Consider the following 56,080-nt stretch of genomic DNA (forward strand, 5'->3'; position numbering starts at 1 on the left):
GATGCGCTGGGCGCGCTGATCATCAGTGTGGGGCTGGCCGGATTCATCCTCGGAATGCAGCCCCGCGAGGGGACGGGGATTCGGGTCCCGAACATGGCCTGGGTCATCAGCGGATCCGCCATTGTCGTTTTCGCCCTGGTCCTGGCCATCATCGCCGCGCGGAGACAGCCGGTGCGCAAAGCGATCCTGCTCGGAGCCGGCGGCGGTGCTCTGTTCGGTCTGCAGGCATCACTGACGCACTCGGCTGTGACGTTGATCAGCGGTTCCGGGCTTCTGGCACTGCTGACGAGCTGGCAGGGCTACACCGTGATCGCGGTGGCGCTGTTCGGCATGCTGCTCGTGCAGAGCGCGTACGAGGCCGCCCCGTTGCCCGCCTCCTATCCGGCCATCGTGACGACCCAGCTACTGAGTGGGATCGCCCTCGGTGTGTGGCTGTTGGGCGGTCGAATCCAACTCGACACGAGCAGTCTCGTCATCGGTGGACTGGCTCTTCTGGGCATGATCGCCGGCATCTACCTGCTCACCACCTCCCCGCTGGTGACCGGTCAGTTCGATCAACTGGTGCGTCAGCAGGAGGTGGGGCACGCACGGCAGCTCGAGGAGCGCCTGGAGCACGAGCTGGGCCGAGTCACCCAGGAAGAGAAACGTGCCCAGGATCAGATCGGCGCACGGATCGGCACACGGCTGGATCGGCGATTCCGGCAGGATCTGGCCAAACTCGAAAGCGGAATCACCCGGCTGGAGCAACTGCAGGAGGACATCCGACGGCACCGGGACGCCGAACAGGAACGGCTCCCCCAACTGCCGCCCGCGGAGCGAGAGAGCCTTGTCCGGGAGGATCGCACATTGCGCGAACAAGAACGCCGGATCGACGAGCATGCACGTCGACTGCGGGAGACTGTCGCCGGCTTGGAACGACGAGGGCGGCAGGAGCATCCTCCGGCTGGTCCCGAGACATGATGCCCAGCTCCGCGCCGAGCGAGAGAGCAGTGGAGGTGCAGCCATGAGCCAGGCTCTTCAGCTGGTGTTCTCGGGGCTGGCTGCACTGGCGGCCGGCGGCTGCCTCGCCGTCACCGGGTTACTGCAGCAGCGTGCTGCCAGCAGCCGCCCGAAAAACGAACAGCTTTCGCTGAAGCTGTTGATCGCGCTCGTCCAGAACAAGATGTGGCTTGCCGGGATCGGAGTCGCGTTCCTGTCCTATGCCTTCCAGGCGGTGGCGCTGTCCCTCGGGCCGCTCGCCCTGGTCCAGCCGTTGCTCGTGGCCGAACTGATCTTCGCGGTCCCGATCTCGGTCCGATGGCGAGGGGCACGGATCGGGAGGCGGGAATGGGCCGCGGTGATCTTGGTCGTGGCCGGCCTGGTCATCGGCATCATCTCCGCTTATCCGCGAGGGGGTGACCCGCTGCAGCCCATCACGCTGTGGGCCTACGCACTGGGCGGCATCTTCGTGATCGCAGGCATGTCGCTGGTCATCGGCCGGATGGTGAGCGGGCCGCCTCGTGCCTCGCTGTTCGCGTTGTCCGGAGCGGCCGTGCTGGGCCTGCAATCCGCCTTGTTCGCCGCGACGATCGCCCTGCTCCGGCAGGACATCGGCCACACGTTCACGACATGGCAGCCCTACACGCTGATCGTGGCGAGTCTGGCGGGCATGTTCCTGGTGGAAAACGCCTACCACGCCGGTCCCCTGGCCGCGAGTATGCCCGTGATGGACGCGACCCTGCCGCTGGTGTCGATCAGCATCGGCGTCGCCTTGTTCGGAGAGCAGATTCGTACCGGCACTCTCGCGCTGACGGGTACAGCGGTGGGGCTGGCCCTGCTGATCGGCGGCATCATCATGTTGGACACCTCTTCCGTGATCCGCAGGCAGCAGCAAATCGAGCATCAGGACAAGGCCGAAACCGCGGAGAACGAACAAGGAACCCCCGAGTGAAACTCCGTGCGGCTACCCGATCGAGTGGTCCCCTGTTTGCCGGGTCCGCTGTGGGGTATTCCGGTCGCGACCACTTCGTCTCGGGAGGTCTTATGGGTAAGAAAGCACGGATCGGTCTGCTGCTCGGAGCGACGTCATGCCTGTTGGCCGTGATGGTCGACTGGATCGTCGAAGAGCTCTGAGCGAGAGCGAACCAAGCTCCCGGTTCGAGGGGTGCGGCGGAAAACCGCACCCCTCGAACCGTCCGGTGGAAGAAGCGACATGGTGAACGCACCGGCCTTGCGGAGCTCATCGATCCCTCACCGATTTCGGTCAGCACCAGTGAGCGTGCCGAGGAGGCCGCATGCGTGTCTTGTTCGTCCACCCCAGCGCCCTGATGTACTCGGAACTGTTTCTCCGACTCGAACCGCTGGGGCTCGAGCGGACCGCCGGGGCGGCGCGGGACGCCGGACACGAGGTGCGCATCATCGACCTGCAGACCCACCGCCTCGGCGAGCTCGAGCAGGAGCTCGCCCGGTTCGCTCCCGACGCGGTGGGTTTCGGACTGAATTACCTCGCCAACGTCCCCGAGGTGATCGACGTCGCCCACCGGGTGAAAACCCTCTGTCCACGCACCTATGTCTTCGCCGGTGGCCACTCCGTGTCCTTCATCGCCCGGCACGTCCTCGAACAGGCCGAGGGTGCCATCGACGCGGTGATGCGCGGGGAAGGTGAGGTCGCGGCGCCGCTCCTGCTGGCGGCCATTCCCGACGGAGCGGTACACGAGGTACCCGGCGCGGTGACTTCGGAGGGCAGCGGTCCCGGCGCGCCGGAGATGCTCACCAGTATCGATCGCCCCAGACCTGCGCGCGATCTGCTGCGCAGGCGTCATCGCTACTTCATCGGAGTTCTCGACCCGGCAGCCTCGATCGAGTTCACCCGGGGCTGCCCGTGGGACTGCTCGTTCTGTTCGGCTTGGACCTTCTACGGGCGCAGTTACCGGAAGGTCTCGCCGGAGGCCGCTGCCGAGGAATTGGCGTCCATCCGGGAGCCGGGGGTGTTCATCGTCGACGATGTGGCGTTCATCAAACCCGAGCACGGCGACGGGATCGCCCGCGAACTGGAACGCCGCAATGTTCACAAGCAGTACTATCTGGAGACTCGTGCCGATGTGCTGCTGCGTAATCGCGAGGTGTTCGCCCGGTGGCGGCGGCTCGGCCTGAATTACATGTTTCTCGGCATGGAGGCTCTCGACGGGGACGGCCTTGACCTGCTTCGCAAGCGCGTGACCACCGACGAGAACATGAGAGCTCTCGAGGTGGCCCGCGAGCTCGGTGTCACCGTCGCGATCAATCTCATCGTCGACCCGCAATGGGACCTCGAGCAGTTCCGGGCGATTCGGGAGTGGGCACTGCGTGTACCCGAGATCGTCCACCTGTCGGTCATGACTCCGTATCCGGGCACCGAGATCTGGCACACCGAGTCGCGGAAGCTCACCACTCTGGACTACCGGTTGTTCGACATCCAGCATGCCGTCCTGCCGACGAAACTCCCGCTGGACGTCTTCTACCGGGAACTGGTGCGAACCCAAGCCGTCATCAACCGCAAGCACCTCGGCGTCACGGCACTCGCCAAGACGGCACGCATCGTGGGCGGGCACCTGCTCCACGGCCAAACCAACTTCGCTCGGATGCTGTGGAAGTTCAACACCGTCTACAACCCGCAGCGGCAGTACGCGGACCATCATCGTCCCGTCCGGTATGAGCTGCCGGTTCCCCACCACCACGAGGTCGGCCCACGGGACCGCCAGGAGCTCTACATCCACAGTCGTCCCGAGCGGAAGTCCTCGCAGCGGACGCCCGGCAGTTGAGGACAGCCGGCTAGCACACTTTCGTGCCTGTTCACGACTCGAAAAGAGCTTCCCCTTCGGGAGCGGCCACAGCACGGGTCCGACCGCTCCCGAAAGACAGCCGCTCGCCCGCACGGCATCCTCGCTCGCGGAAGCGAGGATGCCGGAAACGGTCCGGCTCAGTCGCGGACGGAGCGCACCGCAAGACGGCCGAGCGCGAACGCGGCCAGCGTCGTGATCAGCGCACCGAGCGCGTAGAAGTAGCCGAGCTGCTCGAACATCCGGATAATGGTCGATCCGGCCGTAGCACCATAAGGTGCGCCCGGCCCGCCGGATCCCCACAGCAGGGCGATGCTCGGTCCGGTGAGGAACCAGATGCCCCCGACCAGTGCCAGCCAGGCCCCCAGTCCACCGGAGATCCGATTGGCACTGGGGATCAGCATCAAGCCGCCCAGAACGGCGGCCACACCGGGCAGGATGGACAGCCACAGCCGGTCCATGGTGAACAGCCACGGTTGAGTGCTGCCGAATCCGTAACCGAAGTAGGGGCCGATGAACGGAATCAGCGCACCCCACAGGCCGAGCAGGAACAGCAGCGTGCCACTGACGACGCCGCGGCTACGCCGGACCGACAGGGCCGATCCCCGCTCCCGGCCTCCTGCGTGTGCCCCGGAGACTCCCGGCTCCGCTCCTTGCGGCCAGTAATGCTGCGTGAGTCGCCATTCGGTCTCGGGAGCGAGTTCGGCATCCGCCGGGGCGCTCGGTGCGGAACGAACCTGTTGTTTACTCGCCGAGATGTGCACGGACCCACCGCTGCCTCCGGCATGGTGCAGGGGCACGAACTGGTGTTTTCGGCCTGCCTTGACCACGCCCCACGTGGGCGAGTTGTCATCCTGGCCGAGGTAGACGTGCTCGAGCTCGCCGAGTGGAGCCCCGTCGCGATCCACCACGGTGCTGCCGGTCCATTCCCGCACGCGCGGGTCCTCCGGTTGGGCTGGTTGAGCTGACTCGGACATCGTTGGTTCCCCTCGTCACGTCGCTGTCGCGCCGCCGTCACGTCGCTCGGTGCGAGCCACCGCGCTCGGAACCGGGCTCACCGCCTTGCTGCGGCGAGGCCGGGGAGGACATGGAGCGCTCCGTGGTGCCCTCGCTTCCGGAGGTGCCACCACCGGCGCCTGCTTCCTGCATGCTCCAGTTCTGTGTCTGGGACCTCGCACGTTCCCGGCCGGTCTGCATGTCACGCCGAACGGTTTCCTGCTCCTCCTGGGCACGCCGATACCCGGCATTGATCATGTCGGCTGCGGCCTCCCGGCCGCCGAGCCCGAAGGCCAGAGCCGCGCCCAATGCGAGCGCGCCGATCAGCGCGATGTAGGTGGCGGTGACGATCACCGGGGCGATCCGGAGCTGAGTGAGAACCATGAACACCGCAATCGCCATCACCAGCGCAGGCGCCGCCGTCCGCACGACGCGGCCGGTGGGGGTATCGCCCATACCGCGGTGCGCGATCCCGCCGATGGCACCCGCGATCGCCGTGGCCACCGCGAGGATCAGCAGGGCCGCGATGATCCGGGGCAGGTAACCGAGAACGAGGTTCATGAAGCCGGTCAGCGCCGGGATTCCCAGGGTGCCGATCGCCGAGGCCACCACGAACAGCATGAGCACCGCGAACACCACGGTGCCCGCCAGCCGTGACGGGCTGCCCCGCGGGCTGAATCGCTGGACGTACTGCCCCCCTTGGCCGGAGGTGAGCCGATCGTCGACGCGGAATCGGTTCAGCAGCTTGGTGATCCCGGCCTTGAGCAGCCTGGCGATGATGTAACCGATCGCCAGGACCAACAGCGCCCCGATGATCTGGGGTAGGTAGTTGACCAGGGTGGTGAACGCATTTTGCAGACTCTGGAGCACATTGAACCCGGTCTGCTGCGCAACGATCATGGTCATGGCGCATCTCCTTGACAGGCAGATGTCACTGACAGGCCGTGGTTACCCACCGTGGAATCCCCACAAAACCACCGCATCCGTACAGTTCTTTTCCACCACTGCTGCCACCATTGCTGCCCTGCGTTGCCACGCCGGACACATCACGCCGGACACATCCGGGTGATGGGTTTCGACCGCCGTCTCTCGGGGCACTCCTCCGGCGTGGAACAGATGACCTTCAGGCACGAACTGGCGCAACAACTGCGGGTGGACTCGGTCCGAGCCGGCGATGCGGCGGGTTCCGGCCATCCCACATCGTCCATGTCCGCGGCCGACCTCTTGGCGGCGATGCTGGATGGCCACCTCCGGCTCGACTTCGAGCGCCCCGACAATCCGCGCAATGATCACCTGATCTTCTCCAAGGGCCATGCCTCGCCGTTGCTGTACTCGTGTTTCAAGGCGGCAGGCGCGATCGACGACGCGGAACTGCTGACGTTCCGCAAGTTCGGCAGCCGCTTGGAAGGCCACCCGACCCCGGCTCTTCCCTGGGTCGATGTCGCCACCGGTTCACTCGGACAGGGTCTGCCCATCGGGGTCGGGCTCGCCCTGACCGGCAAGCAACTCGATCAACTGCCCTACCGGGTATGGGTGGTCTGCGGCGACAGCGAGATGGCCGAGGGCTCCATCTGGGAAGCCTTCGAGCATGCCGCCCATGCCAACCTCGACAACCTGGTCGCGATCGTCGATGTCAACCGGCTCGGCCAGACCGGTGAAACCATGCACGGCTGGGACGTGCAGTCCTACGTCGATCGGGCAAGGGCCACGGGATGGCATGCGATCGACATCGACGGGCACGATCCCGAACAGGTGGAGGCCGCCCTCAGCGAGGCCGAGTCGCACAGCGGCGGGCCGACCGTCATCGTCGCCCGCACCAAGAAGGGCAAGGGAGTCACCGCGGTCGAGGACCTGACCGGTAAGCACGGCAAGCCGTTGCCGGACGCCGCGGAGGCGATCGAGGAACTCGGTGGGGCCCGCGACCTGCGGGTCACGGTGTCCAAGCCCGACAGCGGTGAGCTGACCCAGGCCTTCCGTGTGGAGGGGGCGGACCTGCCTCGATACGAAGTCGGGGAGGAAGTCGCCACCCGCAAGGCCTACGGGCAGACGCTGCGCGCCGTGGGATCGAGGCGGGGCGACGTGGTCGCGATGGACGGCGAGGTCTCCAACTCCACCCATTCCGAGCAGTTCCGGGAAGGGCATCCGGAGCGCTACTTCGAGATGTACATCGCCGAGCAGCAGATGATCGCGGCGGCCGTGGGGATGCAGGTACGGGGATGGCGGCCGTTCGCCTCCACCTTCGCGGCCTTTCTGACCCGGGCTTACGACTTCATCCGCATGGCCGCGGTCAGCCGGGCCGACCTGTGCCTGATGGGGTCGCACGCCGGGGTCGCCATCGGTGAGGACGGTCCCTCGCAGATGGCGCTGGAAGACCTCGCCGCGTTGCGCGCGGTGCACGGCAGCACGGTGCTGTACCCGTGTGACGCCAACCAGACCGCGAAGCTGCTGGAACCGATGGCCGACCGTCCCGGCATCTCCTACCTGCGGACCAGCAGGGGCGGACATCCCGTCATCTACGGCCCCGACGAGGAGTTCGAGATCGGCGGCTCGAAGGTGGTGCGTGATGGCAACGACGTCACGCTCGTCGGGGCGGGGGTGACCCTGCACGAGGCGGTGCGTGCCGCGGACCTGCTGGCCGAGGAGGGGATACGGGCGCGCGTGATCGATCTGTACTCGATCAAGCCGGTCGATACCGCCACCCTGCGTGCCGCTGCCGAACAAACCTCGGGACTGGTCACGGCCGAGGATCACTGGCCGGAAGGCGGTCTCGGGGACACGGTGCTGGCCGCGCTGGCCGAGAGCGGGACCATGGCGCCGGTACACAAGCTGGCCGTGCCTGCCATGCCCGGTTCCGGCAAACCCGCCGAGCTCCTGCGGCAGGCGGCGATCGACGCCGAAGCCATTGCCGAGGCGGCCCGGCGGCTCGTGCGTCAGCCGAGCATGGCCTGATCCGCTTTCCTTCCCGACGGGTTCTCCCTGCGGACGCTCCGCCTGCGACCGTCCCTTGCAGGCGTCGGCCGCACGGCGGGTCGCCCTGCCGTGCGGCCGGCGAACCGGGATCGGCGAGAATGTGCCCCGGAAGATCTCAGTGGCAAGCGGATCAGGGTGACAATGTCGGTTCAGGACAGGATCGCCGAGGAGCTCGGCGTACGCTCGGGGCAGGTGCAGGCGGCGATCGACCTGCTCGACGGCGGAGCCACCGTGCCCTTCATCGCGCGGTACCGCAAGGAAGCCACCGGGACGCTCGACGACGCGCAGCTGCGCACCCTCGACGAGCGGTTGCGGTATTTGCGGGAACTGGAACAGCGGCGCGCCACGATCCTCGAGGAGATCCACAGCCAGGGCAAACTCGATGACGCCCTGCAGGAACGGATCATGGCCGCCGACTCGAAGGCGCGGCTGGAGGATCTCTACCTGCCCTACAAGCCCAAACGGCGCACCAAGGCACAGATCGCCAAGGAGGCCGGGCTCGAACCCCTCGCCGACCAGCTCCTGACCGACCCGACCCGGGATCCGCACACGAGTGCGGCCGCTTTCGTCGACGCCGACCACGGTGTCGCCGACGAGACCGCGGCCCTGCAGGGGGCACGCTCGATTCTGGTCGAGCGCTTCGCCGAGGACGGCGATCTGATCGGGGAACTCCGCGAGCGTGCATGGTCGCGCGGACATCTGACCTCCCGTGTGCGCGAGGGCAAGGAGGAAGCCGGGGCCAAGTTCGCCGATTACTTCGACTTCTCCGAACCTCTCACCAAGCTGCCCTCCCACCGGGTCCTGGCCCTGTTCCGGGGTGAGAAGGAGGAGTTCCTCGACCTCTCGCTGGAGCCCGAGCAGCCCGACGAGTCCCCGACCGAGGGATCGTCCCGGAACGGTCCGAGTGCTTACGAACTGCGTATCGCCCAGCAGTTCGGCATCGCCGAGGAGGGCAGGCCCGCCGACCCGTGGCTGCGGGAAACCGTCCGCTGGGCCTGGCGCACCCGCATCATGGTCCATCTCGACGTCGACCTGCGGACACGCCTGCGGCAGGCGGCCGAGGACGAGGCGGTGCGCGTGTTCGCCGGGAACCTGCGTGATCTGCTGCTGGCCGCACCGGCCGGGACCCGCCCGACAATGGGCCTGGACCCGGGTTACCGCGCAGGCGTGAAGGTCGCAGTGGTCGACGCGACGGGCAAGCTGGTGGCCACCGAGACGGTCCACCCACACGAACCACAGCGCCGCTGGGAGGAGGCCGTGGCCACGCTGTCCCGCCTCGCCCGAGCCCACGACGTGGAACTGCTCGCCATCGGCAACGGCACTGCGTCCCGCGAGACCGACAAGCTCGCGGCCGAGATCATCCGGGGCATGCCGGGCCTGACCAAGGTGTCGGTCTCGGAGGCCGGCGCCTCGGTGTACTCCGCCTCGGCCTATGCCTCGCGGGAACTGCCCGAGCTGGACGTGTCCCTGCGCGGTGCCGTGTCGATCGCACGCCGCCTGCAGGATCCGCTGGCCGAGCTGGTCAAGATCGAACCCAAGTCCATCGGTGTCGGGCAGTACCAGCACGACCTGGCCGAGGGCAAGCTCTCGCGGTCACTGGATGCGGTCGTGGAGGACTGCGTCAACGCCGTCGGCGTCGACGTCAACACCGCCTCGGCTCCCCTGCTGACTCGCGTGTCGGGCATCAGCGCGGGCCTGGCGGAGAACATCGTGCTGCACCGCGAGGAGCACGGCCCGTTCCGGTCGCGCCGGGCACTGACCGACATTTCCCGGCTGGGGTCGAAGACGTTCGAACAGTGTGCGGGCTTCCTGCGCATCCCCAACGGGGACGATCCGCTGGATGCCTCCAGCGTGCACCCGGAGAGCTACCCGGTGGTGCACCGCATCCTCGCATCGACCGAGCACGACATCACCTCGCTGATCGGCAATACCACGGCGCTGCGCGCGCTCGACCCGAAGAAGTTCGTCGACGACACCTTCGGCCTGCCGACCGTCACCGACATCGTCGGGGAACTGGAAAAGCCCGGACGGGACCCGCGGCCGACGTTTCGGACGGCCTCCTTCGCCGAAGGGGTCGACACGCTCGCCGACCTCGAGCCAGGCATGGTGCTGGAGGGCGCGGTCACCAACGTCGCCGCCTTCGGGGCTTTCGTCGACATCGGAGTGCATCAGGACGGTCTGGTGCACGTCTCGGCAATGTCGAAATCCTTCGTCACCGATCCGCGCGAGGTGGTCAAACCCGGTGATGTCGTGCGGGTGAAGGTGCACAGCGTCGACATCCCGCGCAACCGCATCTCGCTGACGCTGCGGTTGGACGACGACGTCGAGACGGGCGACACCAAGCAGCAGGCCGAGCAGCAACGGGACGGCGGCACCGGGAACGGCAAGAGCAGCAAGTCCGGGGCACACTCCGGAGGAAAGAAACCACGCCAGGACCGCGGCGGGAAAAGCAGCAAGCAGAACAGCAAGCAGGGCGGTGGCGCCCTCGCCGACGCCCTGCGGCGCGCCGGCTACGACAACGGCTGATCGTGCCACCGGCTCGGCGATGCGGACACGCCACACCGGTCGACGAACGCGAGCACCCTCACCGAGACCGATCAATCCGCCTCGCAGAAGCGAGCGGGTAAGCATTGACTTCCACTTCACTTGAAGTCACACGATCGTCGTGCCCCGCGCCGCCTCGTTCCCCGATGGAGGAGCCTTCATGAATGACGCCGGTGTGAGCTGGGCAACGATGCGTTCGCTGGCCAGTGACAAATCGGTAACCCAGCAGCAGCTTCCTCCCGGTCTCGCGCACCGGATCCTGCGCTACGCGCGGCCCTACACCCGGATCATCCTGCCGTTTCTGGCCATCGTCGCGGCCGTGGCCGTGCTCGGCATCGTCACTCCGCTGCTGCTCAAGGCCATCATCGACAGGGGCATCGTGCCCGGCAACATCGGCGTGGTGGTCTGGCTGGCCGTGGCCGCGGCAGGCGTGGCGTTCCTGGAAGCGGCCCTGTCGCTGCTGCAACGGTGGTACTCCTCCCGGCTCGGCGAAGGATTCATCTACGACCTGCGCTGCGAGGTCTTCGACCACGTGCAGCGCATGCCGCTGGCGTTCTTCGTCCGAGCCCAGACCGGAGCGCTGACCAGCCGCCTGAACAACGACATCATCGGCGCGCAGCGCGCCCTGACCAACACCCTGTCCTCGGTGGTCTCCAACGTGCTGAGCCTGGTGCTGGTGCTGGGTGCCATGCTCACGCTGTCCTGGAAGATCACCCTGATCGCGCTGGTCCTGTTGCCCCTGTTCCTGCTGCCGGTGAAGTGGGTCGGCAAGCGGCTGCAGCGGGTCACCCGCGAGCAGATGGCCGTCGATGCCGAAATGAGTTCGCTGATGACCGAGCGGTTCGGCGTCGGGGGCGCCATGCTGACCAAGCTCTACGGTCGTACCGACGAGGAAACGCGGATGTTCGCCGGGCGTGCTGCACGCGTGCGCGACCTGGGTGTGCTCTCGGCGATGTACAGCCGGGTGTTCTTCGTCGCGCTGACCCTGCTGGCCGCCCTGGCCACCGCCATCGTCTACGGCCTCGGCGGTGCTCTGGTGATCGGCGGTTCCTTCCAACTGGGCACGCTGGTGGCACTGGCCGCGCTGCTCACCCGCCTGTACGGGCCGCTGACGGCGCTGTCCAACGTGCACGTCGACATCATGACGGCGTTGGTGAGCTTCCACCGCGTCTTCGAGGTCCTGGACCTGCGGCCGATGATCGAGGAACGCTCCGACGCGGTCGAGCTTCCGGCCGATGCGAGCAGTCTCGAGTTCGACTCGGTCTCGTTCCGCTACCCGGGTTCCGAGGAAGTGTCGCTGGCGTCGCTGGAGTCGGTGGCCCGCCAGGAGAGCACTCCCGCCCACGAGGTCCTGCACGACGTTTCGTTCCGGGCCGAACCCGGCGAAATGGTGGCACTGGTGGGGCACTCCGGCGCGGGCAAGACCACCATCAGTCAGCTCGCCGGCCGCCTGTACGAGGTGAACTCGGGCAGCGTGCGCATCGGCGGCCACGACGTACGCGACGTCACGCTGGCCTCGCTGTACTCGACGGTGGGTGTGGTGACCCAGGAGGCACACCTGTTCCACGACACCATCCGCACCAACCTCGCCTATGCGAGACCGTCGGCCACCGACGAGGAACTGCTGGAGGCGCTGCACACGGCCCAGCTCGATCACCTGCTCGCGGAGCTGCCGGAGGGACTGGACACCGTCGTGGGTGATCGCGGATACCGCATGTCCGGCGGTGAGAAGCAGCGGTTGGCGATCGCCAGGCTCCTGTTGAAGGCCCCACCGATCGTGGTTCTCGACGAGGCCACCGCGCATCTGGACTCCGAATCCGAAGCAGCGGTGCAACAGGCGCTGCGTACCGCGTTGGCCGGGCGGACCTCGTTGGTCATCGCCCACCGCCTGGCCACCATCCGCGAAGCCGACCGGATCCTGGTCGTCTCCGGTGGCCGCATCGCCGAGCAGGGCACGCACACCGAACTGCTCGCCCACGATGGCCTCTACGCCGAGCTCTACCGCACACAGTTCGCCGCACAACCGGAGACGGCAAGGTCGATCAGCACGAACGGCTCGCGCGGCACCGGCAACAACGGGGTCCCGGTCGGCAGCAGCGAGGTGTGACGCTCGGAGCCGCGTTCTCAGGTGCCGAGTGAACCGTTCCGGAGTGCCCCGACGAACCTTTTCCACTGCGGCTCATCAAATCGCAGTGCAGGCCCCTCGGGATCCTTGGAGTCCCTTGCCGCCACGTTCTCGGCGGCGAATGCGACCTCGACGCAGTCGGAGCCATTGCTGCTGTAACTCGACTTCCGCCAGACCAGCTTGTTGTCGGCGGCAACCATTGCTTCTCCTCGGTCAGGCCAGTGCGTCCGCACGAGCTCGAACCGCCTTGGCGGACTCAGCCTGCGACAACGCAACAGAACGTAATGCTTCAGCATTATGACTATACGCTCCAACCTGCTCCTGATCTTGAACGTAGACCGCACCGTCGGGGATCTCCACGTAGCCGATCGACTGCGCTTCATCGAAGTCCAGGACCGTGAACCGTCCTTCCAGGCCATCGTGGCGACCAACCACCGTGGGCACGATCAGCACTTCCACGTTGGGAAGCTCCGAGATAGTTACCAAGCGCTCAAGTTGTTCCTTCATGATCGCCGTACCACCGATTGGCCGGTCGAGAACCGACTCTTCGATCAGTGCTGTGAGATGCAACGGCGATGTCTCGCAGAACAGCCGCTGCTGCCGCTCCATCCGCAGGCTCACCAGTCGCTCGCCTTGGTCCGGCCGTACCCGGGAACTCGGGGAGGTCATCGCGACGGCGTATTCCGACGTCTGCACCAAGGCGGGGAGGACGAGCGGCGCATATGTGATCTCACGAATCGCAAGCCCTTCCAGCCCAACGAAAGTGCGTAACCAGTCCGGGATCACATCTACCCACGGAGCCAGCCACGTCCGCTGGTCCGCACGGCCACACAACGAGGCAAGCCGATCAATGTCCCAGGTAGGGGCGCCATAGAACTCAAGTAAACCGGCAATCTGCTGCGGCTGTGGAAAGTACATGCCTTTCTCGAAATGACCGACCAGGCTGGGTGAGCAACCGATCGCCTTGGCCGCAGCAGCCAGGGTCTCGCCCGAACGCTTGCGGTATCGGGCCAGCTCGACCCCGATCAGCCAGCGCAACGCCGAAGGATCATTCCGCCCTGACACCCAGCACCTCCATGAACCACACCAGCACGTACACAGTCTGCCTTGCTTCGAGCAACAGCGGGCATACCACTCGACCAGGGCATGGCAGAAGCTAGATTTATAGCTAAACTTCTAGTTGTCATTGTTGCTCACCAAGGAGGTTGAGATGCTCTCCGTCGAGGAAACCGCCGACTGGGCGCCCGAACCGGACGAACTCGCGGCGATCGAGCCCGCGCTGGAAGCCCCACCCCGCCTCTTCGCGATCTGCGAGCTCGACAGGGACTCCGACGGGGAACTGCTCGGCGGTTTCGTGTTCGCCTGGGGACTGGCGTGGCCCGACCGGGCGGAGCTGGTCGGCGCTGACGGGAGCACCCGAGGCAGTTTCCGCTCCGTGCAGCGAGCACTGGAGATCTTCGCCCGCACCGGCGAGGTCCGGCTGGCCTGGCCCACACCGGCGGCGGCCTGACCGGGGGACACGGCTGCGGTCCGGGTGCGTGCCCGCCTGGGTGGGCACGCACCCAGGCCTGGGATATTAGAGTTCCGGATCAGAACCGGACCGATGTCGATCAAGAGGTGGCGATGGTTGAGGAGCGCGGGGAGCACTTCGTCAAGTCCTTCGAACGCGGGTTGGCAGTTCTTCGTGCCTTCTCCGCCGAACAACCCGAACTGACGCTCACCGAGGTCGCGGAGTCGGCGGAACTGACCCGGGCCGGAGCCCGCCGGTTTCTGCTGACCCTGGTCGATCTCGGCTACGTGCGGATGAGCGGGCGCCGGTTCGCGTTGACACCGCGCGTGATGGAGTTCGGCTACGCGTTCCTGTCGGGCCGACCGCTGCCGACGATCGCCGATCCGCATCTGCATCAGCTTGCCGAGGATCTCCGGGAAAGCACGTCGGTGGCCGTGCTGGACGGCAACGACATCTACTACGTGGCTCGGGTCCCCAGTTCCCGACTGCTGTCCGTGGCGATCACGGTGGGCACCCGGTTTCCCGCACATGCGACGTCGATGGGCAAGGTGCTGCTGGCCGGACTCAGCGAGCAGGACTTCTCCGCTCGCCTGGAGTCGATGGAGCTGTCGGCGCTCACGGAGCGCACGATCACCTCCCCGAAAGCCCTGCGGGCGGAGATCGAGCAGGTCCGTGCCCGGGGATGGGCCTTGTCGGACGGCGAGCTGGAGGAGGGGCTGCACGGAGTCGCCGCACCGCTGCGCGATCGCTCCGCCCACGTCATCGCGGCCGTGAACATCTCGCTGCAGACACACTCGACCGAGGAATCGATGGTTCGCCGCGACATCGTCCCGCCTCTGCTGTCCGCGGCCTCCCGCATCGAAGCCGACCTCAGCCTGCATCCGACGCAGATGTGGTGACCCTCCCGAGCGGGGCCATCCTCATCGGACGGAAGTCCGCGAGGAGAGCCCCGCAGGGAGAGCTCAGGAAGTCACGGTCGCGGGGGCCAGCAGTGCGCGTGCGGCATCGTGCCTGTCGCGGAGGAATTCCTGCGGCCCGAGCTCGGCGAGCCGGTCGAGATCGGGGGCTTCGACGCTGACCGGCAGGTCATCGGGTACCGCGCCGAGCAGTGCGGCCAGGGGCAACGCACCGTGCCCCGGCTCCTGCCGGGGAGCAGCACGGATTTGCAGGTAGGTCAGCAGGGCGGGATCCAGGGCACGGACGTCGTCGACCGAGTCGCCGCACCGCTGCAGATGCAGCGCATCGAGCAGCACACCACCACCGTCGGAGCGCTCGGCGATACGGCGGGCCTGTTCCACGGTGCGGACCTGCTTGTCGGGCATGGCTTCCAGTGCCGGGCGGATCTCGTACAGCTTGGCGCGTTCGACGAGCGCTGCGAACGTGTCGGCGGCCCGGTCCGGGTCCGGATCTTCACACGTCACGTTGAGGAATCGAGCGCCGAGCCGGACACCGGTTTCGAGGACGTGCTCGTAGTCGGCAACAGCGGTGTCCGGTTGCAGGGAGGTGATCTCGACATCGAGCACGGCCAGTCCCGTGGCCTGCAACCGACGCACCGTTTCCAGCAGCATCGGCGAGCCGACATCGACCGGCCATCGCCGTTCCTGACCGGTGGTCGTGGCCACGCGCAGGCCGACGCAGTCGAATCCGGCCTGCGCAGCGATGGTCACCAGGTCCGGCGGCGGCACGTTCAACGCGGTGAGATGGCCGATGCCCAACCGGCGACGCTCGTTCGTCGGAGGTTCTCCCGCCAGGGGGTGATCCGACCGGGATTCCTCCGGCAGGAAACCGTCCTGCGAGGACTGGTGGAACATGGAATTCTCCTGTACGGCCCTGTGCGGATCTCGCTTCGGGCCGGTGTCGGCGTCGATGGCCGTCACGGTTCGGCGGACCATCGAGTGAGGTCGATCCAGGACTTTCCGGGCACATCGCGGGCGGCGTCCATCGCACTCGCGGCATGGGCAGCCGTGGCACTGGCCTGAAGGATGCGCTCGGGCTTCAGGTCCCTCTCGTGCAGCCAATCCCTGGTTCGGGCGAAGTCCACGGGATGGTCGTAGATGAGAGCTCCCCGCAGCGTGAGTTGGCGTTGCACGATTTCCTGCGTGACCACCGGGTACGGTGCGGCGCTCTGCCCGATGAGAGACACCACGGCGAGCTTGTCGGCTGCCCGCATGGCGTCGTGGAAGCCCTGCTCCACCCCGGAGCACTCGAACACGTGGGAATAGCATCGTTCGGCGCTGTCGGCCGTGGTCGCTCCCAACGACAGCGCGAGAGCGAGTCGACCGGGATGGGGTTCGCTGACCACGGGCTGCACCCCGGCGGCGAGCAGGCACAGGCAGATCAACAGCCCCTGCGATCCTGCTCCGATGACCAGGCAGGTCTCTCCCGACCGGATTCCGGAGCGCCGGACGGCGGCCTGGGCCACCGCCAGGGGCTCGAAGCACACCAGTCGTTCCACGGGCCATTCCTGCGGTACGGGCCAGGCGAAGCGCGCGGGCACGGCTGCGTATTCCGACAGCAGACCGAGCCGGTTGATGCCGACGATGCCGCGGTGTTCGCACGCCGAGGTGTACCCGGCCCGGCACTGCTCGCACTCCAGGCAGCAGTAGTTGGGTTCGATGACCACGGTCTCACCGACGCGGCGATCGGTGACCGCCGAACCCACCGCCACGATCTCGCCGCATCCCTCGTGGCCGAGTACCCACGGCATTTCGGCCGGGGCTCGCTTGCCGTCGTACAGGGTGAGGTCGGAGCCGCAGAGGCCGACCCCACGCATCTGCACGACCACCTCGTGCTCCCCGCAGGCAGGGTCGGGCCAGTCGTCGACGAGTTCCAGTGTGCGGGGCGCGGTGAACGTGAGAGCCCTCATCGCCGCGACTCACCTTGCCCACGCACCTCACCGGTACTGAAAAGCCGCAGCTCGATACGGCTCGAGGGTGCTTGCATCATCCACCGCCTTGTTCCGCAACCACATCACCGCGAAGGAAACCCCCGCAGGAGCCCGTGTCCGCAATGGATCTTGCCCGCACGATGGGTACCCCGCCGCACAGTGGTCGCTGTGCCACTTTGGTCGGAATACGAACTTTAGTTCTTCATCCGAACAACAGGCTAGCCGTCGCGACATACCCGGTCAACGGCGGCCCTCACCGCGATGGCCATGTTCGCATTGCGAACACAACTGGCGAACACGGGTCATGCGCGCGGACCGTGCACGGAGATCATGAGCACAGGCTCGAACAACGGTCACGACCGAAAGCGGTCACGCACGGGCGACTTCCTCACCCACGGCTGAAGCCGGGAACCTGCACGCTACATTTCTCCTGATCAGCGCGGTATGCCACCCGAACGTGCATCCGGCGCGACCTGGAGATCCGCCTCGATACGCGCCGCCGTTTCCAGCAGCGGCGGGAGGAGCACGCGCCGGGCATGCTCACCACTGGTGCGGCTGGCGTGGGAGGAGACGTTCATCGCCGCCACGACCTGTTCGGAGCGGCCCCGTATCGGTGCGGCCAACGAGCGAAGGCCCGCCTCCAGTTCCTGGTCGACCAGGCACCAGCCCTGCGCCCGGACCCGATCGAGCTCACCACGCAGGGCATCCCGGGTCTTCAGGGTGTGCGGGGCCAACGGCTCGGGCTGCACCCGATGCAGGTAGTCCTCCAGTTCGGCCTCGGGAAGGTGCGCCAGCAGCACGCGACCCATGGAGGTGGCGTAGGCGGGAAACCGGGTACCGATGTTGATGGACACCGTCATGATGCGGGAGGTGGGCACGCGGGCCACGTACACGATGTCGTCTCCGTCGAGCACCGAGACCGACACCGACTCGTGCACCTGTGCGACCAGCTTTTCCAGGTGCGGCTGCGCGATCTCGGGCAGCGACACGCTCGACAGGTACGAAAAACCCAGCTCCAGCACCCGTGGGGTGAGCGCAAAAACCCGGCCGTCGGTCCACACGTAACCGAGCTGGACCAGGGTGTGCAGAAACCGACGCGCGGCGGCGCGCGACAGGTCGGTGACGCGCGCCACCTCGCTGAGCGTCATCTCCGGGCGGGACTCGTTGAAGGCCCGAATCACCGCCAGGCCCCGGGCGAGCGACTGCACCGAACCGACTCCGGGCTCGTTCATCGGCTCCGTCACATACCCTCCGCTCGAGCTCCGACGACGCCACGAGCCGCGAAACCCGATTCAGTGTGTCGAATCGCCGGCATCGTCGGCTTCCTCGGTCAGGATCGCATCGGCGATCCGGAAAGCACTGTTGGCCCTCGGCACACCCGCGTAGATGGCCACGTGCATCAGGACTTCGCGAATCTGGCCGGGTTCGACACCGTTGCGGCGAGCGGCACGCACATGCATCGCGAACTCGTCCTCCAGCCCCGTGGCCGCCAGGATCGCCAGCGTCAGACAACTGCGAGTGCGCCGGTCCGTACCGTCACCTGCCCACAGCTCACCCCACGCGTAGCGGGTGATGAAATCCTGAAACCCCTCGGTGAACTCGGTTTTGCGGGACTCGGCTCGATCCACGTGCGCGTCACCGAGAACCTCCCGGCGTACCGTCATCCCCGTGGCGCGACGTGTCACATCGTCTCCAGCACCTTCGGACATCACACGCTCCTTGCTCCGAAGTGCTCGACCAGCAGACGGTTCACGGCCTCGGATTGTTCCACGTTGGCCAGATGGGCCGCCGCAGGCAGCACCTCCGTCCGGGCTCCGTCCACTGCGGAAACGATACGTTCCGCATGCTCCGGTGGAGTGGCCGGGTCGTCGGCACCGGCCACGGCCAGCGTCGGTGCCGCGATCTCACCCAGGCGCGGCAGGATGTCCATGCTCGCGATCGACTCCGCACAGCTTGCGTATCCCTCGTCGTCGCAGGCACGGAGCATGCTTCCGAACTTGTCGACGATGTCCGCGCGCCCGGCCGTGCCCGGAGTGAACCAGGTGGCCAGGGACGACTCCACGATCGCGGCGGTGCCCTGTGCACGGACCAGTGCGGCCCGGTCGGTCCACTTCGACGGTGGTCCCAGCTGAGCCGAGGTGCAGATCAACGCCAGCCGGTCGATGCGGTCCGGTGCGTGCTCGGCCAGCCACATCCCGGTCATGCCGCCGAGCGAGACACCCGCGAAGTGCACCCGTTCCAGGCCGAGTTCGTCGAGCAGTTCGAGCACGTCACCGCCGAGCTGCTCCAGGGTGTAGGGACCGGGCTTGGCGTTCGTGCCGCCGTGGCCGCGCTGGTCGTAGCGCAGCACCCGGAAGTGCTCGGTGAGTGCGGGCACTTGTTCGTCCCACAGCGTCAGGTCGGTGCCCAGCGAGTTGGACAGCACGACCACCGGGGCCTGCTCGGGCCCGGTCAGCTCATGATGCACGGTCACTGATCGTTTCCTCCTGCATTCTGCGCGTGGGCGTCCAGCGCCCGATCGACGAAGGCGCCCGCCGAGCCGAGGTAGTCGGCGGGCTCGGTCGCGGCGAGGATGTCCTGCTCGGACAGCACCGCACGTACCGAGGAGTCGGCCAGCAACTCGGCACGCAAGGTGGTGCTCCGCTCGACCACCCGGTGCGAGACCTCGGTAATCAGGTCCTGGGCCCGAGTGCGCCCGAGTGCTTCCATCAGAGCCGAGGCCGCGTTCTCGGCCATGAGCACTCCGCCGGTGAGGTCGAGATTGCTACGCATCCGATCGGTGTGCACGCGCAGATCGGCGAGCAGTTCGCGAGTGGCCGCGGCGGCAGCCCCCACCAGGCGCAGCAGCTCGATCAGTGGCTCCCATTCGGACTGCCACGCTCCCGCCGCCCGTTCGTGCTCCTGCGGCATCGCCGCGAGCAGCCCGCTGACCAGTGTGGGCACCCGCTGGGTGGTTGCGGTGATCACGACCGACCGAACGGGATTGCGTTTGTGGGGCATCGCCGAGGAACCACCGGATGCCCCCTCGGCGAGTTCGCCCACTTCGGTCTGCGCGTGCAATTTCACGTCGAGGGCGATCTTGCCCAGTGTTCCGGCGACCGTGCCGAGCACCCCCGCGAGCTCACCGACGCGGTTACGGTCGGTGTGCCACGGCACGACCGGTTCGGTCAGTCCCAGCTCCTCGGCCAGCAAGCCGCTCACCCGCACCCCGTCGGCGCCGAGGGAGGCAAGCGTGCCTGCCGGTCCGCCGAATTGCACGGCCAGCCGCTCACGCCGCACTCGTTCCAGCCCGGCGGTGGCCTCGGTCAGCGCGGTGAGCCAGCCCGCGCACTTGCGGCCGAAGGTCGTCGGCAAGGCCTGCTGCAGGAGGCTGCGCGCGACCATCAGGGTGTCCCGATGCCGCCCGGCCAGCCCGGCGCACTGCTCGGCCGCCGACCGCAGATCCGCCAGGACGGGGTCCGTCGACCGGCGAACAACGAGCATGGCAGCGGTGTCGACGATGTCCTGGCTGGTGGCTCCACGATGCACATACGGCGCGGCCGGCTCGTCCACGAGAGCGGTCAGATCGCGGACCAGGGCGATCACCGGCGTTGCCGAGGACGCGGCACGTTCGCCGATCGAGGCCGCATCGAAGTACTCGGCGTGACAGTGCCGCGCGATCTCCTCGGCCGCTGCTTCCGGGATGAGCCCTGCCCTCGCCTGCACTCGTGCGAGTGCGTTCTCGACATCCAGCATCGCCTGCAACCACGCCTGCCCGGACAGGGCAGCCGTGGTCGCAGGCGTGCTGAACATCGGGCCGAACAGGCCGTCGGGAGTGTCCACGCCCTGGTCGGTATGCGACTCAGACGGCGAAAAAGAGGGTTTCGTCATCGCCTTGCAATCGGATGTCGAGCTGGTACCCGCCGTCCTCGGCGGTCGCGATCAGGGTACCGCGCCGATCGGCATCCACTGTGGAAAGAACCGGGTCGGCCGCGTTGGCCTCCTGCTCGTCCGGGAAGTAGATCCGGGTCACCACCCGGTTGAGCAGTCCCCGAGCGAGCACGGTGACGTTGATGTGCGGGGCTTCGGTCGCACCATCCGGCGTCGGCAGGGTTCCGGGCTTGACGGTGCGGATCCAGTAGCGGCCTTCGACGTCGGTGCCGCAGCGACCGAATCCGCGAAACGACGTGCTGGTGCCACGGGAGTCGTCGAAGTGATCGAACCGACCCTGCGAGTCGGCCTGCCAGGTCTCGACGATCGCGTCCGGCACCGGGTTGCCGTTGCCGTCGAGCACGCGACCGTGCACGACGATCGCGCCCGGTGCACCGTCACCGACGACCTCGGGGCCGTCCTCCCAGAGGATGCCACCGGGGAGGGCGAAGAACGGGCCCACCGTCTGTGACGGGGTGGTACCGACAGGGGTATCGGTGGTTTCCGTGTTCGGGGTGGCCATCAGTCGTCGTCCTCCTCGTCGTCCTCGAACGGCGTGGCCTCACGACCGCGCAGCACGATGTCGAACTTGTAGCTCAACGCCCACTCCGGCACCGTGGTGTCGAGGTCGAACCGGGAGATCATCCGCTCGCGCGCCTTCGGATCCCGCACCGAGTTGAAGATCGGGTCCTGGTAGAACAGCGGATCACCCGGGAAGTACATCTGGGTGATCAGTCGCTGGGTGAAGGCCTGACCGAACAGGGACAGGTGAATATGGGCCGGACGCCAGGCGTTGTCGTGGTTCCGCCACGGGTAGGCACCGGGCTTGATGGTGATGAACTTGTAGAACCCGTCGGAGTCGGTCATACACCGGCCGGTACCCGAGAAGTTCGGGTCCAACGGAGCCGGGTGCCGGTCGCCGGAGTGCTCGTACCGTCCCGCGGAGTTGGCCTGCCAGATCTCCACCAGGGTGTTCGGCACCGGCTTGCCGTCGGAGTCGAGCACCCGGCCACTGACGATGATGCGCTCGCCGAGGGGTTCACCCTCGTGCTGGACGGTGAGGTCGTGGTCGGTCTCGCCGACCCGGTCATGTCCCAGCAGCGGACCGGTGACCTCGGTGAGGTAGTGCGGCAGCACCTGCAGGGGTTGCTTCGGTGCCCGCAGGTGGGTGGAGTTGTACTCCTCCGTGTCCAGCGCCGGATGGCTGGCCTCGTCGCGCGTGTAGGAGGGCAGGACCAAGCCGGAGGGTGCCGGTGTGGTCGCCGCCACATCATAGGCGGTGTCTTTCGGGTACATGGTTGCTCCTGGTGATTACCGATCACGCGTGCAGGACGACGGCGAGGCCCTGGCCGACGCCGATACAGATCGCGGCGAGCCCCCACCCACCGCCGGCGCGGTGCAGCTGGTGGGCCAGCGTACCGAGGATGCGGGCCCCGGAAGCGCCGAGCGGGTGACCGATGGCGATCGCACCACCCTGTACGTTGACGATCTCGGGATCGAGTTCGGGCCACTCGGCCAGGCAGGCCAGCGACTGGGAGGCGAAGGCCTCGTTCAGTTCGACCGCGGTGAGGTCGTCCCAGCCGATGCCCGCCCGCCGCAGCGCCGTGTTGGCGGCCTCGACCGGGCCGATCCCGAACACGTCGGGGTCGACTCCGGCCACACCCCGGCTGACGATCCGCGCCAGTGGGTCCGTGCCCAGTTGCTCGGCGGCGCTCTCGCTGCCGATGAGCATTCCCGCCGCGCCATCGTTCATCGGCGAGGAGTTCCCCGCGGTGACCGTTCCCCCGCTGCGGAAGACGGGCTTGAGCTTGGCCAGCGACTCCGGTGAGCTGTCGGCGCGGACCCCCTCGTCGCGGGTCACCTCCGTTCCGGGAACGGGCACGACCTCCTTGTCGAAGGCCCCGGCCTCCCAGGCGGCCGCCGCACGCGTATGACTGCGCAGCGCGAAGGCGTCCTGGTCCTCACGGCTGATCTTGTAGCGATCGGCGAGGATCTCGGCGCTCTCGCCCAGCGGGATGGTCCACTCCTGCGGCATCTCGGGGTTGACCATGCGCCAACCCAGAGTCGTGGAGTGCAGCGTCTCGTGACCGCGCGGGTAAGCACGCTCGGGCTTGGGCAGCACCCACGGGGCACGGCTCATCGACTCGACACCGCCTGCGATGAGCAGGTCGGCATCACCGGTCTGGACCGTGCGGCTGGCCTCCATGGCCGCTTCCAGCCCCGAGCCGCACAGTCGGTTCACCGTCGCACCGGTCACGCTGGTGGGCAGCCCGGCCAACAGCGCGGCCATCCTGGCCACGTTGCGGTTGTCCTCGCCGGCACCGTTGGCATCGCCGAACAGGACGTCCTCGATCCGCGCCGGGTCGAGATTCGGCGCGCGCTGAACCAGCGAGCGGATGACGTGGGACGCGAGATCGTCGGGACGCACCTCGGCCAGCCCCTTGCCATAGCGGCCGATCGGGGTGCGCAGCGCGTCGAGCACATAGACGCCGTTGGTCACTGGGAGTCTCCCTTCCCGGTGGTTGCCTTGAGTTCGCGCAGCACCGACAGCTCCGCCTCGGTCGGCGGCTGCTGCACGGTGAGCTCCTCGGCCACCCGCAACGACCAGCCGGTGGCCGCGCGCGCCTGCTCCACGTCGACACCCGGGCCGAGGTGCGTCAGGGTCAGCTCCCGGGTCTGCGGGTCGGGTTCGAGCACACCCATGTCGGTGATGACCTTGACCGGGCCGCGGCCGGGCAGGCCGAGGCGGTCACGCTCACCGCCGTCACGGCCGTAGCCGATCGAGGTCACGAAATCCACGGACTCGACGAACGAGCGGGGGCTCTGCCGCATCACGATGAGCACTTCCTGGCAGGAGGCCGCGATCTCCGGGGCGCCACCGGCTCCGGGCAGCCGCACCTTCGGATCGTCGTAGTCGCCACCGATGACGGTGGTGTTGATGTTGCCGTACTTGTCGACCTGGGCGCCGCCGAGAAAGCCGGTGTTCACCCGGCCGGGCTGCAGCCAGTAGTTGAAGATCTCGGGCACGCTGACCACGGAGTCGGCAGTGTCGGCAAGAATTCCATCGCCGATGGACAGCGGCAACTGGTCCGGCTTCGCACCGAGTGTGCCGGACTCGTAGATCAGCACCAGCTCGGGCGCGTGTGTGCGGCGGGCCAGATTGGCCGCCGTACTCGGCAGCCCGATCCCCACGAAGCACGCGGTGCCGTCGCGCAGGGATCGCGAAGCGGCAATCGTCATCATTTCGTCCGCCGTGAATTCCCGGCTTGCGGACTCGGCGGTACCGGCCGTGGAAGCCGTCTCTGCTCCGACGCTCATCGCGCGCTCCTCTCCACGTCGAGGACTTCGGTGTCCACCCATTGCCGGAACTGCTCACGGTCCCGGCCGATCGGATCCCACCGCTGGTAGTAGTCGTTGTCGCGCTCGTAGTAGCCCTGGGCATAGGACGGGTGCGCCCCACCGGGAACCTCGGCCACGGCGCTGACCACCCACTTGGGCAGTACGACCGCGCCCGGCCGCGGTTCGAGCTCGTCCACGACCTCCTCGACCGTCACCAGCGACCGCTTCGACGCCAGCACCGTCTCCTTCTGCACCCCGGTGATCCCCCACATCTGCACGTTGCCCTGGCGGTCGGCCTGCTGTGCGTGCACGATGCCGACATCGGGATTCAACGCGGAAACGGCGGCCAAGGACTCACCGGTGAAGGGGCATTCGATCGTCTTGATCGACTCGGTGTGGGCGGGCAGGTCGGTACCCGCGTAACCGCGCAGCACCGCGAACGGGAGACCGGAGGCTCCGGCGGTGTAGCGGTTGGCCATACCGGCGTGACTGTGTTCCTCGATCTCCAGCGGTACCGGCCAGGAGTGCTGGATCGCATCGCGGAACCGGTGCAGGGACCCCACCCCCGGGTTGCCACCCCAGGAGAACACCAGTTTACGCGCACAGCCGGCGCCGATCATCTGATCGTAGATCACATCCGGCGTCATCCGGCACAGCGTCAAATCCCGCCGTCCCTGGCGGATGATCTCGTGACCCGCGGCGACCGGGATCAGATGCGTGAAGCCCTCCAGGGCCACGACGTCACCGTCACCGACCAGTTCCGAGACAGCCTCATCGAGTTGCCGTATGGGAGACACCCACCAACTCCGTTCCTTCACGGTGCTCTTCCACGGCGTTCTTTCGCAGTGTCCCCATGTGGTGCCCACGTACAGCACTCACATGCGGTGTTCACATAAAGAACGTACGTGCTACATGCGAACGATAGCCAAAGAGCGGATTTCGGTCAATGCACTCCCTCACATGCTCGCGACCGGCACAGGCTCCACCCCATTGCCGGCAAGAAACGGGAATCGTGCCCCGGGCTCGCCACCGGAAGGCCCCGACAGTGACCGGTGACACATCTCCATCGAGGGCTATCGTTCACGAAAATTCACGATCGTAACAACTGTTCGTAATGCGAACTAGGATGATCGTGGCGTTCCCGAGCGATCACGACGCCGAGTGGGACGGGGCCGAGTGGGACGGGGCAGCATCGAGGGGACGCTTCGGTACCGACGTGCACGGTTTCCGACGCGGGCCGGTGGCCGGCACCGTGAGTGAGGGGCGGCGAACGGGCTCACACGCCGTAGATGCGCTCCGGGTCGATCAGCACGGCTGCCCGCTGCTCCCTGGCCATCGCACGGTCGTACTCCTGCCAGTCCTCGTGCTCACCACCCGCACCCGCGAAGACCTCCCGCAGCAGCAACCGCAGCCCTTCGGCGTCCACCCCCTCCAGGGGATCCTTCGGCCCGACGATCTCCGCGGAACCTTCGACGGTGATCCACGACCATCCCGCACGAAATGTCAGCGCCGTGCGCGGCCTCGCACGCAGATGCGTGAGCTTGGCCCGCCCGTAGGTCACGAAGGCCACGACCGACCGCCCGGTGATCGGATGCCGGGCAACACCCGCGTTGACCACCGAGGACTGCACGCTGCCGTCGGCGCGAGTCGTGGCCACGGTGGCCAAGTGGTTGTCCCGAGCAGCGATCCGCTCGACGACCGGGAGATCGACTACCACGCCCGCAGCACTCCTGCCTGCGGTGCCGCGACCTCGCCGACGGAAGAGAGCTCGTCCGGCATCACCAGAGTCCTGCGCAGTCGTTGCATCCCTTCGCGCAGTACCCGTCTGACTTCGTCGCCCGCGATGGCGAAGTCCTCCGGGGCATAACAGATTCGCACCTCGACACGACTGCGCTCACCCCCCAGGGGACGGCAATGCACGCTGCCGGAGTGCGCGCGAGCCAGTGCATGCCAGTGCGTACCTTCGGCATTGTTGCTCTCGGTGATATGAATGACGAGGCAGTCGCGCTGTCCCGCGATCTCGACACCACACTGGTACAGCCCGTAACCGACTCTGCGGACGGTGCTCAGTACCGGAAACACCTCAGACAGGAATCCGAACTGCCGACACCGCTGCCGAGTGGCTTCAGCCGATGCCGCAACATCCACGACTTCGGTAATCACACCCACGGCGATTCACCTCGCAGCGCTCATTGCTGACTGCGACATTCCCGGTCACGGCGCTGACAAAACCGGCAATTCCGCGAGAATGCGTGATGTCCACCGAGCTCCCGTCCGCTGCGCGACACGCTGCCCGAGGATCTCGATTGCCACGTGTGCCGTCATCGGGTGCCGGGTACCTGAGCGGCTGAACACGCCGGTAACAGGGAGGTCGTCTTGTCCGAACGTCATGTGGTTCCCGACCGCGCCACCGGAGGTGGCTGGAAGGTGACCGGTGCCGATTCAGCGGAATCGCAGACCGCCACCCAGGCCGATGCGATCGACGAGGCCGAGCAGGAGCTTCGCCACAGCGGCGGTGGCGAACTCCTGATCCACGGACTTCGCGGCCAGGTCTGCGACAAGCGCCTGGTGCAGTCGAGAACCGAGGAAGCCTGACGGACACGTCGCCGGTCACGGCAGTGCCCGGCGGCTCGGTCCGGCGGTCGGTCCGGCGGCTCACCGCCGCTGTAGCCGGGGGCGTAGTTCGCGGGACCAGGCCTCGAAAAACTTCTCCTGCTCGGGGCCGATCTGTTGCAGGTACACCTCATCGAAGCCCGCGTCCTCGAACTGCTGCACGGTATCGAGCACCCGCTGGGGGTCGGAACCGCAGGGGAACTGCTCGCCCACCATCCGTTCGGTGATCAGCGTGGTGGCCGGGTCGAAATCACGAGGGGTGGGCAGGGTCTGTCCCAGCGTGCCGGGCAGCAACTCGTTGCGCCACAACCGGTGCGCGGTGGCTTTGCCCTCCTCCTCGGTATCGGCCCAGCACAGCTTCACGCCGACCTGAGCCGGTTTGTTCCCGGCCCTGTCGCGAAAGGTGTTCACCAGGTCCGGGTCGGGCATGGCCGAGCAGAAACCATCCCCGATACGGCCGGCCAACCGCGCCGCCTGCGGCCCGAACGCGGAAACGTAGATCGGCACCGGCTGCTCCGGGAGCGTGTAGAGCCGGGCGTTTTCCACGGTGTAGTGCTGTCCGCGGTGCGTGATTTCCTCTCCGGTGAACAACTTGCGGATGATCTCGCAGGCTTCGTCCAGCATCGACAGTCGCAACTCGGCCGGAGGCCAGCGATCACCGGTGATGTGCTCGTTGAGCGCCTCGCCGGAACCGACCCCGAGCACGAACCCACCCTGGCACTGCACCGCCGCCGTGGCGGCAGCCTGGGCGATCACCGCCGGATGCGTGCGTATCGTCGGGCAGGTGACCGCTGTGGTGATCGGCAACGAGGTGACCTGCGACAGGGCCCCGATCACCGACCACACGAAAGGGCTGTTGCCCTGTTCGTCCAGCCACGGATGGAAGTGGTCCGAAATCCACAGCCGTTCGAAACCCGCCTGCTCGGCCATCCGGGCCTGCCGCAGCAGTTCGTGCGGCCCGAAGGACTCGCAGGACAGAAAATAACCAACACTGACCATTTCGCCGCCGTACCCGACGGAGACCCTGCTCAATCGTCGACCGCACCGGGCGCCGCAGCCCGCCGATGCCCGGAGCCGACCGGTCCCTTCGAGTGTTCTCGATGCTCGTCCTGTTTGACCGGCGCATTCTCCTGGGCAATCCCGAAGCAACCAATGTGCGGCTGGGAAAGGCTGACCGAATGGATACCCGGATCGACCTGCGGGTGGACGGTGAGCAGCGCTCGCTCACCGTCGACACGCGCACGACACTGCTGGATGCCCTGCGCGAACGGCTGGGAGTGACCTCCCCGAAGAAGGGGTGCGATCACGGGCAGTGCGGTTCGTGCACGGTCCTGCTCGATGGACGACGCGCCACCACGTGCCTGGCCCTGGCCGTGGCCCACACCGGCTCGGAGATCACCACAGCGGCCGGTTTGTCCGACGGCGACGACCTGCATCCCGTGGCACGGGCGTTCCTCGACCACGACGGCCTGCAGTGCGGGTACTGCACGCCGGGCCAGATCTGCTCGGCGGTGGGCATGCTCGACGAAGCCAAGGCCGGATGGCCGAGCCTGGTCACCGAACATGCCGAGGACAGTGCCGCACTCGACGAGTCGGAACTCGACGACGAGGAGATCCGCGAACGCATGAGCGGGAACCTGTGCCGCTGCGGGGCCTACACGAACATCGTCACGGCCATCCGCGAAGCATCGAACGGAGGGAACCGATGATTCCCTTCGACTACCAGCGGGCCGACCACGCCGAGGGAGCCGTGGCCGCCGTGGGGGACCGTTCCGGAGCGACCTTCCTCGGTGGCGGCACCAACCTCGTCGATCATCTCAAACTCGGCATCACCGAGCCCGAACTCCTCATCGACATCACCCGACTGCCCTTCGATGCCATCGACCCGCTGCCCGACGGCGGAGTGCGGATCGGCGCGACCGTGCGCAACAGCGATCTCGCGGCCGAGGCGATCATCCGGCAGCGCTATCCGGTGCTGTCCCAGGCGCTGCTGTCGGGGGCTTCCGGGCAGTTGCGCAACCTCGCCACCACGGGTGGCAACCTGCTGCAGCGCACCCGCTGCCCGTACTTCCAGGACGTCACCACGCCGTGCAACAAGCGCGAGCCCGGATCGGGATGCTCGGCGCTGAACGGCTATACGCGCAACCACGCCATTCTCGGTGCCTCCGAGCACTGCGTGGCCACCCATCCCTCGGACATGGCGGTCGCTCTGGCCGCACTGGACGCGACCGTGCAAGTCACGGGCCCGAACGGGCAACGCGGTATTCCGGTCACCGACCTGCACCGGCTGCCCGGCGACGAGCCGCACCGGGACACGGTGCTCGAGCACGGCGAATTGATCACCTCGGTGGACCTGCCGGAACTGCCGAGATCCACGCGCTCGCGCTACCGCAAGGTACGAGATCGCGCTTCGTACGCGTTCGCGCTGGTGTCGGTGGCTGCCGTGCTCGAGATCGAGGGCGACACCGTGCGCGAGGCACGCATCGCACTGGGCGGCGTCGCCCACAAGCCGTGGCGCGCGAGCACGGCCGAGCAGGCACTGCGCGGCGCACCGACGACCGAAGAGTCCTTCCGCTCGGCAGCCGAAGCGGAAATCGCCCAGGCACAGCCACTGGCCGACAACGAATTCAAACTGCCCATGGCCCGCAACACGCTCACGGCCACGCTACGGGACCTTGCCGGGAAGGAATCGCGATGACCACCGCGGAAGAGGCTCTGCTCCGGCCGAATGCGATCGGCACACCGCTGGTTCGCCTCGAGGGCTCGGACAAAGTCACCGGCACGGCGCCGTATGCCGTCGAGCACCCGGTCGACAACCCCACCCACTTCCATCCCCTGCAGTCCAGGATCGCGGTCGGGCGCGTGCACAGCATCGATACGAGCGCCGCGCACGCCGAGCCGGGAGTGCTCGCGATACTCACCCCCGACAACGCCCCGCGGCTGGCCTCGACGGGCAACGGTGAACTGGAGATCCTGCAATCCGACGAGATCGCCTACCGCGGCCAGTTCCTCGGCGGCGTGATCGCCGAAACACCCGAGATCGCCCGCCATGCCGCGAGTCTGATTCGGCTGGAATACGAGCAACGCAGCCATGACGTGAAGCTGCGTGCCGACCGAGGCGACCTCTACAAGCCGGAGCAGGTCAATCCGACCTTCGAAACCGACACCGCGCAGGGCGATGTCGATGGAGCGCTGGCTTCGGCGGCGGTGACGCTGGATGCGACCTACTCCACGCCGATGGAGCACAACAATCCGATGGAGCCGCACGCCACCATCGCCTGCTGGACCGACGATGGTGAACTCACCCTCTACGACTCCACACAAGGTGTGTACTGGACACAAGGGACCGTGGCACCGTTGTTCGGGCTCGAGCAGCAGCAGGTGCACGTGATCTCGCCGCATGTCGGAGGCGGTTTCGGGTCCAAGGGAATACCGCACCCGAACGTGGTGCTGGCCGCGATGGCCGCCCGGCTCGTACCGGGACGGCCGGTGAAATTCCCGCTGACCCGACAGCAGATGTTCTCCGTGGTCGGCTACCGCACACCGACGATCCAGCACGTGCGGCTCGGTGCCGACGAGCAGGGCAGGCTCTCCGCGATCGCGCAGGACGTCGTCGAGCAGTCCTCGAAGGTCAAGGAGTTCGCCGAGCAGACGGCTGTTCCGGCCCGCACGATGTATGCCGCGCCCCATCGCCGGACCTCGCATCGGCTCGCGGCGCTGGACGTGCCGGTGCCCTCGTGGATGCGTGCTCCCGGTGAATGCCCGGGCATGTTCGGTCCCGAGGTGGCCATGGACGAAATGGCCCTGGCGTGTGGTCTGGACCCGATCGAGTTCCGAGTACGCAACGAGCCGGAGACCGATCCGGAGTCCGGCCTGCCGTTTTCCAGCCGCAATCTGGTGGCCTGCCTGCACGAGGGCGCCCGCCGATTCGGATGGCACGACCGCGATCCCGATCCGGGCGTCCGGCGGCGCGGCGACTGGCTGGTCGGTACCGGCGTGGCCGCCTCCACCTACCCCGTCTTCGCGATGCCGGGTTCGCAGGCCACCATCCGGACCACTCCCGAGGGGCGCTACACCGTGCTGATCGGTGCGTCCGACATCGGTACCGGGACCTGGACGACACTGACCCAGATCGCCGCCGATGCGCTGGAGGTCCCCGTCTCCGAGGTCGACCTGGAGATCGGAAGCACCACACTGCCCACCGCCTCGGGGGCGGGGGGCTCCTCCGGCATCAACTCGTGGGGTTCGACGATCGTCGATGCGGCCCGCAGGCTGCGTACCCGGCTGGACGAGCACGGTGGCACCGTCCCCTCGGAAGGAATCGAGGTCACCGGGGAGATACCCGAAAACCCCTACACCAGCCAATACGCGATGTACAGTTTCGGTGCCCAGTTCGCCGAGGCGTGGGTCAACACCGACACCGGAGAGGTCTCGGTCCCCCGGCTGCTGGGTATCTTCGCCGCGGGCCGGATCATCAACGCCCGGACCGGTCGGTCACAACTGCTCGGCGGAATGACCATGGGACTGTCCATGGCCCTGCACGAGGAAAGCGTGCTCGATCCCCAGTTCGGGCACGTGGTCAATCACGACCTCGCCGAGTACCATATCGCCACCAACGCCGATATCGGCTCCATCGAGGTGGATTGGCTGGACGAGCACGATCCGTACGTCAATCCCATGGGTGCCAAGGGCATCGGGGAACTCGGGATCACCGGTACCGCGGCGGCCGTCACCAACGCCGCCCACCACGCCACCGGCATCCGTGTCCGCGATCTCCCCTTGAGCCCCGACAAGTTCCTCCGGTGACGCGGCGAAGTCGGCCGCTGTACTGCAGCGGCCGAGCCACCGGTGGAAAACCGGGACGTTATTCGCAGGTCCGTGCCGGGTAGACCGAAGAGTGGACGTTGTCCTGGGCGCCCAAGACGTACTCGAGACTCGAAAACGGGCGACCCGAGCGGCACCCCTTCAGGGAGGCACCGGCTATGAACAGCACACGTACACGGCCCGGCACGCATCCGGTGCATATCGTGCACCGGGTCAGTGCCGCGGTATTCGGGCTCGGCCTGTGGGTCTTCGCCGGATTGGGTTTCGCCAACGGCCTGGCGTACTTTTCCACCCAGGGCCAGGAGGTCCTCGGCTTGTCCAGCAACGGTGCCCTGTCGACCGTTTCGGTCGTCGCCGGGGCGATCCTGCTCGGTGCGGCAGCCTGGGGTGGCCCCACCGCCTCGACCGTCACCGCGGGAATCGGCGTGGTGTTCCTCATCTCCGGCATCGTGCACCTGGGCATCCTGGACACCAACTTCAATATTCTCGCGTTCCAGCTGTCGAACGTGTTCTTCAGTCTGATCGCAGGCTTGCTGCTGCTGATCGTGGGCATGTACGGCCGTGTCTCCGGAGGTCTTCCGCCGGACAACCCCTACCGGCAGGCCCACCCCATGCGAAACCGGCCGTATCCGGAGGAACAGCTCAACATTCCCGCCCAGGGCGAGGACGAACGGGAACAGGAGCAGTTGGAAGCCGAAGTGGCCATGGGAGAAGGGCATCCGACACCGGAGCAACAGGCGATGGTCGAGCAGGAGCAAGCCCGGCGGCAAGGCCGGGAACGGGCTCGCGCGTACGAGCAGGCTCGCCACGCGGAGGAGAGGACATCGCCCCGCCGTACCGAAACCTGAGATCTCCGAACACCTCCGACACGAACGGGGTGGGCCGGTTCCACGAAAACCGGCCCACCCCGATACATGCGATCAGGCCGACAGGCTCAATCCGCCGGTTTTGCCGGTGCGGAGCAGGTGTCGCCGCTCGTCCTCGGTCAATCCGCCCCATACGCCATAGGGCTCTTCGACATTCAACGCGTGCTCCAGGCATGCCTGTGCCACCGGACACCGCGCGCATACCTGTTTGGCCTGAGACTCACGCGCCTGACGGGCACCGCCGCGTTCGTTCTCCGGGTGGAAGAAGACCTCACTTCCCATCCTCCGGCAGGCGGCATCCCGTTGCCAGTCGTAATTATTCGCATGCGGAACCGGAAGTCGAGTCGTCGTCGTCACCGCTCTCCTCACTACCCCGCGCTCCGTGTACGCCGGTGTGCGCAGAAACCGCCAACCGGCATACGTGGCGCTGTCGAATATCAATACTCGATGGTTCCCCGTCGAACCTCCCTTCACTTTCCCGGCACCGCGTGGGCTCTAAACATGGTTCAGCGGACAGGAGCTCCCGATTTGCGGGAGAACTGCGAAACCACCACAGGAACAGGCCGACCGGGCACACGCTCAGGGCAGCAGCGACCCTGTGAGCAGGGGAAGAACGATCCCGCCTGCGAGACCGAGAGCCAGGGAGGCGGCTCCGGCGGTGTAGGCACCCACCGCCGACCAGCGTCCTGCAGGCACGAGGGTGTCGCTTGCCGTCTCGGGGACCGCGACGAGGGCGGGGGCGATCCAGCGCAGGTAGTAGAAGAGACTGGCCACGGTGTTGGCGACGGCGACGACGGCCAGCCAGGTGTAGCCGCCGTCGATGGCGGCGCTGAACACCTCCAGTTTTCCGAGGAACACCCCGGTGGGGGGTGTGCCCACCAGTCCGAGCAGACACACGACCAGGACCGCGGCAAGTCCCGGATGCCTGCGGGCGAGGCCGCGGTAATCGACCAGCCGGGGTGCGTGCGGCAGCTCGGCAACGACGGCGAAGGCACCGAGGTTGGTCACCGCGTAGGCGGCGAGATAGAACAGCAGGGCCGGTAGCGCGATCTCGCTGCGAGTCGCGACGGCGACGGCCAGCAGGATGTAGCCGACCTGACCGATGGTCGAGTAGGCCAGCAGGCGACGAACGGTGTCCTGGAAGAACGCCGCGAGATTGCCCAGGGTCATCGACGCGACGGCCAGGACGGCCACGAGCAGCGACCAGTTCACGCCGACCGTGGGCAGCGCTTCGGCCACCAACCGGTAAACGGCGATCAGCCCCCCGATTTTGGGCACGGTGGTGACGAACGCGGCCACCGGCGTGCTCGCCCCTTCGGTCACATCGGGCACCCAGAAGTGAGCGGGCACCGCGCCGATTTTGAACAGCAGCCCGGCGAGTACGGCCACGATCCCGACGGCGACCGCTGCCCGTGGGGCGGCGGGCAGGTTCTGGGCCAGCGTCGCGTAGCCGGTGGATCGACCGGTTCCGTAGAGGATGGTGATGCCGGTGAGCATGGTGACGCCGAGCAGAGCCCCCATGAGGTAGTACTTCAGGGATGCCTCGGTTCCCGGTGCGTCCTTGACGAATCCGGCCAAGGCATACAGCGGTACCGACGCCAGCAGGTAGCCGGCGACCAGCAGCAGCAGGTCGGCCGCGCCGGTGAGCGTGATCGTGCCGAGTGCCGCGAGCTGCATCAGGACGTAGAACTCGGTTTCCCGCTGGTGGGACTCGACCGTCTCGATGGACAAGCAGATCGTCAGCAAGGTGGCGGCGAGCACGATGATCCGGCCGGCGTTGGTGGCGACGTCCACGGCATAGCTGCCACCGAAGACCATCCGCGGCCCGTTGCCCATCGCCACGGCGGTGGCGGCCAGGCCCGCCAGGCAGGCCAGCGCGGCCAGCAGCCGCACCAGCCACTGCCGGTGCCGGGGAAGCCAGGCTCCGAGCAGCAGTCCGAGTACGGCCCCGGCCACGAGTGTCAGTTCGGGGATCAGGGCAGCAGGATGCATGTTCATGATCAGCGAGCAACCATCTCGATCAGTGTCGTCGAGGCCGGTTCGATCACGTTCAGCAGGAAACGCGGCAGCACGCCGATCACGACGGCGATCGCGAGCAGCGGCATGATCGAGGCGGCCTCACTCGGCCTCAGGTCGGTGAAGTCGCGGGCGGCGCCGGGTGCGTCGGGGATCCGCAGTGGACCGAGGAAAACCCGGTGCAGTGCCCGCAACAGCAGGCCTGCGGTGATCAGGATGCCCAGCAGCGCCAGCGCGGTGGCCACGGTTGCCGAGGACAGGCTGCCGGTGAAGATCTGGAACTCGGCGATGAACCCGGAAAAACCGGGCAATCCGAGCGAGGCGAACACGGCCACCGCGGTCACTCCGGCGAAGACCGGTGCGGGCCCGGCCAGGCCGGAGTAGGTGCTCATGTCGTAGCTGCGCCTGCGGTCGTGCAGGACCCCGGCGAGCAGGAACAGCGCCCCGGTGAGCAGCCCGTGGCTGACCATTTGGGTGACCGCGCCGGTGATGGCCAGCGAACGGGCCTGCTCGTCGCTGCCTGCCACGATGCCCGCCGCTCCGACCGCCAGGATGATGTAGCCCATGTGGTTGACCGAGGTGTAGGCGATCATGCGCTTGAAGTCCTCCTGGGCCAGCGCCACCAGTGCGCCGTAGAGCACCGAGACCACCCCGATGATCACGACCACTCCGGCGTACTGGCGCCAAGTGGCAGGCAGCAGCGGCATCGCGATGCGCACGAAGCCGTAGGTGCCCATCTTCAGCAGGACCCCGGCCAGGATCGCCGAGCCCGCAGCGGGGGCGTCGGTGTGCGCGGGCGGCAGCCAGGTGTGAAACGGCACGGTCGGAGTCTTGACCGCGAGTCCGATGCCGACGGCCAGCAGCACCAGGGCTCCGTAGGTGCCGCTGCCCGCCAGTGGATTGGCCCGGCTGAGCGCGACGATGTCGAAGGTGTGCGGCTCGGCGGCCAGGTACAGCCCGATGAAGCCCAGCAGCAGTGCCAGCGACCCGATGAAGGTGTACAGGAAGAACTTCAGCGCAGACTGCCTGGCCTGCCCATGGCCCCAGCGGGCGATGACGAAGTACATGCCCACGATGGACAGATCGAAGTAGACGAAGAACAGGATCAGATCCAGCGCGGTGAACAACCCCAGGCTCACCGTCTGCAGGAACAAAAACAGCAGCACGAAGCTCTTGACCCGGTGGGGCTGGCGCAGCGAGTGGATCGCACACGCCAGGAACAGTCCCGAGGTGACCGCCACCATCGGCAGTGACAGGCCGTCGAGGCCCACGTGATAACTCGCCCCCGCGCTCGGGATCCAGCGCAGTTGCTGCTCGTAGGCCATCCCGCCGCCTGCGTCGTAACCGAGCCAGGCGGCCACGACCAGGGCGAGATCGGCCGCGGCCACGGCCACCCAACTTCCCGTGAACATCCGCCCGCCCACGGAGGCGGGTACCACGGCGAGCACCACAGCCGCCGCCAGCGGCAGGAACACGATCAACGACAGCACGGGCTACCTCACGAAGACGAGGAACAGGGCAAGCACGGCGAGTCCCGCCGCGACCTGGGCGTAGTACTGGTGCACCTGGCCGGTCTGCGGGCGGCGCGCGAATGCCCCGAGCCGCCGGGCGCCCGTGGACACAGCACGCACCACCCCGTCGACGCCGAACTCGGCACCGCGGTCGACCAGGCGCGCCAGCCACCGTCCCGCATTCGGCACGGCCATGACGGTCCGATCCAGCACCCGGTCGTCGAAGACAGCCAGCCCACGAGCCAGCACCATCGTCGGCCGCACCACGAGCAGTTCGGCAACTCGTTCGGTTCGCAGCCACTCCCGCAGCAATCGGCTCACCGGAGCCGGTATCGGCAGCGACCGGCTACCCCACCACCAGGCAACGGACGCGGCGGCGAGGGCCAGCAGCGCGGAAAGCACGAGTTCCCACGCCTCCGGTGCAGCTGCACCTTCCGCACCGACGAGCGACTGCACGGCGTGCGCCACCGGCGGAAGGCCCAGCAGCCCGAGCAGGGCCGCACATCCGGCCAGCACCACCAGCACGGGCCGTGCGAGTGTGGACACTGCGCGAGTACCGGCCTGCTCGGTGTCCCACCCTGCTGCCGCGTCCTCCGGCTCCGGCTGCCAGACGGACCAGGCCGCCTTGGCGCTGTAGATCGCGGCGACCACCGCAGCGGCGAGCCCCGTGGCGTAGAGGGCTGGACTGCGGTGCAAGGCGGCGGCAAGTACCTCGTCCTTGGTGACCCACAGCGACAGCGGTGGCAGGCCCGCAAGCGCTGCGGCGGCGACCGTGAACATCATGCCGACCAACCGGTACCGGCGCGCGGCGCCGCGCAACGCGGGCAGCGCCTTGGTACCCAACGCACTCAGCCAGGCCCCGGCAGCCAGGAACAGGGCCGACTTGGTGGCCGCGTGCGCCACGAGCTGCATGGTGCCGCCCGCCACGCCACCCACCCCGGCAGCCAGCACCATGAAACCGACCTGGGCGGAGGTGGATGCGGCCAGCAACTGCTTGAGGTCGGTTTGAGCAACGGCGACCAGGCCGAGCACCAGCGCCGTGGCCACCCCTGTCCAGGCCACCACGGGTCCGCCCCAGCCGGAGGCAGCCAGCAGCGGCCACAGCCGCAGCAGCAGGTAGGCCCCGGCGGCGACCATCGTCGCCGAGTGCAGCAAGGCCGACACGGGGCTGGGGCCTTCCATCGCGCGCGAGAGCCAGAAGTGAAACGGCAACTGGGCCGACTTGCCCAGTGCTGCGACCACGATCCCGGCGGTGACCAGGTGCAGCCATGGACCGGCCGTGTCGGGCAGGTCGACCAGTGCGAGGGAACCGACCCCGCCTGCCAACGCCGCCCCGGCTGCGAGGTACAGCCCGAGATCGGCCGCGCGGGTGGTCACAAAGGCGACGTTGGCAGCCCGGACGCGATGCGGCTCGTGCCACCAGAACCCGATCAGGGCCCAACTCATGGCGCCCATGACCTCCCAGCCCATGAGCAGTGTCGCCAGCCCCGTGGCGGTGACGGTGACCAGCATTGCTCCGGAAAACAGCAGCATCAGCCCCGTGAACCGGGCCCGCGACCGGCCGGCGGTGGACTCGCCTGCGGCGAAGAGCAACACCGCCAGGGTGACCGCAGCGACCGTGACCACGAGAATCGCCGAGAGCCCGTCGACGGCCAGGCCCGCGTCGATTCCGGCGAACAGCGGTACCGACACGGCAGGGCGCAGCACCGCAGCCTGTACGGCCAGTATCAGGGTCGTCACCGTCGCGGCGATTCCCACCGCGGGAGCAGGCCGGTCACCGCGGCGACCGGTGCAGGCCAATACCGCCCCGGTGCCCAGCGGCACCGCGACCAGCAGCCACACCAGCACATCCATCGGCCTACTCCTTGAGGTCGGCGGCCATGTCGGTCATGTCCACGTCCCGGCTCCGGAAGAGTGCCGTGACCACGGCGAAGCCGACCGCCATCTCCACCGCCATCGCCGTGATCACCACGACGATGAGGACCTGTCCGTCCACAGCGGATGGAGCGACGTAGTACCAGAACGCGGCCGCAGCGACGATGATGCCGCCCAACATGAGCTCCAGCCCCATCATCAGCATCACGATGGACTGTTGCGACATCGCACCGTAGAGCCCGATCGCCACCAGACCGGTGCCGAGCAGCAAAAACAACTCCAGACTCACCGTGGACCCCGCATTTCCGTCCGCTGTGGACCGACTCCGCCCGGGACCGGGTCCTCGGGGCGCCGCGCACGCAGATCATCACCGAAACGGTCGTAGCGACCCCGCTGGGTGGACAGCATCACCGTCGCGACGATCGTCGCGAACAGCACGAGCCCGAGGGTCATCATCGTCAGCATCTGCGGCCCCATGAGCGCCGTGCCGAGTGCGACCGTGGGCTCGGCCGGAGGACCGCCTGCCCGCTCGGGCCAGTCGACGAGAAAGATCCCGGCACCGAGCACGACGAACGTACCCACGGAGATCGACATCGCCCCGGCCTTGTTGTGATACATCGCCATCGGCATCAACCCGGCCGGATTCATCATGTACATGATCATGAACACGGCCATGATGACCATCTCCATGACCATCATGAGCACGATGACCAATCCCAGGTACCCCAGACCGAGCAGCAGCACCTCGGCGGCCACGCACAGGAACGAAGCCAGCAGCGCGAACGTCACCTGAGCCATCGAATCCAGCCGGAACACCAGGAAGCCGAAGACCACGGCCGCCACCCCGAAGACCCAGAACAGCACGGTGGTCACCAACCGTGATACCTCCTCACCAAGCCAGCACGGCCACCGAGACGACCAGGGCCTGCAGGACGGTCAACGGCACCAGCACCACCCAGGCGAACTCGGCGAACCGCTCCATCCGCACGGTGGGAAACCGGCGGGCCAGCCACACCAGGCCGGCCAGTACCGCCGCCGTCTTGACCAGCGTCCACAACCACGGCGGCAGCACAGGCCCATGACTTCCACCCAAAAACAGCGGTACCGCCATCGCGGCCGCGACCACGAGCAGCAACCAGCGTCCACCGAGGAACACCAAGCGGTCCACCCCGGACAGTTCACCAGCCGCACCACCGGCCAGGTCCCGGCCGACCGGCGCGTCGAACGGACCCCAGAACGCCATCGCCATGGCGCTGAGCAGATACACCACGAAGGCCACCGGCATCCAGACGACGAACCACACCCCGGACTGCGCCTCGACAATGCCGCCCACCCGCAGCGTTCCCGCCGCCGTGGCCGCGGTGATCAGTGCGAACATGTGCGGCAGTTCGTAGGCCAGCCCCTGAGCGACGAATCGATAGCCGCCCACCAGCGACAGCGGCGCGTTCGGCCCCCACCCGGCCGTCCACACCGCCGCCCAGGCCAGGATTTCCATCGCGTTGAACCACACGACCCCGACATCGAGATCGGCCACAGCAGCCCCGCCCAGTGGCAGGACCAGAGCCGCCAGCAGCGCCGCGACCGGAACGGTCAGCACGCCGACCCGCCACAGCACGCCATCGGCGGTCACGGTCGTGCGACGCTGGGTCACGAGCAACCGTGCCACTTCGCGCAGTGGAGCCGTGGCCACCTGCGACGGTGCACCCACCGCACCTGCGGCGCGTGCCGCCAGCACCGCATCGAACGCGATCGTGCCCACGGTGATCACCGCCAGCACCACCGGCAGCACCAGCACCGACCAGAGTGGAGTCTCAGTCACCGGACACCTCCGTGACCACCCGGTCCTCCAATGCTGTGACGTCCGGATCGAGACTGGCCACGATCAGCCGCGCCGCGGCAAGCTCGACGCCCTCCAGCAACTCGGGAAGCACGGCCAGAACGGACGCCGAGCGCGGGTCCTCATCGAAAGATCCCTGCACCAGCGCTTCCTCGGCAGGCAGTGCAGCGGGGTCGTCGATCGCCGGGAGTGTCCGCTCGATTTCGGCCAGCCACGCCTGCCAGCGCGCGGTAACGTCCCCACCGGAGTGACTCGCTCGCAGCACAGGCCCTGTGACCCCGGCCTCTTCGGCCCTCCCGGCGGAGAGCGAACCGAGCCCGTCGGTGAGCCACCGCAGCGTCCGCGCTCGGCGCAGTCGCCGGGCCAGCAGCCGCAGCCGGGGCGTCACCTGGTCAGCGCGTGCTCCAGCGAGTACCTCGTCGCGCAGCCTTCCGGCGCCGACCGCAGGGTCGGACCAACCAGCCACCCGTAAGAGCTTGGCGAGGCCATCCAGGTATGCAGCGACGCAGCGCCGGATCCCCTCACCACGAGTTGCCTCCTGCCCGGCCGCAGCACGACGCCAGGGTTCGTTCCAGAAGTCCTCATCGACGCCGTTCCCTCGGAGAACGTCCACCTGGGCCTCCTGGACGACGTCGCCCTGCAGGGTCAGTTGCACCCGCAGCCCGGCAGGCCAGTCCGGCAACAGCGGCCCCAGGGGAACGTGCAGCCGATCAAGCTGGAGACCGTCGCGGTCCGGGCCACGACCGGCCATCGACAGCCCGCCGGGCATCTCCATGCCATGACCGTGGTCGTGCCCGCCCTCGTCACCGTGCCCGCCCTCGTCATCGGGCTCACCGCTGCGGTGATCGTCACCGGGCACGTTGCTGTCCTGCTCCTCGCTGCCGATGACCTCTCCCGTGTCTCCCCCCTCGGCCAGTCGGCGGCGGGCGTCGTCGAGAACCTCCGAAGCAGCCACCGCGCCGAGACCGTGCACGAACACCCGCGGTTTCGGCACCTGCCGCCACAGGCGATCCACCATGGGCGTCAGCCGCGCACCGATGGGGCCGGTGAGGACCAGAATGTCGGCATCGGCCGGACTCACGGCATCCGGCCAGCCGCGGCGGCGCAGTTCGGCCTCCACTGCGAGGCGTTCCGCGGTGCCACCCGGCACGCAGGCCAGCAGCACGTGCGGACGTCCCGCACCGAAGCGCAACAGGGAACCGGTCAAGCCCATCGCAACGCCCCCTCGCGCCACGCATAGGCGACACCGGCAAGCAGGATCCCGAGGAACACGAACATCTCGATCACCGCGCTCGCGCCTTGCGAGGAGACGACCAACGTCCACGGGTACATGAACAGCATCTCCATCTCGAAGGCCAGGTAGACCATCGTCAGCGTGTACCAGCGCACGTGGAATCGGGAGAACGCATGCTCGACCGGTTCGTCACCCGACAGGAACGGATCGAGTTCCGAGGTCGTCGGAGCCGCCGCCACCAGCCACGCGAGCCCGTACGCTCCGATGGCGAGCACCACGCAGACACCGAACAGCGCCAGCGCCGCGGCGAAACCGCTCAACAGGAGTACACCTCCGCACGAATCGCTCCCCGTCGCGCGGGACAACGGTGTATCCGGCGGATGCGCACAGTCGGCTCCTTCCGTGGCGGCACGGTGTCCTCATCCTGAACCACTAACCGCAGCGGCGCTCGTTCAAACTCCCGCACCACCGATGGCCACGGTGCGCCTCGCCACACCGAATATCCGGGGCCGCACGTGGGTATTCGAAACGGAGGTCACCGTCCAAAGGAGGAACGCATGCCCGCCCGAGAAATGATCGATACTCATCCGACTGGTCCCGACCTCGATCGAGACCTGCTTGCCGACGTGGTGCAGTCAGCGGTCCAATGTGCTCAAACCTGCACCGCCTGCGCCGACGCGTGTCTGAGCGAGCAGCAAGTGGACCGGTTGCGTAAGTGCATTCGCAGCAACCTGGACTGCGCCGATATCTGCGACACCACCGCTCGCGTGCTGTCCCGGCACACCAGCTATGACGCCAATATCACCCGCGCACAGCTGCAGTCCTGCATCCAGGCCTGCACCAGTTGCGGCAACGAGTGCGATCAGCACGCGAGCATGCACGAGCACTGCCGCGTCTGCGCCGAGGAATGTCGACGCTGCGCCGAGTCCTGCCAGTCACTCCTCAGCACAATCAGCTGACAGGGCGCTTCCTGGCACACTGCGCTCGCGACGAGATCGCGGAGCACCGGACCACCCCCGAACGACAGTCGGGCTCGGCCGGATGGATGCGGAGCAAACAACGTGGCACAGCGAATCGCAGGCTCGGTCGCGGTCATCACCGGCGCTTCCAGCGGCATCGGTCGAGCGGCGGCGCTCGCCTTCGCCGAGCGCGGAGCGAGCGTCGTCCTCGCCGCCCGCAGTGCGGACTCCCTGCACGAAGTGGCCCGGGAATGCGAGAAATGCGGCGGTCGCGCCCTCGCCGTCCGCACGGATGTCACCGACGACACGGCGGTGCGGGCACTGGCCGGGCAGGCGAAGGAAGCGTTCGGGCGGATCGATGTATGGGTCAACGGTGCCGCTGTGATCGTCTACGGCGAGTTCGAGGACGTTCCCCTGGAGGTCTACCGGCGTGTTCTGGAGACCAACCTGTTCGGGCAGATCCACGGTGCCCGTGCTGTGCTGCCTCACTTCCGCGAGCAGGGCAGCGGGAGACTGATCAACATCAGCTCGGTGTGGGGGAGCATCACGGCTCCCTACGTCAGCGCCTACGTGGTGAGCAAGTTCGGCATCCGCGCCTTCTCGGAATCGCTGCAGGAGGGACTTCGCCTCCGACCGGAAGCACGGGACATACATGTCTGCACGATCCTGCCGCAGTCGGTGGACACGCCCATCTTCCGGCATGCGGGCCGCTACACCGCTCGCAGTCCCAAACCCGTACCGCTGATCGTCGACCCGTCCCGGGTCGTACGCGCGATCCTCCGCTCGGTCGAGCACCCACGTCGGCAGCGCATCGTCGGCTGGTGGGGCCGCCTCCTGGAAGTCGGGCACACCGTGGCTCCCGGCTTCTACAGCCGGTTGGTGCCCGGTGTGATGAACCGGACTGCTTTCACCCGCCGGCCCACGGCGCCCGGCCCCGGAAACATCTTCGAACCGATGCCCGAATGGAACCGGGTCAGCGGGGACTGGCGGTACGGCCGGGCAAAGCTCGCCACGGGTACGGCGGCGATCACCGCGGCCGCGGCCGCGGTGATCGCGGCGGCACGGCGCCGTTCAGCCGACTAGAAGCGGTGCTGGGCGGCGCCCTTGGTGGGCGCCGAGACCATGACGTGCAGTCCGTTGCAGCCACAAGGGCACACACAGTGCTGCCGAAGCACCGCGACGGCATCGACCTCCTCCACCGAGGGCGCCGACCAGGGATGCTCATCGGCATCACAGTGGCAGTCGCCCCCGACCACCGACACCGGATCGGAGTCGCTCTCGGAGGTGTGGAGGGTGTTGCCGGACAACATGCTCACGTCAGGTCTCCTCTCGGCGTCGATGGGCGGGAACCCATCAGGCACATCCGAAACACGACGTAGTGCTGTTGGAGCAGGTAGCGATATTCTGCGGCGATCACCCGGCGCACGCAGCGCCGTTTCGCTCATCGGACACGAAAGTGGCGGGCCGTCGATCAGCCCACCGAGCAAATCCCCGGAAATCCCCGCTGCGAACGACAGGTGCCTGCGCGCAGAGCAGCCAGCAACCGATCCAACAAGGCGCCGTCGACTCCCTCTTCCCGAAGCCTCGTCGAGGTATCCTGCTCCGACCTGTCCCCCTCCGATTCGCACAGCTCATGGGCGAGGCGCCAGTACGTCAAGCACCGCGGGCAGGGATCACCGTGCAGCGTGAACTCCGCCTTCTGCTGCGGCACCTGCGCTCCGCAGCAGGCGGGCACCTCGCCACCGACGGTGTGGCCGGTCGTCAGAAGTGCCAGATGCACGGCTCCGGCCTGGTCGCCGTGCGTCGCCTGATACCGCACGAACACCTGCACCGGCCACGGCCGACCGTCCGAGCTCGTGGTGGGCCCCCACTGCGCACGGCACCGGGGATCCCGGCTCAGCAGTTGCCCGGTGATCTCCGCAGCAGCTTGCGGGTTCGGTGCCGGGATCCGCTGTGGCGCGCCGCCGGAGCGGTCGAGAACGGCCGTGACGGTGAACGCCGCGTCGTGCGGGGACCACGTGTCGACATCCGCACAGACGCCGGCGGGGCGTGTCACTGAATCACTCCGAACTCGGTGTTGACGGTGGTGGCTCCAGCCGGGTCGGGGGCCGGGCCGGAGCCACCGTTCTCGTTCCCCGGCAAAGCGAGCGCCATCACCGCCGAAAGCGATGCTGCCGTACTTGGCCGGGGAAAGCCATTTCTTCCGCGCGGTCTGCATCTCCCCACAGACTGTCTGCAATATTTATGCAATTTGCACGATCTTGTCATCCGCCGATCGAGTGAGCATGAGATGATCTTGTGCGGAGAGTATCGGAAGCGAGCACTCGACGGACGAGGGAGCAGCGAAACATGGCCTTGCGGAAGACCGCACGGAGCCGCCGACTGGGAGGTCAGCTACGTCGGCTTCGCGAAGACGTCCGGCTCAACCAGGAGGAGATGGCCGAGCACATCAACGCGGGCGAGCACGTCCGTCCCATGTCCGCCTCACACCTGTCCCGGGTCGAATCCGGTCTGGCCCGCATCGAGTCCGGGCAACTCGCCCGCATCATCACCGTCCTCGGAGTCGGCGAAGCGACTGCCGCCCAGCTCAATGAGCTGCAACGCCGTGCGAACGAGAACGGCTACTGGCAGGAGTACCGCGACATCGTCCCCGAACCGGTCGAGATGCTCGCCGAGCTCGGTGAGGACGCCGTTGCCGCACGCAGCTTCGACTACGCCTTCATCCAGGGACTCCTGCAGACCCGTGCCTACGCCGAAGAAGTCATCGACAACGGGCGTGCGTTCGTGCGCCCGATCGACATCGATCGCCTCGTGGAACTGCGCATGCAGCGGCAGAAGCGCCTCAGCGATCCGGACTTCGAGGGGCTGACGGCGGTCATGACCGAGGACGTCCTGCGCAGAGTGGTCGGCGGGCCGGCTGTCATGCGTGCCCAGCTACAGCATCTGACCGAGATGGCACGCACTGCCAAGGTCACGATCCACATCTATCCCCGCGAGGCCGGAGCCCTGCCCGGCGGCGACAACCTCGTGATCTTCTCCTTTGCCGACGCAGGCGACGGATCGGCGGTGTTCGTGGACTCCGACACGGCCTCGCGCATCTACGAGCACGAGCGTGACCCGATCAGGCAGTGCACTTACACCTTCGACGCAGCGTTGGCCCGAGCACTCTCCGCTCGTGAATCTCTGGACCTCATCGCCAGCACCGAGAAGGAGTACCGCCAGTGATCCCAGCACACAACCCCTACGAAGGATTGGACGAGAGCCAATACACGGCCATCGTCGAGGGCACCTACATCAAGTCCCGCTTCAGTTCGGCCAACGGCGGCTGCCTGTCGTTGACCACGGTCGGCGAGTACATCGGCCTGCAGGACGACAAGCTGCCCGAGGCCGACCGCAAGGCCCGCACCCACATCTACACCCGGGACGAGCTGCGAGCCTTCATCGAAGGTGCCAAGGCAGGCGAATTCGACCACCTGCTCTGATGGCCGAGTCCCCACCGAACCACATCCCGAAGTCGCGCATCGCGACACTGGCAAAGGGCCGATGGCCGTGCAGCCTGCCCAGCGGGCCGGACGGATCGACCTGCCACGAAGCGGTGCACATGGTCAGGCGCGTGCGCACGCGCACTCGGCTTTCCCCGACGCCGCCCGCCACCGGTTGGGCGACCGTGTAGCGCAGTGGCCAGGTCCCCGGGAGCGTGCCCCGATCGCTCGTGCTCACCGAAGCGATCCCCGGTGCCCGAGCCCGCAACGGCACCGTGGCGGGGACCTCGAACGTCGCCATGTCCTTGGGAATCCCCCACAGGGCGCGACCGCCCTGCCGGGACGCTTCGCTGTCCACCCAGATCTGTGTGATGCACGCGCGCAGCCGGGCGCCCCGCCGCACGAGCACGGCGACGAGCAACTCGTTGTATTCCAGCACGCTACCGGACTGATAGACGACCCACGCCGTGCCGAGAATGCCCGCACCGCCCACCAGTACCGGCGACAACCCCTCGGCAACGGCGGGGAGCTGCTGCTTCGGCAGGCGCCACAGGGACAACGACAGCTGCCCGCACAGCCGCCAGGGTTCCGGCGGATACGTCATGTCCGCTCCATGGAGGCCCGCGCCGAGTGAAACCCCAACGAATGTACAGGTGAGTTCAACGGCCGAGAAGCTCGCGAGCCAAGGACAGCGCGTTCGGGTCGAGCTGACCGTCCTGGCAGGCAGCGGACCGCAACCAACCGGCCAGTGCAGGCGCTATGGCCGGGGACAGTGTGCTGATCCAGCGAACGGAGCCCGCACGGGCTTCCGCGACATGCTCCGTACTGCCATCCGCGCGCCGGGCGACGATCTCCGGGCGCGTGGCCAGCAGCCCACGGCGTTGCCACTGGCCACGCGTCGAGCTCTCCGCCAGTTGCTCGATCAGCTCGGCCGCTTCGAGTAACTCATCGTGCTCCATCGCCCGCAATCCGGTCGTTCGTGGTGCGGCGGACTCGCTCCCCGGCATTGTTGACATAGCGCTCGGGATTCTGGTCCCGCACCACCGCAACGGGCAACCAGAAACCGGTCACGTCTGCATTTCGCCGCTGCTGCCCGCATCGACCAGCTCGCGCAGTTGCTCGGGCAGCGCATCCCGAACCTTGTCCATCACCCCGCCCTGGGTGGCCTCGCGCAGTACCTCGAACACCACGCGAGCAGCATAGGTCGCCTTCGGCTCGTCCATTCCCGAACGCTCGCTCATGCGCTGGATGAACTCGTTGAGATCGAACCGCTCTCCGGTACCCGCGCCGCTGAACACCTCTGTTCTCCGGAAGTTCTCCCCGATCTCCTGCGGCAGTTGCGAGGCCACGTGATCGGCGAGCTGCTCCGGTACTCGCTCCCCCAGCGTTTCCATAGCGGCACGAGTCGCGGCCTCGGCCTCTCCCCTGCTGGCGAGCTGGGCCCGTTGCTGTACCTGTCCGATGAATGCGTCGTGTTGCATGGAATCCTCCCGGTCCATCTCGGTGGCCACTCGCGGACCGGTGGCCACAGGGACTTACACATCGGGTTCGTTCGGCGCTGCGCGATGCCCACGTTTGCGCATCAGCCTGCTTCCCGCTGCAGACGGTCGCGTAGGAGCTGCTTACCCCGTTCCCCGGCCCGCAGGTTTTCCTCCTGAAGCTGGCGGAGCCACTCGGACAGCTCCGTGTCGTTCTGGCTTTCCGCATCCTCCAGGTACGTCTGCAGCTGCCAGGCCTGCTCCAGCGATCGCTGCAGCACCGCGACAAGGTTGTAGTTCTTGTCCTTCACCGGGCTTCGGGCTTGCTCAACCATGTCCCCTCCTGACCGGACGATCCGTCCACACTCGTATTTCCACATCACAGACAGGAGTAAACGCCCGCGCCACGGCCGATCTCTCCTCACGAAGAGATGTCGAGCGGTTCCCCTTCCCTATCGAGCCGATATACCGCGAACGCCGAACCCAGAACCGGTCGGGCGACATTGCGCACGGGAACGCCCCGGGGGGTTGCGCCCCGTTCGGTGCCGTAGTGGGCGTGCCCGTGCAGGGCGAGATCGACCTCGGCCGCATCGATGGCATCCGCCAACATGTGCGAACCGAGGAAGGGATAGAGCTCGGGCGGTTCACCCCGCACCGTGTCCGGCACCGGAGCATAGTGCGTCAGGGCCAATCGATACTCCGCGTCGAGCGCGTGCAGGGCGTGCTCCAACGACTCCGCCAGAACCCTCGAGTGATCGATGAACGCCTTCATCTCGCGCTCGCCGAACGCGCTCCCACATCGCCCGGCGAAGCCCCCACCGAAGCCCTTGACCCCCGCCACTCCCAGCCGTTGCTCCCCCACGGAGACCACGGCGGTATCTCCCTCGAGCACCTGGATACCGGCGTCGCGGAGCACGGTTGCGAACTCCTCGGGGCGAGCATCCTGGTGATCATGGTTACCGAGGACACCGATCACCGGGACCGGAAGGTCCCGGAATTCCTCGACAACCTCCCGTGCTTCCTCGATCGTGCCGTAGTTGCTCAGGTCTCCCGCAAGCAGCAGCACATCCGCGTGCTCGTCGATCCGCTCCATCGCAGGACGGAATGCGCCCCGCGCCCCCCGGTCCATATGCACGTCACCCACGGCTGCGATCCTGATCAACTCAGGTCCTTTCGCGTCTCGGTCTTCCCCGCGGCCACGTGCGTCCGCTCCTCGGTAATCCCCAACCGCTCCACCAGCAACAGGAAAGCCTCGGCATACGGAGAGTGCTCGGTTTCCCGCCGGACGGCATCCCAGTCGATCTGCTCCCGCAGAGCCCGTGCCGTGGGGAGAAGCTCACTCATGTCGCACCGGTGCGGCCCCAGCACCAGCAGCTTGTCGACGAGGAGATGCGTTGCGGGCATCACCGGCATGCTGGCGGGGCCGACCCGCAACTCCTCCGCCCCGCTCAAGATCGCATCGGTGACCTCGAACTCGTTCGGCCGGTAGATAATGTCAATCATCCGGTCGCCGTCGAATGCCTTGACCAGCCAGTTTTCTGCAGGATCCACCGTGCTCATGCCCCAGTCCTCCAGCGCGTGCAGGGCTCCGTCGATGTCCTGGGGCCGCACCAGAACATCGACATCGTGCTCGGAAACCGGGCCGCCGCGCGCGTAGATCGCACACCCTCCGGTGAGAGCAAACGGCACCTCCCCGTCGTACAGAGCGCTGCTCACCCGGGTCAGCGTCCGCAATAACTCTTCGCTCCCCTCCACCGGATGCACCACCTCCTTGCCGCATGCCGCTGTCTTCTGCCCTGCCCTCCGGCACAACCGTCTTCCCGTGCAGGTACCCCGGATCTTGCGCTTCCAACCGACCACCGCTGTTGCGACGATGTGTACTTGAGCACACACTGCCAGTGCACGAGGCATCAGGCGGAAACGGACCCGAAGGAGGTGGCGGGGTGACCGTGGACATGGCCCGCGCCGTGGCCGACGCCGTACTGTTCGAGGGCTACCTCCTCTACCCGTACCGCGCCTCGGCGCTGAAGAACCGGATGCGCTGGCAGTTCGGGGTTCTCGCGCCACGCACCGCCGATTCCTCGGAAACGTGGTACGCGCGCACCGAGTGCCTGGTCGAGCCCGCTGTGGAGCCGACACTCGACCTCCTGGTGCGCTTCCTGCAGCTACGCTGCCGGGACAATGGATCCGTCCCCGACGAGGGGGTGGTCCGGGAAGTCGACGTGTCCGTGCGTCTCGATCGGTTCGACGCGGAGCACGAGGTGCCCTTCGAACTCCCCGGTGGGGAGGACACCGACGGCAACATCACCTGCCGTACGTGGCCGTTGTCCGGGATGATCCGCCTCGGCGTCGAGGGGTTCGAGGAACTCGGCGAACTGCAGAAGGTGCGGATCACGGTGGAGAACCACACGCCGTGGGACCAGGGGCCCTCGGTGGAACGGGATGTCATGCTGCGCCGTTCGTTGGTCTCGGCGCACACATTGCTGGCCATGCGTGGTGGCTCGTTCGTCTCCCTGCTCGAGCCTCCGGACTGGGCGAGCCCTGCCGCCGAATCCTGCCGCAACAAGCACACCTGGCCCGTTCTGGTCGGTGAGCACGGGAAACGCGATGTCATGCTGTCCTCACCGATCATCCTCTACGACTACCCTGCCGTGGCGCCGGAAAGCCCCGGTGACCTGTTCGACGCCGCCGAGATCGACGAGATACTCACGCTGCGCACGATGACGCTGACCGACGAGGAGAAGCGGGAGGCCAGGGCCACCGATCCGAGGGCGGCGGCGATCATCGACCGCACCGAGAACCTGCCGAGCGAGGTCCTCGAGCAACTGCACGGCTCGGCGCGGATTCTCCCCGGAGACGAGACATGAGCACACGCGTTCTCGCTGCGGGAATCGGCAACGTGTTCCTCGGCGATGATGGCTTCGGCGTGGAGGTCGCCGGGCGATTGACGGCGGAACCGATGCCCGAGGGCGTGTATGCCGCGGACTTCGGAATCCGCGGCATGCACCTGGCTTATGAACTGCTGCAGGGATACGACGGCGTGCTCCTCGTCGATGCACTGCCCCGCGGCGGTGAACCGGGGACCCTGTACGTGCTCGAACCCGACCTCGATGCCGTCGAACCCATCGGGCCGGAAACGAACGGTCCCGCTATGGACGCGCACGGGATGACTCCGGACGCCGTGCTGTCCTTGTGCAAAACACTCGGAGGCAACATCGGCCGGGCTCTCGTGGTCGGTTGCGAGCCTGCCGACTGCTCGGAACGCATGGAACTGTCCGAACCGGTCGCGGCAGCGGTCGACACAGCGGTGGCGAAGGTACACGAGTTGCTCACCGAACTCGTCGGAACAGCACACCGTGTGGCAGGCTGACCGAAAGCCACGGACCGGCCCGCCCGTTCTCCCGAACGTGTTCTTCCGACCGCACGTGCTGCGGCGTGATGCCGGGCATCACGCCGCAGCACGGTCTCGTTCTTCGCATTGACGGCGAGTGCCCCGCTCACATGGTTTCCGCCTTCACATACCGCGTGATTTCCGGCATCTGGACCGCAATCGACGCCACGAAGGCAAGAGTGAGGGCACCGACCGCGACACGCACGGCGACGGGCGAAATGTAAATGCCGTTTTTCATGGAAGCTCACTTCCCAACTTTCGATTCTCGAACGGCCAGTAGCTCGTCCAGGAGCGACTCGACGAGTGGGACCGAGTCGTCGAGGGCTTCGCGGACCGGCGTGCTCATCTTCGTATCCACGTCGTTGTCCCCGCTGTTCACGGACGACACCGGTGCACAGTCGACGAGGAGGATGCGCCGGCATCGGGTTCCCAACCGGTGGGCAAGCGCGAGAGCCCGGAGGGAATCGGGCGCGCCGGATGCCGCGGCGGCTTCCTCGATCTCGGACGCGCCCGGTTCGGTGACGGACAAGGTGCCCGGCACGCACCCCCGCGATGCCGTGGAGAGCAGCACCGCGGCGTCGTAGTCATCCTGCAGGGACCGGGCCAGATCCGCCATGCGGATGCCGAAGTCCACGACGTGCACTCCCTGCGGAAGGTGCCGTTGACGCATCCGGTCGATCACTTCCGGGCCGAAGGCGCAGTCGGCGAGGAACGTGTCCCCGAGTCCTGCCACCAGAATCCGCGAGCCGGGAGGCCCCCCACCGGAGACCTCACCCAGCGGCTCCAGCTCCTCCGGAGTGAAGAAGAAGCGGTGCCCGATCTGACTCATCGCCCCGAGGTCGCGTCCCGGGTCACCGTCGAGCATGACCACCACGTATGTCCGCCCTTCGGCGTCCCGCTCGACTCGCTCGACCTCGGCGGTCCGGTCGACGAGTGTCAGGTCGACGATATCGGCACGGTGCAGCGGTCGCAGTCGAACGCGGCTTCCTCTGCCCAGCGCGACTCCGTTCACCACCACGGTGGCCGGTCCGGGCTCCTGCAGGTCGGCCCAGTCTCCCATGGTGTTCATTCCGTCTCGATTCTTCCTGCTGCGCCGGTGTCGGACTCGGCCTGCGCAAGCAGGACGTCGACAGTCTCGTTCCAGCTTGCCAGCGCATGGCCTGTTTTGTAGGCATACAGCCGCTCGAAGGTGTCTCCGGACAGCCGCAGCCAGGAATGCCCGGGTGAGCACTGCTCCATCACTTCCTGCCACAGTCGCCCCGGCATCGAGAACGTCGTGTCGCTGGACCAGGAGATCTGCGCGGTACGCAGTTGCCCGCCCTCGCCGGTGTGGAAAATGGTGCCACTGAACAGGAAATCGAGCGGTACGTCACCGTCGCGCACAGCGTGGAAATACTTGGTGACGGCCAACTCCACGTCGTGGCTGCACGCCACCGGCAGGTCCACGACCGTGCTGTCGGTGAACGGTGGGACGACGATGGTCGTACGCGTCCACGGCAGCGCCCGCATCGTGGTGCCCCATTGCTGTGGCTGCCCGAAGAGCTCGGCCAGCATCTCCTTCTGCACAGTGTCGTAGCGCCGCCGCGCGGCGGCGACCCGAACCTCCGTGGTGAGGGTGATGGACCGGATCGGGCCACCACCGTATCGACTGATGTCGAGCCCGAAGTTGAGCGTGGGCACGGCCGCGAAGCGCACCGGCTCCACACCGGTGACCGTGAAGGACAGTTCCGGCACACTGGGTTCGCCGCCCGGCCCCGATGGGGCCGGGGCCGGTCCGGCGTGGTGCTGTCCGGCTGTCATGGTGGCGACAGGTTCGGCATGACCGACAGGATCGGGTTCTTCGGCTTCGGCCGGACACCGGTGGACCGCCTGGCCGTCGATTTCCCGTTGGGCAGATGCCCCGGTTGCTTCCGGTAATTGCCCTCCGCATTTCCCTCCCGGACACCACGGGTGTGCGATGGCTTGTCGTGGCTCACGTGGGGTTTGCCCACTTTGATCGATGCCATGTCATTCCTTTCCATGACAGCGGGAATACTTCTCCGCCGTCACTGGGGCAGATCCTCGAAGAACCGCTCGACGTGCTGCCAGACCTCCGTCCCTCCGGTGAAGCCCTTCCAGTGCGTGCGCACCAGTGCCACCAGCCGATAGCAATCGTCCACGGGAAGCAGCCAATGCTGCCGTGCTTCGCCGAGGCGATTGATCAGCAACGCCTCCACATCGCTGTCCATACCGGACAAAACGGGGTTGGAGGCTGTGATCTCCTGCCATGTTTCGGCTTCCAGGACCGACTGCATCATCCCCATGGGGTTGGGGTAGAAGGCCGTGACCTGATCCGCGGCACTGCTGTGGACGAGGAAAGCAAGACCGACCGGGATGCCCAGACTCGCCCACATCACGTCGTCGAGGTCGAATTCGTCCAGCCGACGCGGCCGGGAGCGAATGAGCCGATAATGTCCACCACCGGCTGCCTGATGATCGAACAGGATTCCGCAGGCTCGGCATGCGCAGGAGACGGTTCCCGTGGAAACGTCGAGCAGGTGCCGGTGGGTGGCGGTGGGCATCGGCTCGGCGCACAAGTCACAGTGTTCCTCGGAACTCTCCGCCGAGGAGCCCCGGACCGAGGTGACGGGCCGTTGCGCGAACTGGCGCAGCCGGGACGTGGCGAGTGGGCTCGGCATCACGATCACCCGGTCTCCGCGACCCGTCCGCCCGAAAAGAGCGCCTCGACCGGGATCACCGCGGCCGTCTCCGATGTCGCTTCCTCGGCCTCGACCCGTTCGATGTCGGGGGCCGCCTTGGCGATCGCCTCTTCCACGGCGAGTCGCAGCTTCTCGACCGTGGACGGACAGCCCTGGACCTCGATGCGAACCCGGACCACCCCGTCGGCCACCTCGGCCAGGTGTATCTCGCCACCGTGGGACCCGAGCGAGTGACGCACCTCCTCCAGCGCCTGCTGTACCCGGGTCTCGGTGTCCACGGGGTGCAGATCGTGGACCAAAAGCAGGTGGGAGACCAGTTCGTCGGTGGCCAGCGCCTCGGTCACCTCACCGTGGCCGGATTCCTCGATACACTGCATCACCCGAGCGAGGCAGTCGCCGTAGACGGCGACGAGCGTCTCCACCGCCTCCACGGCCCGGGCACCGGTGATCGCTTCCGGCTGGGACTCGAGCGCGGAGAGCGCCGATTCGACTCGGCGCACCTGCTCCCTGGCTTGCTCATTGTCCCACGGCATCGCCAACCACCTTCCGCTACGCGCCTGCGCCGAACATCGGCGAGTGGCTCTGCTGATCGAGGAGCCTGCCCTCGCCGGTGTACATGTGCACACCGCAGGGCAGGCACGGGTCGAAGCTGCGGACCGTGCGCATGATGTCGATGCCCTTGAAGTTGTCCGGCCCGTTCTCCTCGAAGATGGGCTGTCCCTGCACGGCGTCCTCGTAGGGGCCGGGCGTGCCGTAGTTGTCCCGAGGGCTGCCGTTCCACGGTGTCGGCGGGTACGGGTGGTAGTTCGCGATCTTGCCGTCCTTGATCACGAGGTGGTGCGAGAGCACTCCGCGCACGGCCTCGTGGAACCCGACCCCGATGGCCTCGTCCGGCACGGTGAAGTCCTCGAACACCTTGGTGTTCCCGGACCGCACCTCCGCCATTGCCTTGTCCAGGAAGTGCTGGGCCATCGCCGCAGCGTAGGCGACGAAGTACAACCGGGCGCGGTTTCGTTCGAGGGTGTTCGGGAACGACGGCGGCCGCCATTCCAGCTGCATGTCCGGCAGCGACTGGCCCTTGGGCACGTCGATCTCGACGCTGTGCCCGGTCGAGCGCACGTAGGGAGTGTTGACCAGGCCGGACAGCGCGGTGGACCACAGCCGCGCCAGCGGACCGCCACCACTGTCCAGGGCCAGGTGGTCGCCGGTGCGCTGGTCGTACCAGCGGGGGGACATCACCCAGCTGTACTTGCCGCCCTCGAGGTCTCGCTTCTGCGGTGCGGGCAACGTGGTCTGGTTCCAGGGGTGATGCTGGTCGACCGGGTTACCGACCGGGTCGCGGGAAACGAAGGTTTCCTCGTTCGTCCAGTCCTCGTAATAGGAGTTGCCGACCAGAATCCGCATCCCGAGGTTGATGTCGATCAGATTGTTGGTGACGAGTTCGTTGTCGACGATGATCCCGGGGGTGACGTACATGTCCTTACCCCAGTTGTTCATGGTCCGGTACTGATAGTCGACCGAATCGGGGTTCTGGAAGCATCCCCAGCAGCCGAGCAGGGTACGTCGTCTGCCGACCTCCTCGTAGCCGGGCAGCGCCTCGTAGAAGAAGTCGAAGACATCGTCGTTCATGGCGACGCCCTGCTTGACGAAGTCCAGAACGCGAACCAGCCGGACCTGGTAGTCGGTGAACACCTGTGGCGTGGCCACCGTGCCGACCCCGCCTGGATACAAGGTCGAGGGGTGCACGTGCCGCCCCTCCATCAGGCAGCACATCTCGCGGGTCACGCGGCTCATTTCCAGTGCCTGCTTGTACATCGCGCCCTCGAAAGGATTGAACGAGCGCATGATGTCGGCGATGGTCCGGTAGCCGTGAATGTGGCCGCGCGGAGCCTCGGTCTGCTCGGCCCGGGCGAGCACGCTCGGGTTGGTTTCGGAGACCATCTTCTCGGAGTAGTCGATGAAGACCATGTTGTCCTGGAAGATGGTGTGGTCGAACATGAACTCGGCCGCCTCCCCGAGATTCATGATCCATTCGCCCAGGGGCGGCGTCTTGACGCCGTAGGCCATGTTCTGCGCATAGATCGAGCAGACAGCGTGATTGTCACCGCAGATACCGCAGATCCGACTGGTGATGAAATGCGAATCGCGCGGGTCCTTCCCCTTCATGAAGACGCTGTAACCGCGGAAGAGCGAGGATGTGCTCTTGCATTCCTCGACTCGCTGATTCGCAAAATCGACCTTCGTGTAGATCCCGAGGTTGCCGATGATGCGAGTGATCGGATCGAACGCCACATCCACGAGGTTGCGCTGATCGGATCCTGCGGTCTTCTGCTGGGTCATACCTGGTTCCTTCCTGGGGCCTGGTTCGGCCACCGCGGCTGGTAACCGCTGGTCAGTTCGGGGCCGTTGTGATGCCACTTGGGCTCTCGGTTCGCGTTTTTGTTGGTGAACCCGCGCATCGCTCGAATGAAGGGGCCGTATGCCTTCAACAGCGCCGAGGACAGGGTTCCGCCGGGTGGCTCGTCCATGAAGGGCATGAACTTGTCCGGGAACCCCGGCATCGTGCAGGCGATGCAGATACCGCCGACGTTCGGGCAGCCACCGATTCCGTCCATCCAGCCACGCTTGGTGACGTTGCAGTTGACCACCGGACCCCAGCAGCCGATCTTCACCTGACACTTCGGCGAGTTGTAATCCCCGGCGAAGTCCGCCTGCTCGTAGTAGGCAGCACGATCGCAGCCTTCGTGTACCGTCTTGCCGAACAGCCAGGTCGGGCGCAGTTGAGCGTCCAGCGGGATCGGCGGTGCCAGCCCGGCAGCCTGGTGCAGGACCCACAACAGGGTCTCCATGAAGTTGTCCGGCTGGATCGGGCACCCCGGTACATTCACGATCGGGAGCCCGCCCGCCGAGCGGAAGTTCTCACCGAGGTAATCCGCGAGGCCCATGCAGCCGGTGGGATTGCCCGCCATCGCATGGATGCCGCCGTAGGTGGCACAGGTACCGGCCGCCACCACCGCCCAGGCCTGGGGCGCGAGCCGATCGATCCACTCGTTGACGGTGATCGGTTCCCCGGTATCGGGATCGTTGCCCATCGCCGTCCAGTACCCGTCGCCATTGATCCTCTCGTTGGGGATCGACCCCTCCATCACGAAGATGAACGGCCCCAATTCCCCGCGGGCGGCCTGGTGGAACGCGTCCATGAAGTCGTCCCCGGTCTC

General features: G+C 67.1%; 61 protein-coding genes (2 of these 61 only partly in view). 19 read left to right on the top strand and 42 right to left on the bottom strand.

Annotated features, from left to right (window positions below; genetic code table 11):
* The 3 genes from JOF55_RS00805 to hpnR form a co-directional block, all read left to right on the top strand.
* Positions 1-960, top strand: the 3' portion of a protein-coding gene (locus tag JOF55_RS00805) for a DMT family transporter (protein WP_310267992.1). The gene continues 297 nt to the left of window position 1, outside the view; 960 of the gene's 1,257 nt are visible here — the last part of the coding sequence; the start codon falls outside the window, past its left edge; the stop codon is at positions 958-960.
* Between the two features lie 43 nt (positions 961-1,003).
* Positions 1,004-1,930: a DMT family transporter gene (locus tag JOF55_RS00810; protein ID WP_310267995.1), complete on the top strand. Its 927-nt coding sequence runs from the start codon at positions 1,004-1,006 to the stop codon at positions 1,928-1,930.
* A 343-nt stretch (positions 1,931-2,273) separates the two neighbouring features.
* Positions 2,274-3,779 carry a hopanoid C-3 methylase HpnR gene (hpnR, locus tag JOF55_RS00815; RefSeq protein ID WP_310267998.1) on the top strand — a complete coding sequence of 502 codons (1,506 nt, stop codon included), beginning with the start codon at positions 2,274-2,276 and terminating at the stop codon, positions 3,777-3,779.
* Positions 3,780-3,937: 158 nt separating this feature from the next.
* On the opposite strand, the gene JOF55_RS00820 is transcribed toward hpnR, so the two are convergent.
* Positions 3,938-4,774: a PRC-barrel domain containing protein gene (locus JOF55_RS00820; RefSeq protein ID WP_310268000.1), complete on the bottom strand. Its 837-nt coding sequence runs from the start codon at positions 4,772-4,774 to the stop codon at positions 3,938-3,940.
* 37 nt (positions 4,775-4,811) lie between these two features.
* The gene (locus JOF55_RS00825) at positions 4,812-5,699 is read right to left on the bottom strand and encodes a mechanosensitive ion channel family protein (RefSeq protein ID WP_310268002.1); all 888 of its coding nucleotides are present in this window, start codon (positions 5,697-5,699) and stop codon (positions 4,812-4,814) included.
* Positions 5,700-5,909: 210 nt separating this feature from the next.
* Between JOF55_RS00825 and JOF55_RS00830 the strand changes: the two genes are divergently transcribed.
* The 3 genes from JOF55_RS00830 to JOF55_RS00840 all read left to right on the top strand — a co-directional run bounded on the left by JOF55_RS00830 (position 5,910) and on the right by JOF55_RS00840 (position 12,414).
* Complete coding sequence (locus tag JOF55_RS00830; RefSeq protein WP_310268003.1) at positions 5,910-7,742, top strand: transketolase; 1,833 nt, start codon at positions 5,910-5,912, stop codon at positions 7,740-7,742.
* A gap of 162 nt (positions 7,743-7,904) precedes the next feature.
* On the top strand, positions 7,905-10,289 hold the full coding sequence (locus JOF55_RS00835; RefSeq protein WP_310268007.1) for a Tex family protein: 2,385 nt from the start codon (positions 7,905-7,907) through the stop codon (positions 10,287-10,289).
* Positions 10,290-10,467: 178 nt separating this feature from the next.
* Positions 10,468-12,414, top strand: a complete 1,947-nt coding sequence (locus tag JOF55_RS00840; RefSeq protein WP_310268010.1) for an ABC transporter ATP-binding protein — start codon at positions 10,468-10,470, stop codon at positions 12,412-12,414.
* Between the two features lie 17 nt (positions 12,415-12,431).
* Here the strand turns inward: JOF55_RS00840 and JOF55_RS00845 are convergent, their stop codons facing one another.
* Both JOF55_RS00845 and JOF55_RS00850 read right to left on the bottom strand, forming a co-directional pair.
* Positions 12,432-12,632, bottom strand: coding sequence for a DUF397 domain-containing protein (locus JOF55_RS00845; RefSeq protein ID WP_310268013.1), 201 nt, complete (start codon positions 12,630-12,632; stop codon positions 12,432-12,434).
* Between the two features lie 13 nt (positions 12,633-12,645).
* Positions 12,646-13,470 carry a helix-turn-helix domain-containing protein gene (locus JOF55_RS00850; RefSeq protein ID WP_310268016.1) on the bottom strand — a complete coding sequence of 275 codons (825 nt, stop codon included), beginning with the start codon at positions 13,468-13,470 and terminating at the stop codon, positions 12,646-12,648.
* A 172-nt stretch (positions 13,471-13,642) separates the two neighbouring features.
* Between JOF55_RS00850 and JOF55_RS00855 the strand changes: the two genes are divergently transcribed.
* The gene (locus JOF55_RS00855) at positions 13,643-13,942 is read left to right on the top strand and encodes a hypothetical protein (protein WP_310268019.1); all 300 of its coding nucleotides are present in this window, start codon (positions 13,643-13,645) and stop codon (positions 13,940-13,942) included.
* 113 nt (positions 13,943-14,055) lie between these two features.
* Complete coding sequence (locus JOF55_RS00860; protein WP_310268021.1) at positions 14,056-14,841, top strand: IclR family transcriptional regulator domain-containing protein; 786 nt, start codon at positions 14,056-14,058, stop codon at positions 14,839-14,841.
* A gap of 63 nt (positions 14,842-14,904) precedes the next feature.
* Here JOF55_RS00860 and JOF55_RS00865 read toward each other — a convergent pair whose 3' ends face one another.
* The 13 genes from JOF55_RS00865 to JOF55_RS00925 all read right to left on the bottom strand — a co-directional run bounded on the left by JOF55_RS00865 (position 14,905) and on the right by JOF55_RS00925 (position 26,246).
* Positions 14,905-15,834: a sugar phosphate isomerase/epimerase family protein gene (locus JOF55_RS00865; protein ID WP_310268025.1), complete on the bottom strand. Its 930-nt coding sequence runs from the start codon at positions 15,832-15,834 to the stop codon at positions 14,905-14,907.
* Positions 15,816-16,808 carry a zinc-dependent alcohol dehydrogenase gene (locus JOF55_RS00870; RefSeq protein WP_310268028.1) on the bottom strand — a complete coding sequence of 331 codons (993 nt, stop codon included), beginning with the start codon at positions 16,806-16,808 and terminating at the stop codon, positions 15,816-15,818. The genes JOF55_RS00865 and JOF55_RS00870 overlap by 19 nt, the downstream gene beginning before the upstream one ends.
* Before the next feature lie 455 nt (positions 16,809-17,263).
* Complete coding sequence (locus JOF55_RS00875; RefSeq protein ID WP_374727339.1) at positions 17,264-18,061, bottom strand: IclR family transcriptional regulator; 798 nt, start codon at positions 18,059-18,061, stop codon at positions 17,264-17,266.
* Positions 18,062-18,121: 60 nt separating this feature from the next.
* The gene (gene pcaC / locus JOF55_RS00880) at positions 18,122-18,538 is read right to left on the bottom strand and encodes a 4-carboxymuconolactone decarboxylase (RefSeq protein ID WP_310268033.1); all 417 of its coding nucleotides are present in this window, start codon (positions 18,536-18,538) and stop codon (positions 18,122-18,124) included.
* Positions 18,538-19,302, bottom strand: coding sequence for a 3-oxoadipate enol-lactonase (pcaD, locus tag JOF55_RS00885; RefSeq protein WP_310268036.1), 765 nt, complete (start codon positions 19,300-19,302; stop codon positions 18,538-18,540). Before pcaD ends, pcaC begins: the two co-directional genes overlap by 1 nt.
* Entirely contained in the window at positions 19,299-20,621 is a 1,323-nt protein-coding gene (gene pcaB / locus JOF55_RS00890; protein ID WP_374727340.1) for a 3-carboxy-cis,cis-muconate cycloisomerase, read from the bottom strand. Before pcaB ends, pcaD begins: the two co-directional genes overlap by 4 nt.
* Positions 20,622-20,670: 49 nt before the next feature.
* Complete coding sequence (gene pcaG, locus JOF55_RS00895) at positions 20,671-21,261, bottom strand: protocatechuate 3,4-dioxygenase subunit alpha (protein WP_310268041.1); 591 nt, start codon at positions 21,259-21,261, stop codon at positions 20,671-20,673.
* Positions 21,261-22,034, bottom strand: a complete 774-nt coding sequence (gene pcaH, locus JOF55_RS00900; RefSeq protein ID WP_310268044.1) for a protocatechuate 3,4-dioxygenase subunit beta — start codon at positions 22,032-22,034, stop codon at positions 21,261-21,263. Before pcaH ends, pcaG begins: the two co-directional genes overlap by 1 nt.
* 22 nt (positions 22,035-22,056) lie before the next feature.
* Complete coding sequence (locus JOF55_RS00905; protein WP_310268047.1) at positions 22,057-23,238, bottom strand: thiolase family protein; 1,182 nt, start codon at positions 23,236-23,238, stop codon at positions 22,057-22,059.
* A complete protein-coding gene (locus JOF55_RS00910; RefSeq protein ID WP_310268049.1) occupies positions 23,235-24,056 on the bottom strand; it encodes a CoA-transferase subunit beta in 822 nt (273 codons plus the stop codon). Before JOF55_RS00910 ends, JOF55_RS00905 begins: the two co-directional genes overlap by 4 nt.
* Positions 24,053-24,874, bottom strand: a complete 822-nt coding sequence (locus tag JOF55_RS00915) for a CoA transferase subunit A (RefSeq protein ID WP_310268052.1) — start codon at positions 24,872-24,874, stop codon at positions 24,053-24,055. Before JOF55_RS00915 ends, JOF55_RS00910 begins: the two co-directional genes overlap by 4 nt.
* Positions 24,875-25,353: 479 nt before the next feature.
* Entirely contained in the window at positions 25,354-25,794 is a 441-nt protein-coding gene (locus JOF55_RS00920) for a TIGR03618 family F420-dependent PPOX class oxidoreductase (RefSeq protein WP_310268054.1), read from the bottom strand.
* Positions 25,788-26,246, bottom strand: coding sequence for a hypothetical protein (locus JOF55_RS00925; RefSeq protein ID WP_310268056.1), 459 nt, complete (start codon positions 26,244-26,246; stop codon positions 25,788-25,790). Before JOF55_RS00925 ends, JOF55_RS00920 begins: the two co-directional genes overlap by 7 nt.
* A 207-nt stretch (positions 26,247-26,453) precedes the next feature.
* On the opposite strand from JOF55_RS00925, the gene JOF55_RS00930 reads away from it, so the two are divergent.
* Positions 26,454-26,672: a DUF2188 domain-containing protein gene (locus JOF55_RS00930; RefSeq protein WP_310268058.1), complete on the top strand. Its 219-nt coding sequence runs from the start codon at positions 26,454-26,456 to the stop codon at positions 26,670-26,672.
* Positions 26,673-26,732: 60 nt separating this feature from the next.
* Here JOF55_RS00930 and JOF55_RS00935 read toward each other — a convergent pair whose 3' ends face one another.
* Entirely contained in the window at positions 26,733-27,689 is a 957-nt protein-coding gene (locus JOF55_RS00935) for a TIGR03557 family F420-dependent LLM class oxidoreductase (protein ID WP_374727341.1), read from the bottom strand.
* 179 nt (positions 27,690-27,868) lie between these two features.
* On the opposite strand from JOF55_RS00935, the gene JOF55_RS00940 reads away from it, so the two are divergent.
* From JOF55_RS00940 to JOF55_RS00955, 4 genes are all read left to right on the top strand, one after another.
* A complete protein-coding gene (locus JOF55_RS00940; protein ID WP_374727342.1) occupies positions 27,869-28,399 on the top strand; it encodes a 2Fe-2S iron-sulfur cluster-binding protein in 531 nt (176 codons plus the stop codon).
* Complete coding sequence (locus JOF55_RS00945) at positions 28,396-29,388, top strand: FAD binding domain-containing protein (RefSeq protein WP_310268066.1); 993 nt, start codon at positions 28,396-28,398, stop codon at positions 29,386-29,388. The genes JOF55_RS00940 and JOF55_RS00945 overlap by 4 nt, the downstream gene beginning before the upstream one ends.
* Positions 29,385-31,496, top strand: a complete 2,112-nt coding sequence (locus JOF55_RS00950; RefSeq protein WP_310268069.1) for a xanthine dehydrogenase family protein molybdopterin-binding subunit — start codon at positions 29,385-29,387, stop codon at positions 31,494-31,496. Before JOF55_RS00945 ends, JOF55_RS00950 begins: the two co-directional genes overlap by 4 nt.
* Before the next feature lie 176 nt (positions 31,497-31,672).
* Entirely contained in the window at positions 31,673-32,362 is a 690-nt protein-coding gene (locus JOF55_RS00955) for a DUF4383 domain-containing protein (protein ID WP_310268072.1), read from the top strand.
* 72 nt (positions 32,363-32,434) lie between these two features.
* Here the strand turns inward: JOF55_RS00955 and JOF55_RS00960 are convergent, their stop codons facing one another.
* The 9 genes from JOF55_RS00960 to JOF55_RS01000 all read right to left on the bottom strand — a co-directional run bounded on the left by JOF55_RS00960 (position 32,435) and on the right by JOF55_RS01000 (position 41,173).
* Positions 32,435-32,737: a WhiB family transcriptional regulator gene (locus JOF55_RS00960; RefSeq protein ID WP_310268075.1), complete on the bottom strand. Its 303-nt coding sequence runs from the start codon at positions 32,735-32,737 to the stop codon at positions 32,435-32,437.
* A gap of 222 nt (positions 32,738-32,959) precedes the next feature.
* Positions 32,960-34,378: an NADH-quinone oxidoreductase subunit N gene (locus tag JOF55_RS00965; RefSeq protein WP_310268078.1), complete on the bottom strand. Its 1,419-nt coding sequence runs from the start codon at positions 34,376-34,378 to the stop codon at positions 32,960-32,962.
* A gap of 2 nt (positions 34,379-34,380) precedes the next feature.
* Complete coding sequence (locus JOF55_RS00970; protein WP_310268081.1) at positions 34,381-35,886, bottom strand: complex I subunit 4 family protein; 1,506 nt, start codon at positions 35,884-35,886, stop codon at positions 34,381-34,383.
* 3 nt (positions 35,887-35,889) lie between these two features.
* Positions 35,890-37,761, bottom strand: a complete 1,872-nt coding sequence (locus tag JOF55_RS00975) for an NADH-quinone oxidoreductase subunit 5 family protein (RefSeq protein WP_310268084.1) — start codon at positions 37,759-37,761, stop codon at positions 35,890-35,892.
* Between the two features lie 4 nt (positions 37,762-37,765).
* Positions 37,766-38,071: an NADH-quinone oxidoreductase subunit NuoK gene (locus JOF55_RS00980; protein ID WP_310268087.1), complete on the bottom strand. Its 306-nt coding sequence runs from the start codon at positions 38,069-38,071 to the stop codon at positions 37,766-37,768.
* Entirely contained in the window at positions 38,068-38,658 is a 591-nt protein-coding gene (locus JOF55_RS00985; RefSeq protein WP_374727196.1) for an NADH-quinone oxidoreductase subunit J, read from the bottom strand. The genes JOF55_RS00980 and JOF55_RS00985 overlap by 4 nt, the downstream gene beginning before the upstream one ends.
* A 13-nt stretch (positions 38,659-38,671) precedes the next feature.
* Positions 38,672-39,601: an NADH-quinone oxidoreductase subunit H gene (locus JOF55_RS00990; RefSeq protein ID WP_310268094.1), complete on the bottom strand. Its 930-nt coding sequence runs from the start codon at positions 39,599-39,601 to the stop codon at positions 38,672-38,674.
* Positions 39,594-40,832, bottom strand: coding sequence for a hypothetical protein (locus tag JOF55_RS00995; RefSeq protein ID WP_310268098.1), 1,239 nt, complete (start codon positions 40,830-40,832; stop codon positions 39,594-39,596). Before JOF55_RS00995 ends, JOF55_RS00990 begins: the two co-directional genes overlap by 8 nt.
* Complete coding sequence (locus tag JOF55_RS01000; protein WP_310268101.1) at positions 40,823-41,173, bottom strand: NADH-quinone oxidoreductase subunit A; 351 nt, start codon at positions 41,171-41,173, stop codon at positions 40,823-40,825. The genes JOF55_RS00995 and JOF55_RS01000 overlap by 10 nt, the downstream gene beginning before the upstream one ends.
* A 237-nt stretch (positions 41,174-41,410) precedes the next feature.
* On the opposite strand from JOF55_RS01000, the gene JOF55_RS01005 reads away from it, so the two are divergent.
* Positions 41,411-41,812 carry a four-helix bundle copper-binding protein gene (locus JOF55_RS01005; protein WP_310268103.1) on the top strand — a complete coding sequence of 134 codons (402 nt, stop codon included), beginning with the start codon at positions 41,411-41,413 and terminating at the stop codon, positions 41,810-41,812.
* 102 nt (positions 41,813-41,914) lie between these two features.
* Positions 41,915-42,895: an SDR family oxidoreductase gene (locus tag JOF55_RS01010; RefSeq protein ID WP_310268106.1), complete on the top strand. Its 981-nt coding sequence runs from the start codon at positions 41,915-41,917 to the stop codon at positions 42,893-42,895.
* Here the strand turns inward: JOF55_RS01010 and JOF55_RS01015 are convergent.
* Both JOF55_RS01015 and JOF55_RS01020 read right to left on the bottom strand, forming a co-directional pair.
* On the bottom strand, positions 42,892-43,128 hold the full coding sequence (locus JOF55_RS01015) for a hypothetical protein (RefSeq protein WP_310268109.1): 237 nt from the start codon (positions 43,126-43,128) through the stop codon (positions 42,892-42,894). The two genes, JOF55_RS01010 and JOF55_RS01015, sit on opposite strands and share 4 nt — an antisense overlap.
* A gap of 155 nt (positions 43,129-43,283) precedes the next feature.
* On the bottom strand, positions 43,284-43,868 hold the full coding sequence (locus tag JOF55_RS01020) for a hypothetical protein (protein ID WP_310268112.1): 585 nt from the start codon (positions 43,866-43,868) through the stop codon (positions 43,284-43,286).
* 293 nt (positions 43,869-44,161) lie between these two features.
* Between JOF55_RS01020 and JOF55_RS01025 the strand changes: the two genes are divergently transcribed.
* The gene (locus JOF55_RS01025) at positions 44,162-45,037 is read left to right on the top strand and encodes a helix-turn-helix domain-containing protein (RefSeq protein WP_310268116.1); all 876 of its coding nucleotides are present in this window, start codon (positions 44,162-44,164) and stop codon (positions 45,035-45,037) included.
* Positions 45,034-45,294 carry a DUF397 domain-containing protein gene (locus tag JOF55_RS01030; RefSeq protein WP_310268119.1) on the top strand — a complete coding sequence of 87 codons (261 nt, stop codon included), beginning with the start codon at positions 45,034-45,036 and terminating at the stop codon, positions 45,292-45,294. The genes JOF55_RS01025 and JOF55_RS01030 overlap by 4 nt, the downstream gene beginning before the upstream one ends.
* On the opposite strand, the gene JOF55_RS01035 is transcribed toward JOF55_RS01030, so the two are convergent.
* From JOF55_RS01035 to JOF55_RS01060, 6 genes are all read right to left on the bottom strand, one after another.
* Entirely contained in the window at positions 45,251-45,898 is a 648-nt protein-coding gene (locus JOF55_RS01035; RefSeq protein WP_310268122.1) for an acetoacetate decarboxylase family protein, read from the bottom strand. The genes JOF55_RS01030 and JOF55_RS01035 overlap by 44 nt on opposite strands.
* Before the next feature lie 55 nt (positions 45,899-45,953).
* Positions 45,954-46,310: a hypothetical protein gene (locus tag JOF55_RS01040; RefSeq protein ID WP_310268125.1), complete on the bottom strand. Its 357-nt coding sequence runs from the start codon at positions 46,308-46,310 to the stop codon at positions 45,954-45,956.
* 51 nt (positions 46,311-46,361) lie between these two features.
* Complete coding sequence (locus JOF55_RS01045; RefSeq protein WP_310268128.1) at positions 46,362-46,775, bottom strand: DUF2267 domain-containing protein; 414 nt, start codon at positions 46,773-46,775, stop codon at positions 46,362-46,364.
* 101 nt (positions 46,776-46,876) lie between these two features.
* On the bottom strand, positions 46,877-47,107 hold the full coding sequence (locus JOF55_RS01050) for a hypothetical protein (RefSeq protein WP_310268130.1): 231 nt from the start codon (positions 47,105-47,107) through the stop codon (positions 46,877-46,879).
* An 86-nt stretch (positions 47,108-47,193) separates the two neighbouring features.
* Positions 47,194-47,934: a metallophosphoesterase family protein gene (locus JOF55_RS01055; protein WP_310268132.1), complete on the bottom strand. Its 741-nt coding sequence runs from the start codon at positions 47,932-47,934 to the stop codon at positions 47,194-47,196.
* A complete protein-coding gene (locus JOF55_RS01060; protein ID WP_310268133.1) occupies positions 47,931-48,488 on the bottom strand; it encodes a nucleotidyltransferase family protein in 558 nt (185 codons plus the stop codon). Before JOF55_RS01060 ends, JOF55_RS01055 begins: the two co-directional genes overlap by 4 nt.
* A 227-nt stretch (positions 48,489-48,715) precedes the next feature.
* Between JOF55_RS01060 and JOF55_RS01065 the strand changes: the two genes are divergently transcribed.
* Together JOF55_RS01065 and JOF55_RS01070 are read left to right on the top strand one after the other, a co-directional pair.
* Positions 48,716-49,639, top strand: a complete 924-nt coding sequence (locus tag JOF55_RS01065; RefSeq protein WP_310268135.1) for a hypothetical protein — start codon at positions 48,716-48,718, stop codon at positions 49,637-49,639.
* Positions 49,636-50,142: a hydrogenase maturation protease gene (locus tag JOF55_RS01070; protein WP_310268138.1), complete on the top strand. Its 507-nt coding sequence runs from the start codon at positions 49,636-49,638 to the stop codon at positions 50,140-50,142. Before JOF55_RS01065 ends, JOF55_RS01070 begins: the two co-directional genes overlap by 4 nt.
* Positions 50,143-50,407: 265 nt before the next feature.
* On the opposite strand, the gene JOF55_RS01075 is transcribed toward JOF55_RS01070, so the two are convergent.
* The 7 genes in view from JOF55_RS01075 to JOF55_RS01105 are tightly spaced (at most 39 nt apart) and all read right to left on the bottom strand, a layout consistent with a single transcriptional unit that may run on beyond the window.
* Positions 50,408-51,232: a hydrogenase maturation protease gene (locus JOF55_RS01075; RefSeq protein ID WP_310268141.1), complete on the bottom strand. Its 825-nt coding sequence runs from the start codon at positions 51,230-51,232 to the stop codon at positions 50,408-50,410.
* On the bottom strand, positions 51,229-51,963 hold the full coding sequence (locus tag JOF55_RS01080) for a DUF6084 family protein (protein ID WP_310268144.1): 735 nt from the start codon (positions 51,961-51,963) through the stop codon (positions 51,229-51,231). Before JOF55_RS01080 ends, JOF55_RS01075 begins: the two co-directional genes overlap by 4 nt.
* Positions 51,960-52,169: a hypothetical protein gene (locus tag JOF55_RS01085; RefSeq protein WP_310268148.1), complete on the bottom strand. Its 210-nt coding sequence runs from the start codon at positions 52,167-52,169 to the stop codon at positions 51,960-51,962. Before JOF55_RS01085 ends, JOF55_RS01080 begins: the two co-directional genes overlap by 4 nt.
* Before the next feature lie 39 nt (positions 52,170-52,208).
* On the bottom strand, positions 52,209-52,841 hold the full coding sequence (locus tag JOF55_RS01090) for a DUF5947 family protein (protein WP_310268151.1): 633 nt from the start codon (positions 52,839-52,841) through the stop codon (positions 52,209-52,211).
* A gap of 5 nt (positions 52,842-52,846) precedes the next feature.
* Positions 52,847-53,395 carry a NifU-related iron-sulfur-binding protein gene (locus tag JOF55_RS01095; protein WP_310268154.1) on the bottom strand — a complete coding sequence of 183 codons (549 nt, stop codon included), beginning with the start codon at positions 53,393-53,395 and terminating at the stop codon, positions 52,847-52,849.
* Positions 53,396-53,411: 16 nt separating this feature from the next.
* Positions 53,412-55,202 carry a nickel-dependent hydrogenase large subunit gene (locus tag JOF55_RS01100; protein ID WP_310268157.1) on the bottom strand — a complete coding sequence of 597 codons (1,791 nt, stop codon included), beginning with the start codon at positions 55,200-55,202 and terminating at the stop codon, positions 53,412-53,414.
* Positions 55,199-56,080 carry the 3' portion of an NADH-quinone oxidoreductase subunit B family protein gene (locus tag JOF55_RS01105; RefSeq protein WP_310268161.1) on the bottom strand. 186 nt of this gene lie beyond the right edge of the window, so the window shows 882 of its 1,068 coding nt (coding positions 187-1,068); its start codon lies beyond the right edge, outside the window; the stop codon is at positions 55,199-55,201. Before JOF55_RS01105 ends, JOF55_RS01100 begins: the two co-directional genes overlap by 4 nt.

Origin of the sequence: Haloactinomyces albus, from assembly GCF_031458135.1 — a bacterium.
Lineage (GTDB): Bacteria > Actinomycetota > Actinomycetes > Mycobacteriales > Pseudonocardiaceae > Haloactinomyces > Haloactinomyces albus.

Excerpts from the sequence above, each read along its gene's own strand:
- JOF55_RS00810 (WP_310267995.1), top strand. The coding sequence starts at position 1,004 with ATGAGCCAGGCTCTTCAGCTGGTGTTCTCGGGGCTGGCTGCACTGGCG.
- hpnR (WP_310267998.1), top strand. The coding sequence starts at position 2,274 with ATGCGTGTCTTGTTCGTCCACCCCAGCGCCCTGATGTACTCGGAACTG.
- JOF55_RS00820 (WP_310268000.1), bottom strand. The coding sequence starts at position 4,774 with ATGTCCGAGTCAGCTCAACCAGCCCAACCGGAGGACCCGCGCGTGCGG.
- JOF55_RS00825 (WP_310268002.1), bottom strand. The coding sequence starts at position 5,699 with ATGACCATGATCGTTGCGCAGCAGACCGGGTTCAATGTGCTCCAGAGT.
- JOF55_RS00830 (WP_310268003.1), top strand. The coding sequence starts at position 5,910 with ATGACCTTCAGGCACGAACTGGCGCAACAACTGCGGGTGGACTCGGTC.
- JOF55_RS00835 (WP_310268007.1), top strand. The coding sequence starts at position 7,905 with ATGTCGGTTCAGGACAGGATCGCCGAGGAGCTCGGCGTACGCTCGGGG.
- JOF55_RS00840 (WP_310268010.1), top strand. The coding sequence starts at position 10,468 with ATGAATGACGCCGGTGTGAGCTGGGCAACGATGCGTTCGCTGGCCAGT.
- JOF55_RS00845 (WP_310268013.1), bottom strand. The coding sequence starts at position 12,632 with ATGGTTGCCGCCGACAACAAGCTGGTCTGGCGGAAGTCGAGTTACAGC.
- JOF55_RS00855 (WP_310268019.1), top strand. The coding sequence starts at position 13,643 with ATGCTCTCCGTCGAGGAAACCGCCGACTGGGCGCCCGAACCGGACGAA.
- JOF55_RS00860 (WP_310268021.1), top strand. The coding sequence starts at position 14,056 with ATGGTTGAGGAGCGCGGGGAGCACTTCGTCAAGTCCTTCGAACGCGGG.
- JOF55_RS00865 (WP_310268025.1), bottom strand. The coding sequence starts at position 15,834 with ATGGTCCGCCGAACCGTGACGGCCATCGACGCCGACACCGGCCCGAAG.
- JOF55_RS00870 (WP_310268028.1), bottom strand. The coding sequence starts at position 16,808 with ATGAGGGCTCTCACGTTCACCGCGCCCCGCACACTGGAACTCGTCGAC.
- JOF55_RS00875 (WP_374727339.1), bottom strand. The coding sequence starts at position 18,061 with ATGAACGAGCCCGGAGTCGGTTCGGTGCAGTCGCTCGCCCGGGGCCTG.
- pcaC (WP_310268033.1), bottom strand. The coding sequence starts at position 18,538 with ATGTCCGAAGGTGCTGGAGACGATGTGACACGTCGCGCCACGGGGATG.
- pcaB (WP_374727340.1), bottom strand. The coding sequence starts at position 20,621 with ATGTTCAGCACGCCTGCGACCACGGCTGCCCTGTCCGGGCAGGCGTGG.
- pcaG (WP_310268041.1), bottom strand. The coding sequence starts at position 21,261 with ATGGCCACCCCGAACACGGAAACCACCGATACCCCTGTCGGTACCACC.
- pcaH (WP_310268044.1), bottom strand. The coding sequence starts at position 22,034 with ATGTACCCGAAAGACACCGCCTATGATGTGGCGGCGACCACACCGGCA.
- JOF55_RS00910 (WP_310268049.1), bottom strand. The coding sequence starts at position 24,056 with ATGAGCGTCGGAGCAGAGACGGCTTCCACGGCCGGTACCGCCGAGTCC.
- JOF55_RS00935 (WP_374727341.1), bottom strand. The coding sequence starts at position 27,689 with ATGGTCAGTGTTGGTTATTTTCTGTCCTGCGAGTCCTTCGGGCCGCAC.
- JOF55_RS00940 (WP_374727342.1), top strand. The coding sequence starts at position 27,869 with ATGGATACCCGGATCGACCTGCGGGTGGACGGTGAGCAGCGCTCGCTC.
- JOF55_RS00945 (WP_310268066.1), top strand. The coding sequence starts at position 28,396 with ATGATTCCCTTCGACTACCAGCGGGCCGACCACGCCGAGGGAGCCGTG.
- JOF55_RS00950 (WP_310268069.1), top strand. The coding sequence starts at position 29,385 with ATGACCACCGCGGAAGAGGCTCTGCTCCGGCCGAATGCGATCGGCACA.
- JOF55_RS00955 (WP_310268072.1), top strand. The coding sequence starts at position 31,673 with ATGAACAGCACACGTACACGGCCCGGCACGCATCCGGTGCATATCGTG.
- JOF55_RS00965 (WP_310268078.1), bottom strand. The coding sequence starts at position 34,378 with ATGAACATGCATCCTGCTGCCCTGATCCCCGAACTGACACTCGTGGCC.
- JOF55_RS00975 (WP_310268084.1), bottom strand. The coding sequence starts at position 37,761 with ATGGATGTGCTGGTGTGGCTGCTGGTCGCGGTGCCGCTGGGCACCGGG.
- JOF55_RS00995 (WP_310268098.1), bottom strand. The coding sequence starts at position 40,832 with ATGGGCTTGACCGGTTCCCTGTTGCGCTTCGGTGCGGGACGTCCGCAC.
- JOF55_RS01005 (WP_310268103.1), top strand. The coding sequence starts at position 41,411 with ATGCCCGCCCGAGAAATGATCGATACTCATCCGACTGGTCCCGACCTC.
- JOF55_RS01025 (WP_310268116.1), top strand. The coding sequence starts at position 44,162 with ATGGCCTTGCGGAAGACCGCACGGAGCCGCCGACTGGGAGGTCAGCTA.
- JOF55_RS01035 (WP_310268122.1), bottom strand. The coding sequence starts at position 45,898 with ATGACGTATCCGCCGGAACCCTGGCGGCTGTGCGGGCAGCTGTCGTTG.
- JOF55_RS01040 (WP_310268125.1), bottom strand. The coding sequence starts at position 46,310 with ATGTCAACAATGCCGGGGAGCGAGTCCGCCGCACCACGAACGACCGGA.
- JOF55_RS01045 (WP_310268128.1), bottom strand. The coding sequence starts at position 46,775 with ATGCAACACGACGCATTCATCGGACAGGTACAGCAACGGGCCCAGCTC.
- JOF55_RS01050 (WP_310268130.1), bottom strand. The coding sequence starts at position 47,107 with ATGGTTGAGCAAGCCCGAAGCCCGGTGAAGGACAAGAACTACAACCTT.
- JOF55_RS01070 (WP_310268138.1), top strand. The coding sequence starts at position 49,636 with ATGAGCACACGCGTTCTCGCTGCGGGAATCGGCAACGTGTTCCTCGGC.
- JOF55_RS01075 (WP_310268141.1), bottom strand. The coding sequence starts at position 51,232 with ATGAACACCATGGGAGACTGGGCCGACCTGCAGGAGCCCGGACCGGCC.
- JOF55_RS01080 (WP_310268144.1), bottom strand. The coding sequence starts at position 51,963 with ATGACAGCCGGACAGCACCACGCCGGACCGGCCCCGGCCCCATCGGGG.
- JOF55_RS01085 (WP_310268148.1), bottom strand. The coding sequence starts at position 52,169 with ATGGCATCGATCAAAGTGGGCAAACCCCACGTGAGCCACGACAAGCCA.
- JOF55_RS01090 (WP_310268151.1), bottom strand. The coding sequence starts at position 52,841 with ATGCCGAGCCCACTCGCCACGTCCCGGCTGCGCCAGTTCGCGCAACGG.
- JOF55_RS01095 (WP_310268154.1), bottom strand. The coding sequence starts at position 53,395 with ATGCCGTGGGACAATGAGCAAGCCAGGGAGCAGGTGCGCCGAGTCGAA.
- JOF55_RS01100 (WP_310268157.1), bottom strand. The coding sequence starts at position 55,202 with ATGACCCAGCAGAAGACCGCAGGATCCGATCAGCGCAACCTCGTGGAT.